The organism is Brevundimonas sp. (assembly GCF_041919755.1).
Lineage (GTDB): Bacteria > Pseudomonadota > Alphaproteobacteria > Caulobacterales > Caulobacteraceae > Brevundimonas.
Genome location: NZ_JAYRTD010000009.1, coordinates 55,900 through 112,639, shown reverse-complemented (window position 1 = coordinate 112,639; position 56,740 = coordinate 55,900). Strand labels below are relative to the sequence as shown.

Annotated in this window: 51 protein-coding genes (2 of these 51 running past the window's edge); 23 read left to right on the top strand and 28 right to left on the bottom strand. The window is 66.3% G+C overall.

Features of this window, described 5'->3' with window-relative positions; genetic code table 11:
• The 3 genes from ACE3TH_RS11840 to ACE3TH_RS11830 form a co-directional block, all read left to right on the top strand.
• A protein-coding gene (locus tag ACE3TH_RS11840) for a TonB-dependent receptor plug domain-containing protein (protein ID WP_374599893.1) crosses the window boundary here: on the top strand, positions 1-1,843 show its 3' portion. The gene continues 326 nt to the left of window position 1, outside the view; the window shows 1,843 of its 2,169 coding nt (coding positions 327-2,169); its start codon lies off the left edge, out of view; it ends in the stop codon at positions 1,841-1,843.
• A gap of 344 nt (positions 1,844-2,187) precedes the next feature.
• Positions 2,188-3,621, top strand: coding sequence for a dihydrolipoyl dehydrogenase (gene lpdA, locus ACE3TH_RS11835; RefSeq protein ID WP_374599897.1), 1,434 nt, complete (start codon positions 2,188-2,190; stop codon positions 3,619-3,621).
• 3 nt (positions 3,622-3,624) lie between these two features.
• Positions 3,625-4,416 carry an SDR family oxidoreductase gene (locus ACE3TH_RS11830; RefSeq protein ID WP_374599891.1) on the top strand — a complete coding sequence of 264 codons (792 nt, stop codon included), beginning with the start codon at positions 3,625-3,627 and terminating at the stop codon, positions 4,414-4,416.
• 6 nt (positions 4,417-4,422) lie between these two features.
• Here ACE3TH_RS11830 and ACE3TH_RS11825 read toward each other — a convergent pair whose 3' ends face one another.
• The 4 genes from ACE3TH_RS11825 to fsa all read right to left on the bottom strand — a co-directional run bounded on the left by ACE3TH_RS11825 (position 4,423) and on the right by fsa (position 7,797).
• Positions 4,423-5,421, bottom strand: a complete 999-nt coding sequence (locus tag ACE3TH_RS11825) for a retroviral-like aspartic protease family protein (protein WP_374599889.1) — start codon at positions 5,419-5,421, stop codon at positions 4,423-4,425.
• 76 nt (positions 5,422-5,497) lie between these two features.
• Positions 5,498-6,424, bottom strand: a complete 927-nt coding sequence (locus ACE3TH_RS11820) for a tyrosine recombinase XerC (RefSeq protein WP_374599887.1) — start codon at positions 6,422-6,424, stop codon at positions 5,498-5,500.
• On the bottom strand, positions 6,421-7,122 hold the full coding sequence (locus ACE3TH_RS11815) for a DUF484 family protein (protein ID WP_374599886.1): 702 nt from the start codon (positions 7,120-7,122) through the stop codon (positions 6,421-6,423). Before ACE3TH_RS11815 ends, ACE3TH_RS11820 begins: the two co-directional genes overlap by 4 nt.
• A gap of 21 nt (positions 7,123-7,143) precedes the next feature.
• Complete coding sequence (gene fsa, locus ACE3TH_RS11810) at positions 7,144-7,797, bottom strand: fructose-6-phosphate aldolase (protein ID WP_374599884.1); 654 nt, start codon at positions 7,795-7,797, stop codon at positions 7,144-7,146.
• Positions 7,798-7,950: 153 nt separating this feature from the next.
• On the opposite strand from fsa, the gene ACE3TH_RS11805 reads away from it, so the two are divergent.
• Positions 7,951-10,128: a primosomal protein N' gene (locus ACE3TH_RS11805; RefSeq protein WP_374599882.1), complete on the top strand. Its 2,178-nt coding sequence runs from the start codon at positions 7,951-7,953 to the stop codon at positions 10,126-10,128.
• A gap of 65 nt (positions 10,129-10,193) precedes the next feature.
• On the opposite strand, the gene ACE3TH_RS11800 is transcribed toward ACE3TH_RS11805, so the two are convergent.
• Complete coding sequence (locus ACE3TH_RS11800; RefSeq protein WP_374599881.1) at positions 10,194-11,027, bottom strand: TerC family protein; 834 nt, start codon at positions 11,025-11,027, stop codon at positions 10,194-10,196.
• A 286-nt stretch (positions 11,028-11,313) separates the two neighbouring features.
• On the opposite strand from ACE3TH_RS11800, the gene ACE3TH_RS11795 reads away from it, so the two are divergent.
• The 6 genes from ACE3TH_RS11795 to ACE3TH_RS11770 all read left to right on the top strand — a co-directional run bounded on the left by ACE3TH_RS11795 (position 11,314) and on the right by ACE3TH_RS11770 (position 16,716).
• Positions 11,314-11,868 carry a F0F1 ATP synthase subunit delta gene (locus ACE3TH_RS11795; protein WP_374599879.1) on the top strand — a complete coding sequence of 185 codons (555 nt, stop codon included), beginning with the start codon at positions 11,314-11,316 and terminating at the stop codon, positions 11,866-11,868.
• Between the two features lie 67 nt (positions 11,869-11,935).
• Positions 11,936-13,471, top strand: a complete 1,536-nt coding sequence (atpA, locus tag ACE3TH_RS11790; protein WP_374599877.1) for a F0F1 ATP synthase subunit alpha — start codon at positions 11,936-11,938, stop codon at positions 13,469-13,471.
• A 30-nt stretch (positions 13,472-13,501) separates the two neighbouring features.
• On the top strand, positions 13,502-14,380 hold the full coding sequence (locus tag ACE3TH_RS11785; protein WP_374599875.1) for a F0F1 ATP synthase subunit gamma: 879 nt from the start codon (positions 13,502-13,504) through the stop codon (positions 14,378-14,380).
• Between the two features lie 46 nt (positions 14,381-14,426).
• Complete coding sequence (atpD, locus tag ACE3TH_RS11780; protein WP_374599873.1) at positions 14,427-15,971, top strand: F0F1 ATP synthase subunit beta; 1,545 nt, start codon at positions 14,427-14,429, stop codon at positions 15,969-15,971.
• 3 nt (positions 15,972-15,974) lie between these two features.
• Positions 15,975-16,244 (top strand): ATP synthase F1 subunit epsilon, encoded by a 270-nt coding sequence (locus ACE3TH_RS11775; protein WP_374599872.1) that lies wholly within the window; start codon positions 15,975-15,977, stop codon positions 16,242-16,244.
• Between the two features lie 148 nt (positions 16,245-16,392).
• On the top strand, positions 16,393-16,716 hold the full coding sequence (locus ACE3TH_RS11770; RefSeq protein ID WP_296167007.1) for a multidrug efflux SMR transporter: 324 nt from the start codon (positions 16,393-16,395) through the stop codon (positions 16,714-16,716).
• 26 nt (positions 16,717-16,742) lie between these two features.
• Here the strand turns inward: ACE3TH_RS11770 and ACE3TH_RS11765 are convergent, their stop codons facing one another.
• The 3 genes from ACE3TH_RS11765 to ACE3TH_RS11755 all read right to left on the bottom strand — a co-directional run bounded on the left by ACE3TH_RS11765 (position 16,743) and on the right by ACE3TH_RS11755 (position 20,003).
• Positions 16,743-17,213 carry an RNA pyrophosphohydrolase gene (locus tag ACE3TH_RS11765; protein WP_374599870.1) on the bottom strand — a complete coding sequence of 157 codons (471 nt, stop codon included), beginning with the start codon at positions 17,211-17,213 and terminating at the stop codon, positions 16,743-16,745.
• A gap of 97 nt (positions 17,214-17,310) precedes the next feature.
• A complete protein-coding gene (locus ACE3TH_RS11760) occupies positions 17,311-18,513 on the bottom strand; it encodes a divergent polysaccharide deacetylase family protein (protein ID WP_374599868.1) in 1,203 nt (400 codons plus the stop codon).
• Positions 18,514-18,623: 110 nt separating this feature from the next.
• Positions 18,624-20,003 (bottom strand): S41 family peptidase, encoded by a 1,380-nt coding sequence (locus ACE3TH_RS11755; RefSeq protein ID WP_374599866.1) that lies wholly within the window; start codon positions 20,001-20,003, stop codon positions 18,624-18,626.
• 238 nt (positions 20,004-20,241) lie between these two features.
• Here ACE3TH_RS11755 and hisS point away from each other — a divergent pair, with 238 nt between their 5' ends.
• A complete protein-coding gene (hisS, locus tag ACE3TH_RS11750) occupies positions 20,242-21,750 on the top strand; it encodes a histidine--tRNA ligase (RefSeq protein WP_374599865.1) in 1,509 nt (502 codons plus the stop codon).
• 286 nt (positions 21,751-22,036) lie between these two features.
• Here hisS and ACE3TH_RS11745 read toward each other — a convergent pair whose 3' ends face one another.
• Positions 22,037-24,184, bottom strand: a complete 2,148-nt coding sequence (locus ACE3TH_RS11745; protein ID WP_374599863.1) for a M13 family metallopeptidase — start codon at positions 24,182-24,184, stop codon at positions 22,037-22,039.
• A 178-nt stretch (positions 24,185-24,362) separates the two neighbouring features.
• Here ACE3TH_RS11745 and ACE3TH_RS11740 point away from each other — a divergent pair, with 178 nt between their 5' ends.
• The gene (locus ACE3TH_RS11740; RefSeq protein WP_374599862.1) at positions 24,363-26,198 is read left to right on the top strand and encodes a cation:proton antiporter; all 1,836 of its coding nucleotides are present in this window, start codon (positions 24,363-24,365) and stop codon (positions 26,196-26,198) included.
• Between the two features lie 221 nt (positions 26,199-26,419).
• Positions 26,420-27,079, top strand: coding sequence for a TetR family transcriptional regulator (locus tag ACE3TH_RS11735; protein WP_374599860.1), 660 nt, complete (start codon positions 26,420-26,422; stop codon positions 27,077-27,079).
• Between the two features lie 94 nt (positions 27,080-27,173).
• Here ACE3TH_RS11735 and ACE3TH_RS11730 read toward each other — a convergent pair whose 3' ends face one another.
• Entirely contained in the window at positions 27,174-28,286 is a 1,113-nt protein-coding gene (locus ACE3TH_RS11730; protein ID WP_374599859.1) for a Rieske 2Fe-2S domain-containing protein, read from the bottom strand.
• A gap of 119 nt (positions 28,287-28,405) precedes the next feature.
• On the opposite strand from ACE3TH_RS11730, the gene ACE3TH_RS11725 reads away from it, so the two are divergent.
• Together ACE3TH_RS11725 and ACE3TH_RS11720 are read left to right on the top strand one after the other, a co-directional pair.
• Positions 28,406-29,344 (top strand): alpha/beta fold hydrolase, encoded by a 939-nt coding sequence (locus ACE3TH_RS11725; protein ID WP_374599857.1) that lies wholly within the window; start codon positions 28,406-28,408, stop codon positions 29,342-29,344.
• Positions 29,345-29,463: 119 nt separating this feature from the next.
• Positions 29,464-31,566: a PBP1A family penicillin-binding protein gene (locus ACE3TH_RS11720; RefSeq protein WP_374599855.1), complete on the top strand. Its 2,103-nt coding sequence runs from the start codon at positions 29,464-29,466 to the stop codon at positions 31,564-31,566.
• Here the strand turns inward: ACE3TH_RS11720 and ACE3TH_RS11715 are convergent.
• From ACE3TH_RS11715 to ACE3TH_RS11670, 10 genes are all read right to left on the bottom strand, one after another.
• Positions 31,563-32,291: a M48 family metallopeptidase gene (locus ACE3TH_RS11715; RefSeq protein WP_374599853.1), complete on the bottom strand. Its 729-nt coding sequence runs from the start codon at positions 32,289-32,291 to the stop codon at positions 31,563-31,565. The genes ACE3TH_RS11720 and ACE3TH_RS11715 overlap by 4 nt on opposite strands.
• Positions 32,257-33,537 (bottom strand): polyhydroxyalkanoate depolymerase, encoded by a 1,281-nt coding sequence (locus ACE3TH_RS11710; protein WP_374599852.1) that lies wholly within the window; start codon positions 33,535-33,537, stop codon positions 32,257-32,259. Before ACE3TH_RS11710 ends, ACE3TH_RS11715 begins: the two co-directional genes overlap by 35 nt.
• Positions 33,538-33,716: 179 nt before the next feature.
• Positions 33,717-35,951, bottom strand: coding sequence for a polyribonucleotide nucleotidyltransferase (pnp, locus tag ACE3TH_RS11705; protein ID WP_374599851.1), 2,235 nt, complete (start codon positions 35,949-35,951; stop codon positions 33,717-33,719).
• Between the two features lie 262 nt (positions 35,952-36,213).
• On the bottom strand, positions 36,214-36,483 hold the full coding sequence (rpsO, locus tag ACE3TH_RS11700) for a 30S ribosomal protein S15 (protein WP_209321855.1): 270 nt from the start codon (positions 36,481-36,483) through the stop codon (positions 36,214-36,216).
• 81 nt (positions 36,484-36,564) lie between these two features.
• A complete protein-coding gene (truB, locus tag ACE3TH_RS11695; RefSeq protein ID WP_374599850.1) occupies positions 36,565-37,494 on the bottom strand; it encodes a tRNA pseudouridine(55) synthase TruB in 930 nt (309 codons plus the stop codon).
• Complete coding sequence (gene rbfA / locus ACE3TH_RS11690) at positions 37,494-37,943, bottom strand: 30S ribosome-binding factor RbfA (RefSeq protein WP_374599849.1); 450 nt, start codon at positions 37,941-37,943, stop codon at positions 37,494-37,496. The genes truB and rbfA overlap by 1 nt, the downstream gene beginning before the upstream one ends.
• Positions 37,944-38,006: 63 nt before the next feature.
• Positions 38,007-38,723, bottom strand: a complete 717-nt coding sequence (locus tag ACE3TH_RS11685; RefSeq protein WP_374599848.1) for a DUF2459 domain-containing protein — start codon at positions 38,721-38,723, stop codon at positions 38,007-38,009.
• On the bottom strand, positions 38,720-39,358 hold the full coding sequence (locus tag ACE3TH_RS11680) for a hypothetical protein (protein WP_374599847.1): 639 nt from the start codon (positions 39,356-39,358) through the stop codon (positions 38,720-38,722). The genes ACE3TH_RS11685 and ACE3TH_RS11680 overlap by 4 nt, the downstream gene beginning before the upstream one ends.
• Before the next feature lie 39 nt (positions 39,359-39,397).
• Positions 39,398-40,333: a M28 family metallopeptidase gene (locus ACE3TH_RS11675; protein WP_374599846.1), complete on the bottom strand. Its 936-nt coding sequence runs from the start codon at positions 40,331-40,333 to the stop codon at positions 39,398-39,400.
• Positions 40,334-40,401: 68 nt separating this feature from the next.
• Positions 40,402-41,223 carry an ABC transporter permease gene (locus ACE3TH_RS11670; RefSeq protein WP_374599845.1) on the bottom strand — a complete coding sequence of 274 codons (822 nt, stop codon included), beginning with the start codon at positions 41,221-41,223 and terminating at the stop codon, positions 40,402-40,404.
• 91 nt (positions 41,224-41,314) lie between these two features.
• Between ACE3TH_RS11670 and ACE3TH_RS11665 the strand changes: the two genes are divergently transcribed.
• Positions 41,315-42,628 carry an amidohydrolase gene (locus tag ACE3TH_RS11665; protein WP_374599844.1) on the top strand — a complete coding sequence of 438 codons (1,314 nt, stop codon included), beginning with the start codon at positions 41,315-41,317 and terminating at the stop codon, positions 42,626-42,628.
• A 218-nt stretch (positions 42,629-42,846) separates the two neighbouring features.
• On the opposite strand, the gene dapE is transcribed toward ACE3TH_RS11665, so the two are convergent.
• Positions 42,847-44,040 carry a succinyl-diaminopimelate desuccinylase gene (dapE, locus tag ACE3TH_RS11660; RefSeq protein ID WP_374599843.1) on the bottom strand — a complete coding sequence of 398 codons (1,194 nt, stop codon included), beginning with the start codon at positions 44,038-44,040 and terminating at the stop codon, positions 42,847-42,849.
• A gap of 47 nt (positions 44,041-44,087) precedes the next feature.
• Between dapE and ACE3TH_RS11655 the strand changes: the two genes are divergently transcribed.
• The 3 genes from ACE3TH_RS11655 (at position 44,088) to ACE3TH_RS11645 (ending at position 46,270) form a co-directional block, all read left to right on the top strand.
• Positions 44,088-44,558, top strand: coding sequence for a cupin domain-containing protein (locus tag ACE3TH_RS11655; RefSeq protein ID WP_374599842.1), 471 nt, complete (start codon positions 44,088-44,090; stop codon positions 44,556-44,558).
• On the top strand, positions 44,555-45,838 hold the full coding sequence (locus tag ACE3TH_RS11650; protein ID WP_374599841.1) for an MFS transporter: 1,284 nt from the start codon (positions 44,555-44,557) through the stop codon (positions 45,836-45,838). Before ACE3TH_RS11655 ends, ACE3TH_RS11650 begins: the two co-directional genes overlap by 4 nt.
• A 75-nt stretch (positions 45,839-45,913) precedes the next feature.
• The gene (locus ACE3TH_RS11645; protein ID WP_374599840.1) at positions 45,914-46,270 is read left to right on the top strand and encodes a hypothetical protein; all 357 of its coding nucleotides are present in this window, start codon (positions 45,914-45,916) and stop codon (positions 46,268-46,270) included.
• A 54-nt stretch (positions 46,271-46,324) separates the two neighbouring features.
• Here ACE3TH_RS11645 and ACE3TH_RS11640 read toward each other — a convergent pair whose 3' ends face one another.
• Positions 46,325-47,353 carry a 2'-deoxycytidine 5'-triphosphate deaminase gene (locus ACE3TH_RS11640; RefSeq protein WP_374599839.1) on the bottom strand — a complete coding sequence of 343 codons (1,029 nt, stop codon included), beginning with the start codon at positions 47,351-47,353 and terminating at the stop codon, positions 46,325-46,327.
• Positions 47,354-47,433: 80 nt separating this feature from the next.
• On the opposite strand from ACE3TH_RS11640, the gene apaG reads away from it, so the two are divergent.
• On the top strand, positions 47,434-47,841 hold the full coding sequence (gene apaG / locus ACE3TH_RS11635; protein ID WP_374599838.1) for a Co2+/Mg2+ efflux protein ApaG: 408 nt from the start codon (positions 47,434-47,436) through the stop codon (positions 47,839-47,841).
• Between the two features lie 394 nt (positions 47,842-48,235).
• On the opposite strand, the gene ACE3TH_RS11630 is transcribed toward apaG, so the two are convergent.
• Positions 48,236-48,745 carry a GcrA family cell cycle regulator gene (locus ACE3TH_RS11630; protein ID WP_374599837.1) on the bottom strand — a complete coding sequence of 170 codons (510 nt, stop codon included), beginning with the start codon at positions 48,743-48,745 and terminating at the stop codon, positions 48,236-48,238.
• 205 nt (positions 48,746-48,950) lie between these two features.
• On the opposite strand from ACE3TH_RS11630, the gene ACE3TH_RS11625 reads away from it, so the two are divergent.
• From ACE3TH_RS11625 to ACE3TH_RS11615, 3 genes are read left to right on the top strand one after another with little or no spacing between them, the layout of a single operon-like run.
• Entirely contained in the window at positions 48,951-49,286 is a 336-nt protein-coding gene (locus ACE3TH_RS11625) for a hypothetical protein (protein WP_374599836.1), read from the top strand.
• A gap of 39 nt (positions 49,287-49,325) precedes the next feature.
• The gene (locus ACE3TH_RS11620) at positions 49,326-50,627 is read left to right on the top strand and encodes an MFS transporter (protein WP_374599835.1); all 1,302 of its coding nucleotides are present in this window, start codon (positions 49,326-49,328) and stop codon (positions 50,625-50,627) included.
• A gap of 36 nt (positions 50,628-50,663) precedes the next feature.
• A complete protein-coding gene (locus tag ACE3TH_RS11615; RefSeq protein ID WP_374599834.1) occupies positions 50,664-51,098 on the top strand; it encodes an SRPBCC family protein in 435 nt (144 codons plus the stop codon).
• A 26-nt stretch (positions 51,099-51,124) separates the two neighbouring features.
• Here ACE3TH_RS11615 and ACE3TH_RS11610 read toward each other — a convergent pair whose 3' ends face one another.
• The 5 genes in view from ACE3TH_RS11610 to ACE3TH_RS11590 are tightly spaced (at most 9 nt apart) and all read right to left on the bottom strand, a layout consistent with a single transcriptional unit that may run on beyond the window.
• Positions 51,125-52,111 carry a type II secretion system F family protein gene (locus tag ACE3TH_RS11610; RefSeq protein ID WP_374599833.1) on the bottom strand — a complete coding sequence of 329 codons (987 nt, stop codon included), beginning with the start codon at positions 52,109-52,111 and terminating at the stop codon, positions 51,125-51,127.
• Between the two features lie 9 nt (positions 52,112-52,120).
• Entirely contained in the window at positions 52,121-53,098 is a 978-nt protein-coding gene (locus ACE3TH_RS11605; protein ID WP_374599832.1) for a type II secretion system F family protein, read from the bottom strand.
• A gap of 6 nt (positions 53,099-53,104) precedes the next feature.
• Positions 53,105-54,733: a CpaF family protein gene (locus tag ACE3TH_RS11600; RefSeq protein ID WP_374599831.1), complete on the bottom strand. Its 1,629-nt coding sequence runs from the start codon at positions 54,731-54,733 to the stop codon at positions 53,105-53,107.
• A gap of 3 nt (positions 54,734-54,736) precedes the next feature.
• Positions 54,737-56,443 (bottom strand): AAA family ATPase, encoded by a 1,707-nt coding sequence (locus tag ACE3TH_RS11595; protein ID WP_374599830.1) that lies wholly within the window; start codon positions 56,441-56,443, stop codon positions 54,737-54,739.
• 5 nt (positions 56,444-56,448) lie between these two features.
• On the bottom strand, positions 56,449-56,740 hold the final stretch of the coding sequence (locus ACE3TH_RS11590; RefSeq protein ID WP_374599829.1) for a CpaD family pilus assembly protein. It continues 377 nt past the right edge of the window; only the last 292 of its 669 coding nucleotides appear in the window; the start codon falls outside the window, past its right edge — the gene reads right to left on this strand; the stop codon is at positions 56,449-56,451.

Here is a 56,740-nt window from a genome sequence, read left to right as displayed (position 1 = left end):
CAACATCGTGCTGCGCGACGCCCTGGCGCTGGACGGCGGCTATCTGCGTCTGGGGGCCATCAACTTCCCCGACAGCGAATACGGCCAATGGGGCGGTACCTATGGCGCGGTCTGGGGCGGACAGGTCGGACCGGGCCGCCTGCTGATCGGGGGCAACATCCAGGACCGCCGCAACCCCAAGGACAAGTTCAGCCAGCGTTTCGACGAGCCCGGCGGCGAACTGGACAACACCGAGGTCCAGACCGACGTGCGCGACGGCACCGACTATTCCGCCAACGCCTCCTATGACGTGGAGGTCGCGGGCGGCAATCTGCAGCTCAGCGGCCTGTTCGTGCGCACGGACCGGGTCCAGGACGAGAACTCGATCGAATATATCGAGGGCATCGAGACCGCCGCCAACATCGACACCATCAACGCCAATCCCCTGGACATCCAGACCGACAACTGGGCCGTCAACAGCCGATACGAGCGCGAGATGCTGGGCGGCGAGACGACCTTCCGTCTGGGCTATGCCGCCATCGACGACCAGCAAGTCGAAAGCGAAACCGAATTCGCGGTCGAGGACGAGGTGATCGAGGGCGAGATCACCCGCACCGACATCACCGACGAGGAAATCCAGGCGGGGCTAGAGCACAAGCTGGATCTGAACGGCATGGAACTGGAGTTCGGCGTCCAGTACAGCGACAAGACCCGCGACACAGCCATCTTCGCAGCCGAAGCCGAAGCGGAGGGTGAAACTGCCTTCCGTCCCTTGCTGGCCAGCGAGTTCGGTGACTTCGAGGCGATTACCGGCGGCGTCAGCACCATCGAGGAAACCCGCATCGATCCCTATGTCATGCTGTCGGGCGAAACCGGCATCGTGAAGTGGGAAGCCGGCCTGCGCTATGAGACGACCGACACGACGATCATCGACGAGACGGTCGATGCTGACGAGCGCGTCAACGACAAGGATTATGGAATCCTGCTGCCCTCGGCCAGCGCGCGGTTCCAGCTGACGGAGAACGACCGGATCGTCGCCTCGGTCGCGCGCACGGTGCGTCGCCCGGACTTCAACTTCATCTCGCCGGCCCTGCTGGAAGGCGAATACGGCGACAACGACTTCCTCGGCAATCCGGACCTGGAGCCGGAAACGGCCTGGGGTATCGACTTCGGCTATGAGCGCCGTCTGGGCCGTCGCGGGGTGTTCGGTGTCAACGTCTTCTATCGCGACATCACTGATCTGATCGAACTGACCAACACCGGCGAATTCTCGGACGAGGCCATCGGCAACTATGAGGACGCACTCGAAGACGGCGCGACCCTCGAGGAGGCCGAGGAGGAACTGACGTCCTTCATCCTGACCGCTGAAAACGTCGGTGACGGTCAGGTCTGGGGGATCGAGTTCGACCTGTCGACGCCGCTGGACTTCATCGGCATGCCCAACACGGGTGTCTTCCTGAACTACTCCTGGCTGGACAGTTCGGTCGACGACTTCGCCGGAGAGCGCCGCTTCAACTCGCAGTCGGACTATGTCGTGAACGCCGGCTTCACCCACGACATCCCCAGCTGGGGGGCCGCCTTCGGGGCCACCTATCGCAAACAGGGCGATGCCGAGAGCCGTATCGTCGGCGAAGAGGTGCTGACCTCCTACGGTGCCGATCTGGAAGTCTTCGTCGAGAAGCGGATCGCCAGCAACATCGTGGTCCGGCTGACCGGCTCCAACCTGCTGGACAGTTCCAAGGACGAGGTGTTCGACAAGTTCGACACCATCGAGGACCAGATCGACCGAGACTACGACGAGTATGAGATCGAGACCGAGAAGGCCGGGCCGGTCTATCAGCTGGTCATGCGGGTGGCCTTCTAAGCCGCCACAAGCGCATCAAGGACGACAAGGGGCCGGGCGGAAACGTCTGGCCCTTTTGCGTATCCGCCCTTCCGGCGTTGCCGCAGGTGGGGCGGGTCCCCTATATGCAGGCGCGAACCCTCCCGCGTCCGGACACTCCGATCATGGCCCGCAAGACAGACACATCCGGCGGACTTCTGGGCGGCCTGCGGTCGATGCTGGGCGGCAAGCCCACCAAGGCTGTCGCCGAGACCGCACCCGAGCCGATCACCCTCAGCCCAGACCCGGCGGGCCATTTCCAGACGCCGGACACCCCGGACACGCCCGCGCCCCCTTCCGCGCCCGAACAGGACCAGAGCAAGCCCATGGCCGAAGCCGCCTCCCCCAGCCCCGCCACCGCGAAATCCTATGACGTCGTGATCATCGGCGGCGGGCCCGGCGGCTACAATGCCGCGATCCGGGCGGGCCAGCTGGGTCTCAGCGTTGCCTGTATCGAGATGCGCGAGACCCTGGGCGGCACCTGCCTGAACGTCGGCTGCATGCCTTCCAAGGCGATGCTGCATGCCTCGGAGCTGTTCGAGGCGGCGACCAAGGAGTTTCCGACCCTCGGCATCGAGATCGGCACGCCCAAGATCAATGTCGATCAGCTGCAAAAGCAGAAGCAGGACAGCGTCACCGCCCTGACCAAAGGCATCGAATTCCTGTTCAAGAAGAACAAGGCGGACTGGGTCAAGGGCCGGGGCCGGATCACGGGACCCGGTCAGGTCGAGGTCGAGGCGGCCGATGGATCGAAGACGACCCTGACCGCCAAGGACATCGTCATCGCCACGGGTTCCGAACCGACGCCCCTGCCCGGCGTGGACTTCATCGAGGGTAAGGTGGTCGACTCCACCGGGGCCCTGGCCCTGCCCGCCGTGCCCAAGACCATGATCGTGGTCGGGGCCGGCATTATCGGGCTGGAGCTCGGCTCGGTCTGGCGGCGTCTTGGCGCTCAGGTGACGGTGGTCGAATATCTGCCGCGCATCACGCCGGGCATGGACTCGGACGTTGCGACGGCCTTCCAGCGCGTGCTGACCAAACAGGGCATGACCTTCAAGCTGGGCTCCAAGGTCACGGCCGCGAAGTCGGTCAAGGAAGGGGTCGAGCTGACCGTCGAGCCGGCTGCGGGCGGCGAGGCCGAGACGCTGAAGGCCGATGTCGTGCTGGTGGCCATCGGGCGGCGACCCTACACCCAGGGCCTGGGGCTGGAGACGGTCGGGATCGAGCCGGACAAGCGCGGCTTCGTCACCCAGGATCATCTGAAGACGGGGGCCAAGGGCGTGTGGGTCATCGGCGACGTCACCAACGGCCCCATGCTGGCGCACAAGGCCGAGGAGGACGCCGTCGCCGTGATCGAGCTGATCGCGGGCAAGGCCGGTCACGTCGACTACGACATGGTCCCCAGCGTGGTCTACACCTTCCCGGAGGTCGCCTGGGTCGGCAAGACCGAGGACCAGCTGAAGGCCGACGGCGTCGCCTACAAGGTCGGAAAATTCCCCTTCACGGCCAACAGCCGCGCCAAGATCAATCACGAGACCGACGGCTATGCCAAGGTCCTGGCCGATGCCACGACGGACCGGATTCTGGGCGTTCACATCATGGGTCCGCAGGCCGGCGAAATGATCCACGAGGCCTGCGTCGCCATGGCCTTTGGCGGTGCGTCCGAGGACATCGCCCGCATCTGCCACGCCCACCCGACCCGCTCCGAAGCCGTCAAACAGGCGGCCATGGGCGTCGAGGGCTGGACCATGCAGGCCTGATCGATGGACCTGAGGCTCAGCGGCAAGCGCGCCCTGATCTGCGGCGGGTCCAGCGGTCTGGGCCGCGCCGTGGCGACGGCGCTGGTGGCCGAGGGGGCGCATGTGGCGTTGCTGTCGCGCGATGCCGCGAAGCTGCAAGGTGTCGCGGATGAGTTGAACGCAACGGGACCGGGAAGGGCCGTCATCGCGCCCGCCGACCTGTCGGATCATGCGTCCATGCTGGCCGCGGTCGACGTCGCAGAGGCGGCGCTGGGTGGGCCGATCGAAATATTGCTGAACAACACCGGCGGGCCGCCGCCGTCGGGCGTGTCAGGGCTGGAGCCCGACCTGTGGCGCGCCCAGTTCGAGGCGATGGTGTTGTCGATTTTTCGCCTGACCGACCGGGTCCTGCCGGGGATGAAGGCCATGGGCTGGGGCCGCATCCTGAACGTCGCGTCGATCACCGTGGTCGAGCCGGTAGCGTCGCTGGGCGTGTCCAACACCCTGCGGGCCTCGATCACGGCCTGGGCCAAGACGCTGGCCGGCGAGGTCGCGCCGCACGGGATCACGGTCAACACCCTGCTGCCCGGCCGCATCGATACGCCCCGCATCGAGCGGCTGGACGCGGCGCGGGCGGCCGCTAACGGCATCACGCCCGAACAGGCCCGGGCCGAGGCCGCCGCCAGCATACCCGTCGGCCGCCTGGGCACGCCGGAGGAGTTCGGCGCGGCCGCCGCCTTTCTGGCCAGCCCGCAGGCGGCCTATGTCACCGGTTCGCTGATCCGGCTGGACGGTGGGGCGGTAAAGGCCATCTAGGACTTTTCAGCCGGGCAGGGCACCAAGAGGAGCCGAGGGGGGACGAACCCCTTCGAAGACAACGCTGTTTGCTGCAAAATCCAGAACGATGTTTCGGAACCGACCAAGCAGGTCGGCCCCGATCAGCAGAGCCGGACGCTGTGACAAACCCAAGGTTTCAAAACAATGCAGGTCCGCAAACAGCAGGGTGGTCGGGCCGAGGCGGTGCGAACCCAACCTCAGATCATCTATTCGAGACAACCTGGCGTCCAGACTCTGTCCCGTCACGCCCAGCACGGGTACCGAACGGCTGGTGCCCAAGCTCCGAGATCGCTTATTGTCGATCGCACGACTCAACGCCTCGTTACCAATCGAATACTGCGCTCCGCTGTCTACGAACGCAGCAGTGGGCTGACCGCTCACTCTCAGATTACTCATGATCAGCTGGCCGAAACGTCCGCGTGCCGAGCGGACGCTGTCTCGGATCACGTGTGAACCGATATTCTCCGTTCCGCCGCTTATGATCCGCACCCCGCGATGGGTCAGGCTGGCTTGCTGACGCACTGTATCGAAGCTTAGGCGGAACCGTCCGAGAATATCCAGTCCTACAAGCCCGTCGGCTCCGAGCTGTTCGTGGGGCAGGACCGGGCAGCGCAAGTTTCTGGCGGGTACACTGCGAAGACTCAGTCTCTCCACAATGACGCTAGGGGTCATCGTCGCGCTGGCTATGCCGTGGACCAACAGGGGGGGCTGCTCCGGGAGGTTGAGGCCTTCTGCCAGAAGGTCGGACACGGCTGAAGTCGCGGAGCCCGTATCGATCACGAAGCTGAAGGGGCCTTGGCCATTGATCATGACGTTGGCTGCGACGCGCGTGAAAAGATTGGGTGTCAGATCGAGGTCGGGAATGGGCTCGGCAGTTGGTGCCGGGGAGCCCGTAACCTGCGCCTTGGCAGCGGGGGACAAAAGGCTGGTTCCCAGTGCCAACAACAACGCGCGGCGTTCAACGAGCGGGACACTGCTTCGCATTCTCACCACCCCCTTAGTTCCTTCGGAAAAGCAGGATGCGCCCATATTCTTAGTCTGACGAGTCTACAGCCTGGCGTCAGGCGCGAGGATGGGCAGCGGCATATGTGGCGAGCAAATGGGCGGCATCCACCGCCGTATATTTCTGGGTCGTGGACAGGCTGGCGTGGCCTAGCAGTTCCTGGATGGAGCGCAGGTCGGCCCCGGCCCCCAGCAGGTGGGTGGCGAAACTGTGGCGCAGCGCATGCGGCGTGGTGCTGGCGGGCAGGCCGAGGCGGCCGCGAAGGTGCTGGACGGTGGCCTGGACATGGCGGGGGCTCAGGGGACCACCGCGTCGGGCTCGGAACAGGGGTTCGTCCGGCAACAGGGCGAACGGCAGCAGCGCCAGATAGTCGTCTACGGCTGCGCGGACGGCGGGCAGGACCGGGGCGATCCGGGTCTTGCCGCCCTTGCCGGCGATGCGTAGCGTCTCACGTAGCGGGGCGTCGGCCCGGGTCAGCGACAGGCCCTCGGAAATCCGCAGTCCGCAGCCGTAGAGCAGGGTCAGGACGGCGCGGTCGCGGGCCGCTTCCCACGGGGAAGCATCGGGATCGGCCTGAGGTTCTTCAAGCAGGCCGCGCACCTGATCCTCGCTGACCGGGCGCGGCAGAGAGGGCTTGATGCGAGGCCCGCGGACCAGCGTCAGTTGCGGGGCGGGTATGGCGCAGCGGCGATCCAGAAAGGCGTGGAAGGCGCGGATGGCGGACAGGGTTTGGCTGATGGAGCGGGCGGCCAGGCCGGAGCGATCGGAGCCGTCGCCCGCGCGGCGCTCGGCCAGATGGGCGCGGACCTCTGCGGCGCTGACGGTTCCCAGATCGGCCAGCGACAGTGTTTCTCCACGATGCCGCTCCAGAAAGGCGACGTACAGCCGCCCGATGTGGCCATAAGCTTCCAGCGTGCGGGCCGAAAGGCGACGCTCGTGCGCTAGATGCTCCAGCCAAGCGGACAGAGCGTTGGCGGCTGTCATCCCAGCAGGGGCCAGCGCTCGGCGGTGCGTTCGACCACACGGGCGATGAAGGCCACCAGCTCGCAGCCCATGGTGGCGGTGAAGCCGTCTTCCTCGGGCGAGCCGAAGGCGCACAGGGCGGGACGGGCGACCGTCTCGGCACCCGGAAACTGCGGGGCCATGCGGATCAGAGCGACGGAGCGGACCTGATCCTCGGCCGCGCCAAACAGGTTCAACCCCTCGAAGTTGGGCCCCAGCCAGGTCAGGCCGTGATCGCCCAGCAGGGCATCGACCCGACCCTCGTCCAGGGCACGCCAGCCGAAAGGTACGGGGCCGGGCTTCTCGAGCGCCACGGCGGCGCCGCTGAGACCGAACCGCCCTTGCGCCACCGCATCCAGACGTCGGGCCAGATCGGACAGGTTGCGCGCCTCCAGCAGATCCAGCGCCGCGACATGGGTCTGGGTCTGGGCGGCGAAGTTGGCGCGGGCGATGCTCTCGATGCGTTTGCGCGCATCCGCCTCGCGCTCGGCAACCTCTTCCAGACGGGTCAGGGCGGCGCGGCCGAACTCCACGACATTGCGACCGTGGGTCTTCAGCCCGACCTCTTCCAGCAGGGATCGGTCATCCAGCAGGATCTGCGGATGGGCCTGAAGCCAGGCGCGGATTTCCGGCCAGTGCGGACCGGTGTCGTCGGCAGAGAGGTCAGGCAATACGCTCACAGACCTCTCCTCGGAGGCAGACTACAGGATCGACTGACCGGTCTTGCCCCAGTCCGCCAGGAAGGCATCAAGCCCCTTGTCGGTTAACGGGTGCTTGACCAGGGCCTTGAAAGTGTCGGCCGGCAGGGTCGCGGCGTCCGCTCCGGCGATGGCCGCGGCCGAGACATGGCCGGGATTGCGCAGGCTGGCGGCCAGGATTTCCGTCTCGAAGCCATGGGTGTCATACAGCACGCGGATCTCTTCCAGCAGGCCGATGCCGTCCGCGCCGTGGTCTTCCAGCCGCCCGACGAAGGGCGAGACGAAGGTGGCCCCTGCCTTGGCCGCCAGCATGGCCTGGGCGACGGAGAAGCACAGGGTGACGTTGGTCTTGATGCCCTTGTCGGAGAAGGTCCGGGCCGCGCGCAGCCCGTCCCAGGTCAGGGGCAGTTTGACCACGACATTGGGCGCGATGGCAGCCAGCTTGTCGCCTTCCTTGACCATGGTCTCATAGTCGGTCGCCACGGCCTCTGCGGAAATCGGCCCCTCGACCAGGGCGCAGATTTCGGCGATGACCTCTGCGATGTTGCGACCGGATTTGGCGATCAGCGAGGGATTGGTGGTGACGCCGTCCACCATGCCGGTGGGGACCATGTCCTTGATGACGGCGACGTCGGCTGTGTCGAGAAAGAGTTTCATGGGGTGGGTGTTTAGCGGGCCTCGCGGAGCGAGGCGAGCCAAATCCTCCCCCGTCGGGGGAGGGGGACCGCGAAGCGGTGGAGGGGGCCAGCCCCATCCACTGGTGCCTGTGATTGCCCCTTCCACCACCCTTCGGGTGGTCCCCCTCCCCCGATGGGGGAGGAACAGGTGAAAGTGGCCTCTGTCCTCATTCCCCTGCCGGTACGCGAAGCCTTCGACTATGAGGTGCCCGAGGGCATCGACGTCGTGCGCGGCGATCAGGTGGCGGTGCCGCTGGGGCCGCGACTGATGCGCGGCATCGTGGTCGAGGCACGCGAGACGACCGGGTCGAACCGGCGACTGAAGGCCATCGATCATCGCATCGACGATCCGCGCCTGCCCGAACGGACCGTGGACTTCGTCGAATGGGCCGGGCGCTGGACGCTGAGCGCGCCGGGTGAGATGGCGGCGACGGCGCTGAAAGGGCTGCGGGCCCCCCGTCCCCGGCCCGAGCGGCGGGTGCGGCGTGTTGGTGAGGCTGTCCCTGCGCGACCGACGGCGGCGCGGACGGCGGTTCTGGAGGCGCTGGGCCAGCGGGCTGTGACGGGAGCCGATCTGGCTAGGGCGGCCGGCGTGTCCTCGGGTGTGGTGAAGGGCCTGGTCGATGAAGGCGTGCTGGAGATCGTCGAGATCGAGGCCGTCGCCGCCTTCGACGCGCCCGATCCCGACCATGCGCCGTCGGACCTGAACGCGGACCAGGCGGCGGCGGCGCAGGCGATCGGGGATGCGGTGACGCGCGGCGGGTTCGCGCCCTTCCTGCTGGATGGCATCACCGGCTCGGGCAAGACCGAGGCCTATCTGGAGGCGGCGGCGCAGGCGCTGAAGGCCGATCCGACGGCGCAGATCCTGATCCTGCTGCCCGAGATCGCCCTGACCCAGGCCCTGATCGAGCGGATCACGGCCCGGTTCGGCAACGCGCCCGCCGAATGGCATTCCGGGGTCGCCCCGCCGCGTCGGCGTCAGGTCTGGGAGGCAGTGGTGGCGGGGCGCTGCAACATTGTGGTCGGGGCGCGGTCGGCCCTGTTTCTGCCCTTTGTCAATCTGCGGCTGCTAGTCGTGGACGAGGAGCACGACGGCTCATTCAAACAGGACGAAGGGCTGATCTATCATGGGCGCGATCTGGCCGTGGCGCGGGCGCGGATCGAGGGGGCGACGGTGGTCCTGGCCTCGGCCACCCCGTCGCTGGAGACACTTTGGAACGCGCGGCAAGGTCGCTATGGCTGGCTGAGGCTGGAGCGGCGGCACGGGGCGGCGGTACTGCCCGACATCGCTTTGCTGGACCTGCGCGCCGCCCCGCCCGATCCCCAGACCTGGCTGTCCGCGCCCTTGCGCGAAGTACTGGGCGAGACTTTTGCGCGCGGTGAACAGAGCCTCCTGTTTCTGAACCGGCGGGGCTATGCGCCCGTGGTGCTGTGCCGGGTCTGCGGGCACCGGATGACGGCACCGGATACCGACAGCTGGCTGGTCGAGCATCGCTATACAGGGCGGCTGGTCTGTCACCTGACCGGGTTTTCAATGATGCGGCCCAGGACCTGTCCGTCGTGCGGGGCGGAGGACAGCCTCGTTTCCGTCGGGCCCGGCGTCGAGCGGGTCGAGGAGGAGGTGCGCCAGCTGTTTCCCCAGGCGAGGACGGCAGTCTTCAGTTCCGACACCACGCCGGATGCGCGCTCGGCACGTGCCCTGATCCAGTCGATGCAGGACGGCCAGATCGACATTCTGGTGGCGACCCAGGCGGCGGCCAAGGGACACAACTTTCCCAATTTGACCCTGGTCGGGGTGGTGGATGCGGACTTGGGCCTGCGCGGCGGCGACCTGAGGGCGGCGGAGCGAACGTTCCAGCTTCTCAGCCAGGCCACAGGCCGGGCGGGCCGCGCCGACAAGCCGGGCCGGGCCCTGCTGCAGACGTGGACGCCCGAGCATCCGGTACTGATGGCGCTTGCGGCAGGCGACCGCGACGCCTTCGTCGAGGCGGAGCTGGCCGAGCGCGAGGCCGGGTCATTGCCACCGCATGGGCGACTGGCGGCGATTATCCTGTCCAGCGAGAACCCGCAGGCCGTCGAGAAGGTCGCCCGCGACCTCGCCGAAAACATTCCCAATGCCGAGCGGCTGGAGGTCTATGGCCCCGCCGATGCGCCCCTCGCCCTGGTGCGGGGCCGCCGCCGCAAGCGGCTGCTGGTCCGTGCCGACCGCGATGTGGACCTGCAGGGATTTCTGCGGGCCTGGCTGGCGCGGGTGAAGGTGCCGGGGTCAGTCAGGCTGTCCGTGGACGTGGACCCCTATAGCTTCTTGTAAGGGCGCTACCGCTCGCCGCACGGCGGCTCACTGCTTGAGCGCAGGGCCGCCGTCGGTCTTGAGGATTAGTGCGTCGGGTCGGCCGCGGCTTCGGCCTCGGCGGCTTGGGCGCGGGCTTCGGCGGCATTGGCTTCGGCGCGGGCGCGTTCGGCCTTCTGCTTCTTGGTGGCCGAGGAGCGGCTGAGCATGTTCAGCGCCTCGACGCCGGCCGAGAAGGCCATGGCGGCATAGATGTAGCCCTTGGGCACGTGATAGCCGAAGCCGTCGGCGATCAGCACCATGCCGATCATGATCAGGAAGCCCAGGGCCAGCATGACCACGGTCGGGTTCTTGTTGATGAAGTTGGCAAGGGGATCGGCGGCCAGCAGCATGACGGTCACGGCGGCCAGCACGGCCACGACCATGATCGGCAGGTGCTCGGTCATGCCCACGGCGGTCAGGATCGAGTCGATCGAGAAGACCAGGTCCAGCAGGATGATCTGGAAGATGGCGGCGCCGGCGTTGTTGATGACGACGGCCTTCTTGTCGAGCACCTCGTGCTCGGATGGGGTCGGGTCGACGGCGTGGTGGATTTCCTTGGTGGCCTTCCAGACCAGGAACAGGCCGCCCGCGATCAGGATCAGATCCTTCCACGAGAACTCGTTGCCCATGACGGTGAAGACCGGCTGGATCAGGCCGACCAGCCAGGCGATGATCGACAGCAGGGCCAGACGCATGACCAGGGCCAGGCCGATACCGATGCGGCGCACGCGCTGGCGCTGATGTTCGGGCAGCTTGTTCGACAGGATCGAGATGAAGATCAGGTTGTCGATGCCCAGCACGACTTCCATGACGACGAGGGTGACCAGCGCCGCCCAGGCGGCGGGATCAGTGAGCAAGGGAACGATGCTGTCGAACATGAAGGGTCTGATTCCTGAGAGGGTGGCCGTCGTACGGTCGCGGCTCTGAATGCCCTCCATACAGTCTGGGTTGCACCTGCGGCAATGCGTCTGTGATTGTCGGGTGCGCGACCTGTCGCCTTGGTTGCGGCCTGCAAAAGCCCATGCTATCAGGCGCCCGGCTTGGAGGAGGCGTTTCTGACGAAACGGCTCTCGTCGTGCTTTCCATAAGTATATCAAGCCCTTGATCGACGCGAACGACGTGGTCGATCGCGACACAACATGCTTATCCGGACGGACAAGACCCTTGGCTGACGAATTCAGGACGACAGAAGTCGCAGAGCGCTATGCCCAGGCGCTGTTCGACCTCGCCGACGAAACCGGTGCGATCGACGCCGTGCGCGCCGACCTGAAGTCGCTGCGCGCCGCCTGGCACGAGAGCGTGGACCTGCGCCGCCTGGCCACTTCACCGGTGATCTCGGACGAGGACCAGCAAAAGGGTCTGGTCGCCATCGCCGACAAGGCGAAGTTCCACAAGACGACGCGCAACTTCCTGGGTCTGCTGGCCCAGAATGGTCGCGCAGGCGACCTGACCGGCGTCATCGCCGCCTATGAAGCGCTGTATGCCAAGAAGACCGGACTGGTCGCCGCCGAGATCGTCTCGGCCCAGCCGCTGACGGCGGCCCAGACCAAGTCCATCCAGACCGCCCTGCGCACGGCGCTGGGCAAGGATGCCGAAATGACCGCCCGCGTCGATCCGTCGATCCTGGGCGGATTGAAGGTCAAGGTCGGCTCGAAGCTGTTCGACGCCTCGCTGAAGACCAAGCTGGACCAGATGAAGTTCGCCCTGAAACGGGCCTAAGCCGCCAACCGATACCCGCGCGGCCCCGGTCGCGACGACACGAAGACGAAAGCCAGAGAGCCCGACCATGGACATCCGCGCTGCCGAGATTTCGGCCATCCTCAAGAGCCAGATCGCCAACTTCGGCGTCGAAGCCGACGTGTCCGACGTCGGCCAGGTCCTGTCGGTCGGCGACGGCATCGCCCGCATCCACGGTCTGGACAATGTCCAGGCCGGCGAGATGATCGAATTCCCCAAAGCCGGCGTGAAGGGCATGGCCCTGAACCTGGAGCGCGACAACGTCGGCGCCGTGATCTTCGGCCAGGACAACCAGATCGCCGAGGGCGACGAGGTCCGCCGTCTGGGCGAGATCGTGGATGTGCCGGTCGGCAAGGGTCTGCTGGGCCGCGTCGTCAATCCGCTGGGCGAACCGATCGACGGCAAGGGCCCGATCCAGTTCACCGAGCGTCGCCGCGTGGACGTCAAGGCCCCGGGCATCATCCCCCGCAAGTCGGTTCACGAGCCGATGCAGACCGGCCTGAAGGCGATCGACACCCTGATCCCCGTCGGTCGCGGCCAGCGCGAGCTGATCATCGGTGACCGTCAGGTCGGCAAGACCGCCGTGGCGATCGACACCATCCTGAACCAGAAATCGATCAACGTCGAAGGCGCGGCCGAAAGCGACAAGCTGTACTGCATCTATGTCGCCATCGGTCAGAAGCGTTCGACCGTGGCCCAGATCGTCAAGACGCTCGAAGAGCGCGGCGCCCTGGAATACACCATCGTGGTCGCATCGACGGCGTCCGAGCCCGCCCCGCTGCAGTTCCTGGCCCCGTTCGCCGGCACCGCCATGGGCGAGTTCTTCCGCGACAACGGCATGCACGCCCTGATCGTGTACGATGACCTGTCCAAGCAGGCTGTGGCCTATCGCCAGATGTCCCTGCTGCTGCGCCGTCCGCCGGGCCGCGAAGCCTATCCGGGCGACGTCTTCTATCTGCACAGCCGCCTGCTGGAGCGTTCGGCCAAGCTGAACGAGGACAATGGATCCGGCTCGATGACGGCCCTGCCGCTGATCGAAACCCAGGCCAACGACGTCTCGGCCTATATCCCCACCAACGTGATCTCGATCACCGACGGCCAGATCTTCCTGGAATCCGACCTGTTCTACCAGGGCATCCGCCCGGCCGTGAACGTCGGCATCTCGGTGTCGCGCGTGGGCTCCTCGGCCCAGATCAAGGCGATGAAACAGGTCGCCGGTTCGATCAAGGGCGAGCTGGCCCAGTATCGTGAGATGGCCGCCTTCGCCAAGTTTGGCTCGGACCTGGACGTCTCGACCCAGCGCCTGCTGGCCCGCGGTGCCCGCCTGACGGAGCTGCTGAAGCAGCCCCAGTACTCGCCCCTGACGGTCGAGGAGCAGGTGGTGTCCATCTATGCCGGTACGCGCGGCTATCTGGACGACATCGCCGTGGCCGACATCGGTCGCTTCGAGAGCGAACTGCTGGCCCGGATGCATTCGAACCACGCCGGCCTGCTGGACGCCATCCGCACGCAGAAGGCCCTGTCCAAGGACCTGGAAGCCGAGCTGAAGGCCGCCATCGAAGCCTTCGCCAAGACCTTCGCCTAACTGACCCCCGAGCTGAGAGAGTAGCGCCGGATGGCCAGCCTCAAGGAAATGCGCGATCGGATCGGAAGCGTCAAAGCGACGCAGAAGATCACGAAAGCCATGCAGATGGTCGCCGCGGCCAAGCTGAAACGCGCCCAGGACCAGGCCGAAAACGCCCGGCCCTATGCCACCAAGATGGCCTCGGTCATCGCCAATCTGGCCGCCGGTGTCTCCGGGGCCGATGCGCCGAAGCTGCTGGCGGGCACGGGCGGCGATCAGCGCCACCTGGTCGTCGTCGCCTCGGCGGACAAGGGTCTTGCGGGCGGTTTCTCGACCAACATCATCCGTGCCGCGCGCGAGCGCATCCGCAGCCTGATCGCCTCGGGCAAGGATGTGCGAATCGTCGCCGTCGGCAAAAAGTCGCGCGACCAGCTGACCCGCATGTTCGGCGACAAGGTGGTCCGTACCTTCGAGCTGAGCGAGCACAAGGTGCTGGGTCTGGCCGCCGCCCAGCCGGTCGCCCAGTTCATCGCCGACGCCTTCGAGAACGGCGAGGCCGATGTGGTCACCCTGTTCTACAGCCGCTTCCAGTCGGTCATCTCGCAGGTGCCGACCGCCAAACAGCTGATCCCCGCCGTGGTGGAAGGCGACGCCGCCCCCATCGACCTGAACGGCGCAGTCTATGAATACGAGCCCTCGGAAGAGGAGATTCTCGAGACCCTGCTGCCGCGCAACCTGACCACCCAGGTGCTGGCCGCCCTGTACGAAAACCAGGCGGGCTTCTTCGGCTCGCAGATGGCGGCGATGGACAATGCCACGCGCAATGCGGGCGACCTCATCAATGCCCTGACCCTGCAGTACAACCGCAAACGCCAGGCCCAGATCACCACCGAACTGATCGAGATCATCGCCGGCGCCGAAGCCCTCTGATCCCGATCCCGCTGACACAGACGTTATTCCGAACCGGAACCCTGCCATGACCGACACCATCGCCAAGACCCCCGCCCCGAAGAAGCCCGCCGCGCCTCGCAAGAAGGCCGGACCTGCTGCCGCCGCCCCCGTCGCCGCCGCCGGCACGGGCAAGATCGCCCAGGTCATCGGCGCTGTGGTCGACGTGGAGTTCGACGGTCACCTGCCGGCGATCCTGAACGCCCTGCACACTCAGAACGTCGACCAGAAGACGGGCGAGCCCTTCACCCTGGTTCTGGAAGTCGCCCAGCACCTGGGTGAGAACATGGTCCGCACCATCGCCATGGACACGACCGAGGGCCTGACCCGCGGCCAGCCCGTGACGGATACGGGTGGCTCCATCCTGGCCCCCGTCGGTCCCGGCACGCTCGGCCGCATCATGAACGTTGTCGGCCAGCCGATCGACGAGCAGGGTCCGATCAAGACCGAGATGTTCCGTCCGATCCACCGCGACGCCCCTTCGTTTGAAGAGCAGTCGACCTCGTCGGAAATTCTGGTCACTGGTATCAAGGTCATCGACCTGATGTGCCCCTACACCAAGGGCGGCAAGACGGGCCTCTTCGGCGGCGCCGGCGTGGGCAAGACCGTGACCATGCAGGAGCTGATCAACAACATCGCCAAGGCCTACGGCGGTTATTCGGTTCTGGCCGGCGTGGGTGAACGCACCCGCGAGGGCAACGACCTGTATCACGAGATGATCGAGTCCAATGTGAACGTGGACCCGACCAAGAACGGCGGCTCGACCGAAGGCTCCAAATGCGCCCTGGTCTACGGCCAGATGAACGAGCCCCCCGGTGCCCGCGCCCGCGTCGCCCTGACCGGTCTGGCCCAGGCCGAATACTTCCGCGACGAGGAAGGCAAGGACGTTCTGCTGTTCGTCGACAACATCTTCCGCTTCACCCAGGCCGGTTCGGAAATGTCGGCTCTGCTGGGCCGCATCCCCTCGGCCGTGGGCTATCAGCCGACGCTGGCCACCGAGATGGGCAACCTGCAGGAGCGCATCACCTCGACCAAGAAGGGCTCGATCACCTCGATCCAGGCCATCTACGTTCCCGCCGACGACCTGACCGACCCGGCCCCTGCCGCCTCCTTCGCCCACCTGGACGCCAAGACGGTTCTGAGCCGCGACATCGCCGCCCAGGCCATCTTCCCGGCCGTGGACCCGCTGGACTCGACCAGCCGGATCATGGACCCGCTGATCATCGGCGAAGAGCACTACAACGTCGCCCGTTCGGTCCAGGAAGTGCTGCAGTCCTACAAGGGTCTGAAGGACATCATCGCCATCCTGGGCATGGACGAGCTGTCGGAAGACGACAAGCTGGTCGTGGCCCGCGCCCGCAAGATCAGCCGCTTCCTGTCGCAGCCCTTCTTCGTGGCCGAGCAGTTCACCAACTCGCCCGGCAAGTTCGTCGAGCTGGCCGACACCATCCGCTCGTTCAAGGGCATCGTGGCCGGCGACTACGACCACCTGCCGGAAGCCGCCTTCTACATGGTCGGCACCATCGAGGAAGCCGTCGAAAAGGCCGCCAAGATGGCCGCCGAGGCCGCCTGATCCATGGCGGGCAAGCTCCACTTTTCGCTGGTGGCGCCTGAGCGCGAGGTCTTTTCCGGCCTCGTGGATCAGGTCGATGCGCCGGGCGTCGAAGGCGACTTCGGCGTCCTGGCGGACCACGCCCCCTTCATGACGGCCCTGCGCGAGGGCGTGGTGACGGTCATCGACGGCAATGCGCGTCGACAGTTCGACGTGCACGGCGGCTTTGCCGACGTCACGCCCGCGGGCCTGACCATCCTGGCCGAACAGGCCTCGGAAATCGGCAGCGTCTGATCGGTTGGCGGCGGGCCTTGACCTGCCGCTTCGCTGTCCCAGATTATACCTTCAAGACGAGGCCACGTCCTCGCCTCGCGTCGCGCTGATCCTGGCGACGCGGGACAAGCCCGGGACGGCCCGGCCCTTGTGAAGGAGGGCCGTGACCATGGCCTGGATTTATCTGCTCATCGCCGGACTGCTGGAAATCGTCTGGGCGTTTTCCATGAAACAGTCCGAAGGCTTCACCAGGCTGGGGCCCAGTCTGGTGACGCTGGTCGCCATGGTCGCAAGTTTCGGCCTGCTGTCGCTGTCGATGAAGACTTTGCCGCTCGGCACCGCCTATACGATCTGGACCGGCATCGGGGCGATCGGGGCGTTTGTGGTCGGCATCCTGTGGCTGAACGAGGGGGTGCATCCGATGCGGGTGGCGGCGGCGGGCTTGATCGTGGCCGGGCTGGTGCTGATGCGGCTGGCCCCGACCGGACATTGAATCCTTCTCCCGCAAAGGGAGAAGGGTCAGATCAGGCGCGCGAACGCTGCCACCACCTGCGTATAAACATCCCGCTTGAACGGCACGATCAGGTCCGGAGCCTCATCCAGTCGGCCCCAGCGCCAGGCGTCGAACTCGATCTCGTCGTGCCGGTCCAGATCGATCTCGGCCTCAGCGCCCGTGAAGCTATAGGCGAACCAGGCCTGTTTCTGGCCCTTCCAGCCCCGCGCCCGCTTGGTGCCCTCGAAATCGGCGGGAAAGTCATAGGCAATCCAGCCCTCGGTCCGGGCCAGATAGTCGATGGAGGTGACGCCCGTCTCCTCGGCCAGTTCGCGGCGGGCGGCGGTCTCCAGGTCCTCGCCGTCGTCCACGCCGCCTTGCGGGAACTGCCAGTTATAGGGCCCCACCTGCCCCGCACGCCGCCCATACCAGACCCGCCCGTCCGGATGGAACAGAACGACGCCGACGTTGGGGCGGTGATGGGGAAGATCGGTCATAGGGACGAGGTTGTAGGGATCAGGGACGAGGGAAGGAAGCCGATGCGACGTGAGAGCCGCCCCTCCTCCCTAGTCCCTGGTCCCTCGAACCTCGACCCTATCGCCCGGGGCGCTGCGTCATCGCCGAGGCTGGGGCCAGCTGAAGCCCGCGCGCTTCCAGTTCCGAGGTCCAGCGCGCCACCGCCTCGACCGTGACGGGATAGCTAAAGCCGGTGCCCATGGCCTGGCCGCGGGCCTTGGCCAGGGCTTCCAGCGCGTTCAGCTGGCCGACGATGGCGGCGGGGGTCTGTTGCTCGTCGATAATGCGGTTGGCGCTGGCGCGGGCCCAGGCGCCGGGGCGGCGGCTCATGGAGCCGTCGTCGAGGAAGGCCACCCCGCGCTGACGCAGCACGCCCAGGAAGGCGTTCATGGCCCCGTCTGAGGTCGCGAACTTGTCGCCCATATAGTTGGTCACGCCGAAGTATCCGGTGGCGCGGCCCAGAAGCCAGTTCATCTTGGCCGTGATGTCCGCGCTGTCGCCGCGCGCCAGCAGCGTATAGGGGCCTGGATCGTTGTCGGGATAGCCGGTGGGCTCCATCGGCATTTCCAGCATGACCTCATGGCCGTGAGCGCGGGCCAGGTCGATCCAGCCCTGCAGGCCTTCGGCATAGGGCACGAAGCTCAGCGTCACATCGGCAGGCAGGCGTTCGATGGCGGCGCGGGTCGTGACCGCGTTCAGACCCAGCCCACCGACCACCAGGGCGACGCGCGGGCGACCGTTGGCGCGGAAGGGCCGGGCATAGGCCTGGGCCGGGACGCGGCCGTCGGTGGCGATGGTCGGCAGGGGACCGTCGGGGCCCGGCTGCGACAGGCCGGCGATGGGCGCGGCGGGCAGGGGCGAAGAGACGGCCAGGCGCGGCGCGGTGACCGGCGCGCCATTGCCGGACACGGTCGCACCGTTGGGCAGGGTGATGACCGCCTCTCCGGACAGGGCGGGGTCGACGACCGTGCCGTCGGCGGCGAGATCCTGATAGCTGCCATAGGCCCCCATGGAGAAGGCCTCCAGTCCCGTCGGGGCCGGGGCCTCGACGACCGGCGCGCGGGCCAGTTCGGCGCGGGCCGAGGGCACGCCGGCGCGTGGATCGCCCAGCACGGTAACGAACAGACCGGCGGCGGCCAGCAGCAGGACACCGGCTCCGGCGACGGCGACCGGCGGCTTCTTCAGCTGACGCATCACCGGGGCGAAGGTGTCGCCCACGGATTTGCGGGCCGGGGGCGCTCCGGCGGTGGCGGCAAGGACAGACTGGCGCTTGGCGAACATGGCGGTGCGAAGGCTCGAAGGGCGGGCCCCGCGCGGACGGGACCCTTCAGGCCTCACACTGAACGCTGTCGGTTAAGAAAGCCTAACATGGCATTAGCCATGCAAGGCCGTCAGTCCTGCGGCAGTTCGTCCGTTTCGGCCTCGGCGATGACCACCGTCGGCGTGCCCGGCGGCGTCACCACAATCCCCTCTGGCGCGGCCACCAGCTGGCTGAGGTTGCCCCCGGCCCGCAGCACGTCGAAGGCGCGTTCCAGCTGATAGTCCTTGTCCTCAGGCCAACTCTCGCCCGGGGCCTCGACCGGCGTGTGCGGCCCCTTGCGCTCGGCCCCGATGGAGGCGTCCAAGGCGGTGGCGTAACCCGCCTCGGAATAGATGAAGTTCGACCGCGACACGATCCGGGCCTCGGCCATGGAGCGTGAGACCTCCAGGTCGGGCTCGATGCCGATCTTCTGGATCGAGCCGCCCGACGGCGTGTAGTAGCGGGCCGTCGTGATCGACAGCGCGCCGTCACGGCCACCCCTCAGCGGGATGACGGTCTGGACCGATCCCTTGCCGAAGCTGGTCAGACCCAGGATCGTCGCGCGCTGGTGATCCTTGAGCGCGCCCGCCACGATCTCGGACGCCGAGGCCGAGCCATAGTTGATCAGGACGACGATCGGCAGGCCGTTGGTCAGGTCGCCTTGGGACGCATAGTAGCGCTGGATCTGCTCGGCGGTACGACCGCGCTGACTGACGATCTCGCCGCGCTCCAGAAAGGCGTCGGAGACGGAAATGGCGGCATCCAGCAGACCACCGCCGTTGTTGCGCAAATCCAGGACATAGCCCTTCAGCGCCGGGTTCTCGGCCTTCAGCCTGGCGATGGTTTCGCCCAGTTCGCGACCCGTGTTCTCGTTGAAGGTCGAAACGCGCAGATAACCGAACTCGCCTTCGACGCGGCCCGTGACGGATTCGATCTTGATGACCTCGCGGGTCAGGGTCACTTCGCGCGGCTCCTCGCCGTCACGCAGGAAGGTGACCTTGATGGAGGTGCCGGCGGCCCCGCGCAGCTTGTCGGAGACCTGGGTCACCGTCAGGCCGGCCGCGTTCTGGCCGTCGATCACCGAGATGACGTCGCCTGCCTGAACGCCCGCGCGGGCGGCGGGTCCGCCGTCCATGGGCGAGATGATCTTCACGAAACCGCCCTCGGCCTGGATGGTCAGGCCCACGCCGGAATACTGGCCCGTCGTCCGCTCCTGCAGATCGCCATAGCCGTCCGGCGGCAGATAGTTAGAATGCGGGTCCAGCGAGGTCATCATGCCTTGAAGGGCGGCCTCGATCAGCTTCTTGTCATCGACCGGCACCACATAGGCCTGTTCGACGATGCCCAACACGTCGCCGAACAGGGCGACCATGCGGAACGCCTCGTTGCGCGGGGTCTGGCCCACTGCAGTCGCGGCCCCAAGGCCCACCAGAGTCGCCGCGGCAGCACCGATCAAAAGCAGCTTACGCATCAAGTCTCTTTCCGTCAGGCCGTAACACCGGCCTTTTCATACAGATAGGAAGTCCTCGGCGACTTATTCGTGGCCAAACGGGGTTTGTCGATCAAAACCGTGTCATCGTTGGATGAACGAAGCGGTTAAGGCGCTAGAGCGCAGCGCGCAAGGTTGCTGACCTTCCAAGCTCGCAAGGGTGGAAATACCGCGAGTGGTACGGCTGGTTTCCGGCAGCAGGGCACTTTAGAAGGCGGCCATGACGAAGAATACGCTGCCGACCGAAGCCTCTGCTCGCCCCGAGGCCCGCAATCCGCGTGGCTTTGCCGACCGGCGGGGCCGCGACCTGATCGCCGAGCGTCGCATCGTGCGCCAGGTGTCGGAGGTCTATGAGCGCTGGGGGTTCGAGCCGCTGGACACGGGCGCGTTCGAATATGCCGATGCGCTCGGCAAATTCCTGCCCGACGCCGACCGCCCGAACGAAGGCGTCTTCGCGCTTCAGGACGACGATGAACAATGGATGGCGCTGCGCTATGACCTGACCGCGCCGCTGGCCCGGTTCGCGGCCCAGAACTGGGAGACCCTGCCCAAGCCGTTTCGCCGCTATGCGTTCGGTTCGGTGTGGAGGAATGAAAAGCCCGGCCCGGGCCGGTTCCGCGAATTCACCCAGTGCGATGCCGACACCGTCGGTTCGGACCGGCCGGAGGCGGATGCCGAAATCATCGCCATGGCCGGTGAAGGCTTGCGCGCGGCGGGGCTGGACGCGGACCAGGCCGTCATCCGCGTCGCAAGCCGCAAGCTGTTCGACGGCCTGTTCGAGGCGGGCGGGGTGACCGATCCGGTCCAGAAGCTGACGGCGCTGCGGGCCATCGACAAGTTCGACCGCCTGGGCTGGGAGGGGGTCGCGGCCCTGCTGGGCGAGGGGCGGCTGGACGACAGCGGTGACTATACCAAAGGGGCGCAACTGCCCCTAGGCGTGGCGTCGACCATCGAGGCCTTTCTGGCCTCGGCGGGGGATGCGGCCCTGAGCCGGTCGCAGACGCTGGACGCCGTGGCGCGCGCGGGCGGCCTGGGGGCCATGGGCGAGGCGGCGCTGAACGAGCTGGCGGCCATCGATCAGGCGCTGAATGCCATGAAGGTTGGCCAGGACGCGGTGCGGTTCGATCCGACCATCGTGCGCGGTCTGGAATACTATACGGGTGCGGTGTTCGAGGCCGAATTGCTGCTGGAGACCACCGACGACAAGGGCCGGGCCGTGCGCTTCGGCTCGATCGGTGGCGGCGGTCGCTATGACGATCTGGTGGCGCGGTTCACGGGTGAGCGGCTGCCGGCGACGGGCTTTTCGTTCGGGGTGTCGCGCCTGGCCTCGGCGCTCAGGGCTGCAGGGCGGGCCGAGGATGCGGCGGTGCGCGGGCCGGTGGTGCTGATCGTCTTCTCCGACGCCGACATGCCGCACTATCTGGAGGCGCTGGTCGAGCTGAGGAATGCGGGCATCGCTGCCGAGCTGTATCTGGGCCGGGCGGGCATGAAGGCGCAGATGAAATATGCGGACCGGCGGGGATCGCCCGCCGCCGTCATCCTGGGCGGCGACGAGATCGCAGCGGGCACGGTGACAATCAAGGATCTGGACGCGGGCCGGGCCGCCGCCTCGGCCATCGCGGGCAATGACGCCTGGAAGGCCGAGCGGCCCGGGCAACTTTCTGTCGAACGGGGACAGCTGGTCGAGACGGTCCGGCGTATCGTCACAGCAACGCTGGGGCCTGCGTAAGTTATCGTCGATAACCAAGCGGTTACAGCCTGTATTGCCTGACCAATCATTGACTTGTGCGGCGAACTGTCGTCAATTGGTCGTACTCGGAAGCGCAGCGTTTAGGCGCAGCAGCTCCTGGAGGCGTTTCGGGGAGGAAACGTCCGCTCCCTAGAGAGCGAAAGAAAGCCCGCTGCGATGTATCCCCCGCAGCGGGCTTTTTTGTGCCTCAGATCCAGCCACGGCGACCTATGAAAAAGGCCGGAGCGTCGCCACCCCGGCCCTCATCATTCTGATCCGCCGACCGCTACCAGATGCGGACGCGCTGATCCTCGGGCAGGTAGTAGGCTTGACCGGGCTGGACGTCGAAGGCGGTGTACCATTCGTCCATGTTGCGTACCGGGCCGATAACGCGGAACTCGGCCGGGCTGTGAGGATCGGTGTCGATCTGCTGTTTCAAAGCGGCCTCGCGATACTTGGACTGCCAGACCTGGGCCCAGCCGTAGAAGAATCGCTGGTCGCCCGTAGTACCGTCCAGGATCGGCGCCTCGGCTCCGTTCAGCGACAGGCGATAGGCAGCCAGACCGACGGCCACGCCGGCAGCGTCGCCGATGTTTTCGCCCATGGTCAGCTGCGGGCGGACCTTGAAGCCGGGGATGGGCTCGAACTGGCCGTACTGTTCGCCCAGCCGCGCGGTCAGGGCGTCGAAGTTGGCCTTGTCCTGAGGCGTCCACCAGTTACGCAGCACGCCGTCGCCGTCGGACTTGGAGCCCTGGTCGTCGAAGCCGTGGCCGATCTCGTGGCCGATCACGCCGCCGATACCGCCGTAGTTGACGGCCGGGTCCGCATCCGGATCGAAGAAGGGCGGTTGCAGGATGGCGGCGGGGAAGACGATCTCGTTGTTGGTCGAGTTGTAATAGGCGTTCACCGTCTGCGGGGTCATGCCCCATTCGTCCTTGTCGACCGGCTGGTTCAGACGGGCGAGCTGATAGTTCCACTGAAACAGGCCGGCGCGCTCGCCATTGCCGAACAGGTCGTCAGGCCTGATTTCGAGAGCGGAATAGTCGCGCCACTTGTTCGGATAGCCGATCTTGACGGTGAACTTGTTCAGCTTCTCCTCGGCGGCGGCGCGGGTTTCGGCGCTCATCCAGTCGTAGTTCTGGATGCGGGCGGCCAGGGCCAGGCGCAGATTGGCGACCAGCTCCTCCATCTTGGCCTTGGACTCGGCGGGGAAGTATTCGGCCACATACTGGCGGCCGACGGCCTCGCCCAGCATGCCCTCGGCAAAGCTGATGCCGCGCTTGTCGCGGGGACGCTGCATTGGTTGACCCTGCAGGTCGCGCGAGCGGAACTCCCACTGGGCATCGGCGAAGCGCTTGGACAGACGGCCCGCCGCATCGTCGGTGGTGTGGAAGGCCTGCCAGGCCTGGATCGTCTCGATCGGCGTCTCGGCATAGATGGCGGCGATGGCCGGCAGCGCGGTGTCCTGACGCACAATCAGGCGCGGCACTTCACCGACGCCGACGGCATTATAATAGTCTTGCCACGGAAAGCCGGGTGCCTCCTCGGCCAGTCTGGCGATGGTGTATTCGTTGTAGGTTTCGTCGCGGTTGCGGTTCTGCTCGGGCGTCCAGTGGGCCTCGGCGATGCGGGTTTCGAAGGCGACGATGGCGGCGGCGTTCTCGACCGGGTTTTCCCAACCGATCATCTCCAGCATGCGGGCGACATAGGCCTGATACAGCACCTTCTTGTCGGCCCAGCGCTCGGCCAGATAGTAGTCGCGGTTGGGCAGGCCGATGCCCGACTGGCCCGTCGAGACGACGTAGCGGGTCGGGGCCTTCTGGTCGGTCGTGATGCCGGTGCCGAAGATGGAACCGCCGACACGCCCTTGCGTCGAGCCCATGTAGACGGCGGCCTTGTCATGGGTGTCGGCGGCGCGGATGGCGGCCAGATACGGAGCCAGCGGCTGGGCGTCCAGCGCCTCGATCCGGGCCTCATCCATATAGGAGCGATAGGCGTCGGCGATCTTCTGCTCATCCGAGCCGGCGGTCAGGTCTGTGCGGGCGGCCAGGGCGTCGATCATCACCTTGACCCGGTTGTCCGACAGTTCGCGCAGCAGGTTGAACGAGCCGTAGGAGGTGCGGTCCGACGGGATCTGCAGCCGGTCCAGCGCCGTGCCGTTGGCATAGCGGAAGAAGTTGTCGCCCGGGTTCACCGAGGTGTCGCGCCCGGCCAGGTCGAAGCCCCAGGTGCCGTATTTCGGAGCCGTAGTACCCTGATAGCCCTGGACCGTGCCACCGGCGGGGGCGGGCGGAGCCTGGAACAGTTCGAAGATGGTGCAGGCCTCGTCGATGCAGGCGTGGTCGTGATCGTCGTGATCAAAGTGCTGGGCGAAGGCGGGGGCAGCGGGCAGGACGAGCGCGCCGATGGCGGCACCGAGAAGCAGAGTCTTCATGGAGTATCAAACCTTGGCTGTTCAGAAGGCGGAGGATGTCGGCGCGGACCCTACGCCCTGATTTCGCGGCGTAACCTGAATTTTTTGTCATGAAGCCGATTAGGGCCGTCACGGTCAGGCTTTCACTTGGCGTGAACGACGTATCGCCCGATAGTGCGCCGCAACAGGCGGGAGCATCATGGCGGGCGGACACGGCGGCGGCGAATACAAGGATCTGGTGGTCTTTCTGGCCGCCGCCGGCGTGGTCGTGCCCCTGTTCAACCGGTTCAAGATCAGCCCGGTGCTGGGGTTTCTGGCCGCTGGCGTGCTGCTGGGGCCGCAGGGGCTTGCGCGGCTGGCCGACACCCTGCCCTGGCTGAGCTGGCTTACCATTTCCGATGCGGCCCAAATCCGGTCGCTGTCGGAGCTGGGCGTGGCCTTTCTGCTGTTCATGATCGGGCTGGAGCTGTCGTGGGAACGGCTGAAGGCCATGCGGCGGCTGGTTTTCGGCCTGGGGCTGGCACAGGTCGCGACCTGTACCGTGGCCCTCGGGGCCGTCTTCATGCTGATGGGACAGTCGCTGGTCGCCTCGGCGGTGCTGGGCATGGGGCTGGCCCTGTCATCGACGGCGGTGGTCATGCCGGTGATGGCCGAGCGCGGTCGAATGACGACGACCAGCGGCCGGGCGACCTTTTCCATCCTGCTGGCCCAGGATCTGGCTGTCGCCCCCATCCTGATCACCGTAACCGTACTGGCGGCCCTCGCCCAGGGGGCGACCGCCGCCGGCGGAGACTTCGATCCGGCGGTGCTGCGCCCGGCCCTGCTGACGCTGGTGCCCGCCGCCATCGGCCTGGCGCTGCTGGTGGCGCTGGGGCGGCTGGTGCTGCGGCCCATGTTCCGATCGGTGGCCAGGGCCAAGTCGAAGGGCCAGGGGCAGGAGATGTTCGTGGCCGCCAGCCTGCTGGTCGTCGTCGGCTCCGGGCTGGCGGCGCAGGCTGCGGGCCTGTCGATGAGCCTTGGGGCCCTGATCGCCGGCCTGCTGCTGGCCGAGACGGAGTTCCGGCGCGAGGTCGAACTGTCGATCGAGCCGTTCAAGGGTCTGTTGCTGGGGGTCTTCTTCGTCGGCGTCGGCATCGGGCTGGATCTGGATGCGGTGGCGGCCAATCCCGTCGGCATCTTCGGACTGGCGGCCCTGCTGACCGCCGTGAAGGCCGCATTGATCTATGGCGCGGCTCGGCTGTGGGGACTGAACAATCGCAGCGCCATCGAGACGGCGCTGGTGCTGGGTCCGGCGGGAGAGTTCGCCTTCGTCATCCTGGGGGCCGGCGTGCTGGAGGGGATCGGCTCGCCCGGTTTCACCCAGACGGCGCTGCTGGCCGCAACCATCAGCATCTTCACCGTGCCCTTGATGGCGCTGCTGGCCAGCCGCCTGACCGCCAGGGTCGAGGCGGCCGAGACTGACCTGCCGCCAGAGGCGCTGACACCGGTCGATACGGAAAATCAGGTGCTGATCGTAGGCTTCGGTCGCGTGGGACGGCTGGTGGGCGAGATGCTGAACGAACACGGCCAGACCTTTCTGGCCATCGACGCCAATGCCTCGACCGTCGCCAAGGGCCGGGCTGAAGGGGCGAACGTCTTCTATGGCGACGCCGGACGCGAGGAGATGCTGCGGCTGTGCGGGATCGACACGGCCCGCGCCGTCATCGTCACCATGGATGCGCCGTCAAAGGTCGACGAGGTTGTGGTCGCGGCGCGGGCCCTGCGGCCCGATCTGATCCTGATCGCGCGCGCCCGCGACGACCGGCATGCGGAGCGGCTGTATCGCCTGGGCGTCACCGATGCCGTGCCAGAGACGACCGAGGCCAGTCTGCAGCTGGCCGAAAACACCCTGGTCGATCTCGGGGTGCCGATGGGCCTGGTACTGGCCTCTATCCACGAGCGGCGCGACCGGTATCGCAAGCTGTTTCAGGCGGCCATGCCCGATGCCGATCGGCCCCGCCGCGCCAGAGCCCTGAGAGGGACTAACAGGGGCTGACGCCGCCCCGCGTTTGTCAGGGTGTCACCAATTGTGTTGCCGAGACGGCCAAGCTGTTAATCCCTGCACCCCATTTTGGTCATCGTTCGGTGGTCAACAGCCGCGCTGTTCGGAAGGACGTTCGGTGAGCCGCGGCCATCGTGTTCAATTCCTTCCGTCACTCCGGTGATCCAGTTTCACGCGGCACAAGGGTTCAAGCCGCCAGTCGAGTAACCGTTTTCATGCGAGATTCCGTTTTGCCCACCACCCAGATCGACGCCGATATCGAGGCTCCGCGCCTGAACCGACGCCAGGCCGCCAAGGTCCGCACCCACGCCAAGGTGCTGGAGGCCGCCCGCATCCTGTTCGCAGAGCGCGGCTATGAAGCCGCCACCATCCGCGACATCGCCAAGGGCGCCGGCATGTCGACGGGTGCCGTCTTCGCCAACTTCCAGGACAAGTCCGAACTGTTCGAGGCGGTCCTGGCTGAAAACCTGGCCGGGACGCTGGAATCCTTTCAGGCGGCTGCGACGGCGGACGGTCGGGCAGCCGAGCGCCTGACCTCGGCCCTGTCGGTCGGCTATCATCGCGGTCTGGACCATTTGCCGCTGGTGCAGGCGATTTTCGCCCGCGCCTGGTTCCAGCCTGACGACGCCAACGAGCGCCAGCGCACCATGGCCAAGCCCTTCGTCGAGACGGTGGCCGGCATCCTGCAGGCCGGTATCCGTGAGGGCGAGCTGCGTCAGGACGTCGACGTCACCCTGATGACCCGCATGATCTGGGAACTCTACATGGCCAACTATCGCTTCGCCGCCTACGACGGCTGGGGCATGGAAGAGCTGACAGCCCATACGCGCAAGCAGATGGACCTGATCCTGGCGGGGCAACTGGCCCGGCAGTAATCGAAAAACCCGCCGGTTCGCCGGCGGGTTTTTTGTTTTTTAGGGCGCTAACGCTCGACGCGCGGCGTCTCGCTGTTTGAGCGCGGATTGGGTTCTAGCTCTTCCAGCGCAGGGTCGCGGGCTTGACCGGGTTGGCGAACGGACGTTGCTCGGCGCGGCTCTTGATCCACTCGCGCTTCAGCTGCTGGTACCATTTGGCCTGTTTGTCGGCGTCGTCGATCCAGATCAGGGCCGGGTCGTAGCGCAGGCCTTCGTTCTGCAGGTTCACCATGCCGCCGTCCTGCTTCAGGAAGGCCCGCACACCCTGACGCAGGAAGGGTTTGGCGATGCCGAACACCCAATGGTCGGACCAGAAGATCTGGGTGATCCGCGTCTTCGTCTCCGTGATCGGCGTCAGGCAGGTCAGGGCCAGCACCTGTTTGTCTCCGACTTGGATATGCTCCCAGCGATAGCCGGGCAGGCGGAAGGTGATCTCGGTCGCCGGGGCTCCGCCCAGAATTTTGTAGGCCCGGCTGTTGGATGAGGGCGCGTGCCGGACCATGGCGAAGCCCATGTCGCGCGGCTCGAAGGCCTTGGACTTTTCGTGCATGGAATGCTCGGAGCGCCACCACCACTGCTGATGCACATAGGGGCCGTGAGCCGGGTCCATCAGGCCGACGACGGCGTGGTCGATATGGCTGTCGAAATCCATCGCCTCGACCAGCCGGGCCTCGCCGCCGACCACACCGGGGAAGACGGGCGGTTCGTGATCCGGCTCTGCGGGGCTGCGCGGATCGGAGGTTATCCAGACGAAGATCATCCCCTGACTTTCGCGCACGGGATAGGACCGCACCCGGATACGCTCCGGCTCATAGGCCTGATCCTCGACCAGGGACGGGATGGCGGCGCACACGCCGTCGGGTCGGAAGCGCCAGCCGTGGTAGCAGCACTCGATCGTCTCGCCCTCGCCCGGCTTTTCGACCAGACGCCCGGCGGAAAGGGGCGCGGCCCGGTGCGGGCAGATGTCGCGCATGCCATAGACCTGACCCGCCTTCGTCCGACCGATCAGGACGGGTTCGCCCAGCAGTTCGTGGCGCTTCATGTCGCCGGGCTTCACCTCGCGCGACAGGGCGACGAAATACCAGGTGTCCAGCACGAACCCCTTGCCGAAGGCCGTGGGCGCGGGCGAAAGTCGGGCGGCGGGGAGATCGGCGGTATCGGCGGGCATGCGCCCATCGTATTGAGCTTCTACGCGATTGTCGCGTGTCAGCGTCGCGCAACAAAGAAAGTACTTTACATTATAAAGTGAAGTGGTATTGAGCGGTCATCGTCGGGAGGACAACACACATGAACAGATCCCTTGCCTTTATCGCCGCCGCCATTCTGGCAACCGCGGCCACGCCTGCCCTGGCCCAGCACGCTGACCATGCCGGTCACGCCGGTGCCGACCACGGCCATCAGCATGCCGACTTCGAATCCGGTCGGTTCCATGTCCGCGTCGACGGGCCGGAACAGCCGATCGGCGACATCATCTTGATCCCCGGCCTGTCATCGTCGCCCGAGGTCTGGGACGGGCTGACCGAAGCGCTGAAGGACCGCTATCGCATCCATCGCATCCATGTTCAGGGCTTTGCAGGGGCCCCGGCCGAGGACAATGCGCAAGGACTGGTGGCCACGCCGGTCGCGGCCGACCTGGCCCGCTACATCCGTCAGGAACAGCTCGACAAGCCGGTGGTCATCGGCCACTCCATGGGCGGCACCATCGCCATGATGCTGGCCGCGCGGCAGCCGACGCTGGTCGGCAAGCTGATGGTCGTGGATATGATCCCCTTCATGGGAGCGATGTTCGGCGGACCCCAGGCGACAGCCCAGAGCGTCCAGCCGATGGCCGACATGGTCGCCAACGGCATGCGCAGCTCGCCGCCCGAGGCCTGGCAGACCCAGGCCGCCCAGACCATCGCCGGGATGATCAATACCGAGGCAGCCCGCCCCGGCCCCATCCAGGATAGCGTGACCAGCGATCAGAATGTGGCCGCCGCCTCCATGCGCGAGTTGATCACCACCGACCTGCGTCCCGAACTGGCGCGGATCACGGCCCCGACCGAGGTGCTGTACGTCAAGTTCAACGACGCCCGCATGACCAACGAGATGACGGACGGTATCTATCAAGCCTCCTTCGCCACCCTGCCCGGCGTCACGCTGAAGCGGATCGACGACAGCGCCCATTTCATCATGCTGGACCAGCCGGAGCGCTTCCTGGCCGAGGTGAACGCGTTTTTAGAATAGCCCTTCGAACGGCCATGCTTTCGGCGGAAACGGTGCTCACGATCGTGTGAAACGGGGGGCACCGTTTCCGTATGCCGCACGACCCGCTATGACCGGGCATCGGCTTGATGAGGGTAGTGATGGCGGGTTCAGGCGCGCGTTTCGGTAATGAGTCCAATCCCGCCCCCGACGGCCGCAAGCCGAAACGGACGGGCTGGAAGCGCTTCTTCTACTGGAGCGCGGTTCTGGCGGTCTGGGCGCTGATCTTCCTGGTCGTCTTTTTTGCCGTTTTCGCGCGCGACCTGCCCAGTACGGCCAGCCTGTACAATGTCGACCGCCAGCCCTCGATCACCTATCTGGATCGCAATGGCGCGCTGATCGCGGTGCGCGGTACCCAGATGGCCCCGCCCGCCGATCTGGACAGCCTGCCCGACTATGTGCCCGCTGCCTTCGTGGCGATCGAGGACCGCCGCTTCTACAGCCACCCCGGCTTCGACCCCATCGGCATGAGCCGCGCCATGGTGGCCAATATCCGCGCGGGGCGGGTGGTCCAGGGCGGCTCGACCCTGACGCAACAGCTGGCCAAGAACCTGTTCCTGTCGCCCGACCAAAACATGAAGCGCAAGGTTCAGGAGCTGATGCTGGCCGTGTGGCTGGAGATGAAATTCTCCAAGAAGGAGATCCTGGCCCTCTATTTGAACCGGGTCTATTTCGGTGCCGGGGCTTACGGGATCGAGGCGGCGTCGCAGCGGTATTTCGACAAGTCCGCCAAGGACCTGACAGTCGGCGAGGCCGCGCTTCTGGCCGGGCTGCTGAAGGCACCGTCGCGCTATTCGCCGGTGTCCGAGAGCGAGCGGGCGGCCGGACGGGCCACCGTTGTGCTGAACGAAATGGTCGAGGCGGGCGTGATCACGGTGGAGCAGCGCGATGCCGCCGCCGCCACGCCGGTGCGGGTCTCGCGCACCCTGGCGACCCAGCATGCCCAGTATTTCGTCGACTGGCTGGATCGCCAGATCCGCGAACTGGTCGGCGAACCGACCGAGGATCTGGTGGTGGAGACCACGCTGGACCTGACGCTGCAGACCTCGGCCGAGCGGGCCGTGCGGCGCATCCTGGACCGCGACGAAGGCAAGGGCGTCGAACAGGCGGCCCTGGTCGCTCTGGACGGCGACGGGCGGGTGCGGGCCATGATCGGCGGCGCGTCCTATGCTGACAGCCAGTTCAACCGCGCCACCGAGGCGCGGCGTCAGGCGGGTTCGGCCTTTAAGCCCTTCGTCTATCTGGCCGCGCTGGAGGCGGGCTATACGCCAGAGAGCCGCGTCGTGGATCAGCCGATCACCATCGGCAACTGGTCGCCGCGCAACTATTCCGGCAACTTCATCGGCGAGACGACCCTGGCCAATGCCGTGGCCCAGTCGACCAATACGGTGGCGGCCGGGATCGCGGACCAGATCGGGCGCGACAACGTCGCCCGCGCCGCACGCCGCCTGGGCATCACCAGCCGGATCGGGCTGGAGCCAGCCATGGCCCTGGGGGCCGTCGAGGTCAGTCCGCTGGAAATGGCCCAGGCCTATGACGCCTTCGCCAATGGCGGGCGCCGGGTCAGTGCCTACGGCATCAGCCGTATCCGCACACCGCAGGGCCGCGTCATCTATCAACGCGACGCCCGACAGGGCGCTCCGGTACAGGCGATTTCGAACCCGTTCCTCTACTACCAGAACCAGATGCTGAGGGGCGTCGTCACCTCCGGCTCGGGCCGGTCCGCGGGGATCGCGGGGCGCGACATCGCGGGCAAGACAGGCACGACCTCGGATTACAAGGACGCCTGGTTCGTCGGCTACACGGGTGGCTTCGTGACGGCCGTCTGGGTCGGCAAGGACGACAATACGGCCATGCGCGGCATCACCGGCGGCTCGTCGCCCGCCGCCATCTGGCGCGGCTTCATGGAGGCAGCCCTGCCGCGCCTGAACGCCCCGGCCATTCCCGCCGGCCCCGCCATGCCCGAAGGCTGGCAGCCGCCGACGCCTATCGGCCAGATGCTGGAGGAAATCGGCGACCCCTATGGCGACAATCCTCCGGCCGAAACGGATGAAGGTTCCTACGAGGAGCCGTCCACGCCTCCGGCCCAGGGCAATCAGGAAACGCCGCGCCGCGAGCCCGCCGTGGTGCGCCCGACCGCCCCGCAGCCGCAAAGGCCGGACGATCGCCAGCCGGAACGCAGCCGCGAGCCGCTGTTCTTCTAGCGCCCCACGGCGTGGAGGGCCGCGCCGTGGTCCTTGAGCCAGCGGCGGTAGGGGCGATGGTCGCCGATCAGGTCGTGGACGACGGACCAGTAGGCCTGGCTGTGGTCGGCATGGACCAGATGGGCCACTTCATGGGCGGCCAGATAGTCGACCACCGCGCGCGGAGCCATGATGACCCGCCAGCTATAGCGGATGGTGCGGTTGTGCGGGCTGCAGGAGCCCCAGCGCGATTTCGGGTCGGCGATGGAGATCTTCACCGGACCCCGCCCGGCCTTGGGGCCGAGGGCTTTCAAATGCACATCGGTCCGCGCCTGAAGCGTGTCGCGGGCGATGCGTTTGAACAGGTTCTCGACCCTGCGGGCAAAGGCCTCGCCCTCGCCGCCGGACAGGATGACGGAGCCATCGGCGTCCTCACTCAGGCGCGCGGCCCCGGCACCGGGCACGGCAATCAGTCGGGTCGGGCGGTCGAACAGGGGCAGGACAGCCCCCGGCACGATCGGGGTGCCAGGCTGGCGCTGGGCCAGGCGATCCAGGATCCAGTCCGTCTTGGTGCGGGCGAAGGCCACAACCTCGCCCAGCTTGCGTTCGCTGGGTGCGATCAGGACGGCCTCGCCCGCGCGTCCGTCTATGCGGATCGACAGGCGGCGGGCACGGGGATTGACCGACAGGCGCGCGGCGACTCCCAGCGCCTCAGGCGGCAGCCGCTGGCCGTTCCGGTACTGCACTGGCCACCTCTTGGGCCGCGATGAAGTCGCGGACGCGCGGATAAATATCGTCGCGGAACCGGCGACCGTTGAAGACGCCATAGTGGCCGACGTCCGGATGGACATACAGCACGCGGCGGTCGTCGTTCAGGCCCGTGCACAGCCCATGCGCGGCCTGGGTCTGGCCGACGCCGGAGATGTCGTCCTTGGCCCCCTCGACGGTCATCAGGGCGATGTCCGTGATCTTGGTCAGATCGACCTTGCGGCCGCGATGCTCCAGCAGGCCGCGCGGCAGCAGATGCTGCTGGAAGACGATGTCGATGGTCTGAAGGTAGAACTCCTCCGACAGGTCCAGCACCGAGAGGTATTCGTCGTAGAATTCCTCGTGCTTCTCCACCCCGTCGCCGTCGCCCGAGACCAGGTCCTGGAAATAGCGGTGGTGGGCGTCGATATGCTTGTCCTCGTTCATCGACATGAAGCTGTAGAGCTGGACGAAGCCCGGATAGACGCGGCGGCCAAAGCCGGGATAGGGCCAGGGCACGGTGTGGATCATGTTCGACTGGAACCAGGTGAAAGGCTTTTCCTCGGCCAGTTCATTGGTCACCGTCGGCGACAGGCGCGCATCGATGGGCGAGCCCATGAAGGTCATGGAGACGGGGCGGTTCGGATCATTGTCCTCGGCCATCAGGGCGCAGGCCGCCAGGACCGGCGGTCCGGGCTGGCAGACGCCGACCACATGGGCGCGCGGCCCGATGGCGGCCAGCATGTCGCGGACGTGGTCGATATAGTCGAAGAAGTCGAACCGGCCCTCCAGCACCGGCACCTGGCGGGCGTTGGACCAGTCGGTCACATAGACGTCGTGGTCGGCAAGGAAGCCCTCGACTGTCCCGCGCAGCAGGGTGGCATAGTGGCCCGACAGGGGTGCCACGATCAGGACCGAGGGGGCCGCGACCGGCTTTTTCGCCCGCTTCAGGTCGCCGATGTTGCGCGCGAACCGTATCAGGCGGCACCAGGGCGAGGACCAGATGACCTGCTGGGTCGTGCGGATCGGATGGCCGTCGACGGTGATGGTGTCCAGCCGCCAGTCCGGCTTGCCATAGCGGCGCGTCACACTCTCGAACAGCTCGGCCGAGGCGAAGGCGGTGCGGCCGATGGCCGTGTCGGCGGCGGGGTTCAGCGGCGACGACCAGAAGGTCCGGGCCATCTGGGCCCCGATCCGGAACGGCGAGGCGGAGGCGTAGGCGAGCTCGTGCAGCGAATACAGCATGTCGATCCTGGTCGGCGACCGCGAACGGTCACGATACGGCACAGCAGCATATAGTGCGCCGCACTGCAAAATCATTAGCGCCGATCACGCAGATGTGGATCCGTGATGGTGCAGCCCGTCACGAAGAAGGCCCCGGCGTTTCCACCGGGGCCCTATCCATGCAGTCGTGTGACGCGATCCTAGTCGCGACGACGGCCGCGGTTGCGATCGCGGTCACCGCCACCTTCGCGTTTGGGACGACCGCCGGTGTCTTCCGACAGCGGGGGCTCGCCGCGTTCGGCGCGTTCGGCGTTGATCTTGTCGGTGATGTCCTCGCCGGTTTCCTGATCGACGACCTTCATCGACAGCTTGGTCTTGCCGCGATCGTCCATGCCCAGGAATTTGACCTTGACCTCCTGGCCTTCGGACAGAACGTCGGCCGGGTTGGCGACGCGCTCCAGGGAAATCTGGCTGACGTGAACCAGACCGTCCTTGGCCCCGAAGAAGTTCACGAAGGCGCCGAAGTCGACGACCTTCACGACCTTGCCAGAGTAGATGGTGCCGGGCTCGGGCTCGGAGACGATCGAGCTGATCCAGTTCTTGGCGGCGTCGATCTTCTCTTGTTCCGAGGCGGCGATCTTCACCGTGCCGTCGTCCTCGATGTTGATCTTGGCGCCGGTCTTTTCGACGATCTCGCGGATGATCTTGCCGCCCGTGCCGATGATGTCGCGGATCTTGTCGGTCGGGACCTTGATCGACTCGATCTTGGGCGCGAACTCGCCCAGCTCGGTGCGGGCGCCGTCGATGGCCTTGTCCATCTCGTCGAGGATGTGAAGACGACCGGCCGACGCCTGGGCGATGGCCTTCTTCATGATCTCTTCGGTGATGCCGGCGACCTTGATGTCCATCTGGAGGCTGGTGATGCCGTCACGCGTTCCGGCGACCTTGAAGTCCATGTCGCCCAGGTGATCTTCGTCACCCAGGATGTCCGACAGGATGGCGAACTCGCCCGACGGCTCCAGGATCAGACCCATGGCGATGCCCGAGACGGGCTTCTTCAGGGGCACGCCGGCGTCCATCAGCGCCAGCGACGAACCGCAGACCGTGGCCATGGAGGACGAGCCGTTGGACTCGGTGATCTCCGACACCAGACGGATGGTGTAGGGGAAGTCTTCCGATGACGGCAGCATCGGACGGATGGCCCGCCACGCCAGCTTGCCGTGACCGATTTCCCGACGGCCCGCGCCGCCCATCCGTCCGGTCTCGCCGACCGAATAGGGAGGGAAGTTGTAGTGCAGCAGGAACTTCTCTTTGTACGTCCCGGTCAGAGCGTCGATGTACTGCTCGTCCTCGCCGGTGCCCAGGGTGGCGACGACGATGGCCTGGGTTTCACCGCGCGTGAACAGGGCCGAACCGTGGGTGCGCGGGAAGACGCCGACTTCCGAGACGATCGAACGAACCTTGTCGAGGGCGCGGCCATCGACGCGGTGGCCGTTGTCGATGATGTCGCGACGCAGGACGTGGGCCTCGCATTCCTTGAAGGCGGTCGAGAACTTCGCAGGCTCGACGCCGTCAGGGTTCTCGTCGGTCTTCACCAGGGCCTCGGCGGCCTTCTTCTTGGCGGCGCCGACCGCGTTGTGGCGGTCGTGCTTGGCGGTGTGGGTATAGGCCGCCTTGATGTCCTCGCCGACCAGGTTCTGGATGGCGGTGACGACGTCGGAGTGGTCCTCGGCCTGGAAGTCGAAGGGCTCCTTGGCGGCGTGTTCGGCCAGGTCGATGATGGCGTCGATGACCGGCTGCATGCCCTTGTGGGCGAACATCAGGGCGTCGAGGAAGGTCTGTTCCGACAGTTCCTTGGCCTCGGATTCGACCATCATCAGGGCGTCCTGGGTGCCGGCGACAACCAGATCCAGCTCGGAGCCTTCCAGCTGATCGATGGTCGGGTTCAGAACCAGCTCACCGTCGATGTAGCCGACGCGCGCGGCGCCGATCGGGCCCATGAAGGGCACGCCCGAAATGGTCAGGGCGGCGGAGGCGGCGACCATGCCGACCACGTCGGGATCGTTCTCCATGTCGTGCTGCAGGACGGTGATGACGACCTGGGTCTCGTTCTTGAAGCCCTTGACGAACAGCGGGCGGATCGGACGGTCGATCAGGCGGGAAACCAGGGTTTCCTTCTCGGTCGGACGGCCTTCACGCTTGAAATAGCCACCCGGGATCTTGCCGGCGGCGAAGGTCTTTTCCTGGTAGTTGACGGTCAGGGGGAAGAAATCCAGGCCCGGCTTGGGCGCGCGGCCATAGACGACGGTGGCCAGGACCACGGTCTCTCCATAGGTGGCCAGAACGGCGCCGTCGGCCTGGCGGGCGATGCGGCCCGTTTCCAGCGTCAGCGGGCGGCCGGCCCAGTCGATCGTCTTGCGTTTGATATCGAACATGTTTCGTCTTTCGTGTTCCGGCGGGCGTATTCCCGGCGGAGTCCCATCAGTGGGTGCGCCCAAGAGTGGGCAGGAGCGTCGGGTGTTCAGTCCTTCGATCCAGGGACCGCCGCCCCATGGCGGTCGATCCGGGAGTGGAAGAGGACCGGTATGGCCCTCGCGTCTGCGCAGTTACGAAAACCGCTGCGCGCGGCTGGTCTCTAGGTGCGGAAAGAGGCGCGGACATGGCCCGCGCCTCGAAACGGTTTCCGCGATCTACACCTTAGCGGCGCAGGTTCAGCTTGGTGATCAGGGCGGTGTAACGCTCCCGATCGACCTTCACCAGGTGGTCCAGAAGGCGACGGCGCTGCGAGACCATCTTGAGCAGGCCGCGGCGCGAGTGGTTGTCCTTCTTGTGGGTCTTGAAGTGCTCGGTGAGGTTGGCGATGCGTTCCGACAGGATCGCGACCTGGACCTCGGCCGAACCGGTGTCGCCGGCGGAGCGGGCGTTTTCGGCAATGACTTCGTTCTTGCGTTCAGCAGTAATCGACATCGGGAGTCCTTTCTTGGCCCTACCGCGCTTCGCGCTACTTGAGGGCCGGTTTGGTCCCAGCCTTTGCCGGATGGCTCGGGCTTAGAGATTGAATACGCGGTCGGGTTCGAGGCGACCGGCCCGCAACTGACCGAGAGCGACGAGCGTCTGTCCCATGAAAACCGAAACTGTCCGGGCGTCGCCGCTAAGCTGACCCTTCAGTGTCTCGACCTGTCTGGGGAGCAGTACGATCGGCCGTCCCTGCCGAAGCGAGAAGGCTTCCCCGTCCGTCACGGCCAGCTCCGGGATGTCGTCCAGAGCGGTCGCAACGGGAAGCAAGCCTTCCGAGGCGGCGTCCCTATGCACCAGATCGGCCAGAATATCCAGTGTCACGGCGTTCTCGAACGAAAACGGCCCCACCCGCTCACGCCGCAGGGCCGAAACATGCCCTTCGCCCCCCAGCATGAGCGCCAGGTCGCGCGCCAGCGAGCGCACATAGACACCCTTGCCTGTCCGCATCGTGATCTCTACATGGTCGGCATCGGGCGCATCGGTGACGGCGGCCTCGTGGATGGTGACGCGGCGGCTGGCCAGTTCGAACTCGGCCCCGTCGCGCGCCAGGTCATAGGCGCGCTGGCCATCAATCTTGATGGCGGAAAAGCGCGGCGGGGTCTGGTCGATGTCGCCGACGAAGGACGGCAGGGCCGCCTTCACCGCCTCGACCGAGGGCCGGACATCGGAACGCCCGACGATCTCGCCCTCGCGGTCGATGCTGTCGGTCGATATGCCCCAGTGGATGGTGAAGCGGTAAACCTTCTCCGCATCCATCAGGAACGGCACCGTCTTGGTCGCCTCACCCAGCGCGATGGGCAGGATGCCGCTGGCCAGCGGGTCCAGCGTTCCGGCATGGCCAGCCTTCTGGGCGTTGAACAGGCGACGAAGCTTCGACACCGCCTCGGTCGAACCCATCTCATACGGCTTGTCGAAACAGACCCAGCCGTTGACGACATCGCCGCGCTTCTTGCGGGCCATTACTGGTCGTCGTCCTCGTCGCGATGTTCGACATCCGCCCGCACACGGGGATCGTCCAGCAGACGGTTCAGGCGCTCGGCCGCGACGAAGCTCTCGTCGTGGCGGAAGCGCAGGTCGGGGGTGAAGCGCATGTCGATATGCCGCCCCAGCGCCCCGCGCAGGAATTTGGCATGGGTATTAAGCGCCTTGATGATCTCGGACTCATGACCGGCGACCGGCGCGGTCTCGACGCCCGCGCCCAGCGGCTCGACGAAACAGGTGGCGTGTTTCAGGTCGGGCGACAGGCGCACCTCGCTGACCGTGATCGAGACGCCGGTCAGGGCGGGATCGTGAATCTCTTCCTCGCGCAGGACCTCGACCAGGGCGTGGCGGATCAGTTCGGAGGCGCGCAGCTGGCGCTGACTGACGGTACCGGCTTTGGCGGCGGGCCTGGACTTGCGGGTGCTCATGGCGGTGTCTCCTGGTCGCCTGCCGGGGCTCGGACCCGGCTCGAAAAAGCGAAGGGGCGGGGTCTAGGCCTCGGGGCCCTTCAAGTCCAGCCTCGCTCGGGTGGCGTTCATGACCTCGCCCGCTGTAACGGATCGCAGAGGGCGCACCGTCACGCCAGCCGCATTCAGCACGCCCGCGCTCCAGTTGTTGCACAGGTGACCGATCCAGAAATGCTCGTGGCTGGCATAGAAGCGGGCGTCATCGCCGGGGCGGCTGGCCGCGATGCGGGCAGTGCCGTCGGTCAGCTCCAGCGAGGCCTCGACGTGGTCCAGCATCCGGGTCAGGGCACGGGGCGACAGGGCCAGGGTGTTGCGATTGGCGGGATCGAAGCGCGTCGTCGGGTCGGTCTGGTCCGGGTCCAGCATGATGACCGAGCGGTTGCCGGGCATAAAGAAGGCGCGCCCGCCGTCCAGCAGCCGCCCCTCCATCGGGCTCTGGTCGACATAGAATTTGGCGTCGCCCCAGCCGATCAGGATCCAGTCGCCGGCGGCCAGCGATCGTGCGGCCTCGCCCAGTGGGCCCGGGCGCTGGGTCAGGGCGGCGCGCGGCACGGCCAGGTCCGTGTGAAAGCCGTTGTTGAGCAGATGGATCTGGGTGGTCGCCTCGCCGGGTCGCGGAGCCAACGAGGCGTCGCCCGCCGCTGTCCAGGTCCACAGGGCAGCGACGACGCCCAAGGCCACGGCCATCACGCCCCGCGCCAGAGCGCCGCCGGTGCGGCTGTGCCTGCCCCTCCGCTTCACGGGGCCTTCAGGGCGACAACGACGCAGGGTTCGCCGAGCGAAGTCGCCTCGGTGGCGTGCGCGAACAGCATCAGATCGACGGTGTCCTGTCGATGCAGCAGGGTCAGGGTCTCAGGCACGGCACCGCCGCAAAGGGCCAGAGGCGCGACGCTCTCGGCTCCAGGGTTCGGGACAACCTCGCGCGACTCGATCTGGGCATCGGGCAGGGCGTCCAGCCGCTCGGCAAAGGTCTGGCCGGGCGCAAAGGCGTCCGATCCGGCGGCGATCCGTAAGGGGCGGGTGGTCAGGGTCTGTTCGCGCACGACCACGCGCGGACCGTCGAAAGTCACGACCAGCGGCACCTCGGCATCTACCGACACGAAGGTCCCGGTCAGCAGAACATCGACCGGGTCTGCCGCAGGGGGGGATGTGAGGTCGAGGACCTCGCGGACATCGGCCGTCCGGTCGCCCAGCCAGTCGCTCGCCCGCTGCACGGCCGGGGCCGCGCCGTCGCGCACCGCGTGCCAGGCCTGGACCGCCTGCCTCTGCTCGATGGCCAGCAAAAACAGCACCAGACACACCACCGCCAGCACCGCATTCAGCGGCATCAGCCAGCGGGCCGAAGACCCTTGCGAAGGATAATGGGCGGCGGTCATCGACCAGAGTCTAGCGGGGCGGGACCGCATTGCGAATAGCTATCGCGCGGGCGGAGTATTTCCCGAGGCGATACGGCCGTCCAGCTTGCGGATCAGTTCGGCATAGACCTTGCCGGCCAGTTCGACCGTGGCGGGGTCCAACTGCTCCATCGTGTCCTCGCTGGAATGGATCAGGCGAAAGACCTGGGGCACAAAGCCCTCGGCCAGGCCGTTGGTTTCGCCGCCGTTAAAGGCCAGCCACATCTGGTGGGCTCCGACGTGATCCTGAAAGCCCAGGGACACGACCGGCGCACCCGCGGCCGAGAACGCGCGGTCGTCCGAGGGCGGATAGACCGGAAAGCCGACGCAGGGCATGGCGCGTTCGGCGCAGACCTCGCGCACCGCACGGGTGACGAAGGCGGACTGATCGCCGTTGTTCTGACCGTACATCAGGGTGTCGCCATAGCCGGCGACGTCGGAGTTCACGACGGCGCGGACATCGGCCAGGCCGTGCGCCTCGATCCATTTGCGCGCGCCGATCAGGCCCAGCTCCTCCTGATCCAGCAGAATGACCCGCACCGTATGTCCCAGATGCTGGGCCCTCAGCAGCTCGGCGGCACGCACGACGGCCACGACCGAGGCGGCATTGTCGACGACCCCGTGCGACAGGGAACCGTCGCGCAGCTTGACCGCATCATAATGCGCGGTCAGCAGGATTTCGCCGGTCAGGTCGGTGTCGGTGCCCGCGACGGTGAAGGTGACATTGCGGCCGGTCATCGGGCCGGTGCGGTCGTTGCCGCCCTGGAACGTCTCGACCTCGGGCTCGAACCCGGCGGCGCGCACCAGGTCGATCACGGCCTGGGTGCGCGCCTCATTGGTGGGCTGAACGAAGGCGGCGACCTTGTCGCGCAGGCCCGTCGGGTCCTCGGGTGTTTGGGCCAGGACAGGTGTCGCGACGCACACGAGCGCGGTGACGGCGATGGAGCGGAACAGCATGACAGACCCCCGGATGATCAGGACGACTCGGTAGCGCGGTCCTGGCCCCGGCGCACCTTAAAATGACGTCAGCTTTTCAGCCGCCAGCCCGACTTGAAGACCCGCCAGCAGGCATAGGCCCCCAGCACCGTCAGGGCCGCGCTGGTCGCCACGCCGATCCAGACATTGCCCTCCGCATGGCCGATGAAGCCGAAGCGGAAACCGTCGATCATGTAGAAGATCGGGTTGAAATGGCTGATCGTCGCGAACGGCTCGGGCAGATTGTCGACCAGATAGAAGGTGCCTGACAGGAAGGTCATCGGCATGATCAGGAAGTTCTGCACCGCCGCCAGCTGATCGAATTTTTCGGCCCAGAGCCCTGCGAAGACGCCCAGCATCCCCATCATCAGCGAAGCCGTCAGGCTGAACCACAGGATGGCCGCGACATTGGCCAGGCCCAGTCGCGCAAACGGCATGACGCAGACGGCCGTGACGGCCCCGACCACGATGCCGCGTGTGGCCGCCCCCATGGAAAAGCCGATGGTCAGTTCCAGAGGGCTGAGCGGCGGAGTCAGAAAGTCGGTCGCCGTGCCCATGATCTTGGCTTGGATCAGGCTGGACGAGGCATTGGCGAACGCATTGTTCAGGATCGCCATCATGATCAGGCCAGGCGCCACGAACTCCGCGAACGGCGTGCCGTCGATGGGCGGTCGCGAGTCCTTCAGGGCGACGACGAAGACCAGCATGTACAGCAGTGTGGTCACCACCGGGGCCGCCACCGTCTGGGCCCCGACCTTCCAGAAGCGGCGCACCTCGCGCAGGTACAGGGTCTTGACCCCCACCCAGTTAATCCCGTCGTAGCGACGCGGTTGCGGCAATCCGGATGGGCGAGTTGAGGTCAGATCGGTCATCCCCGCCAGATCGCGGTTCGACGGCCCTTGCGCAAGCCCCTGACATGCCCGCAACCTGCGAACGGACACTATTCCCGCTCCGGAGCCCGACATGCGCCTGCGCCGCCTGCTTCTTGCCTCGTGCGTCATGCTCGCGCTTTCGGGCGGGGTTGCTCTCGCCCAGGAGGCGGTTCCGGTCGCCAGCGTCGAGGCGGCGGTGCAGGCGGTCAATCCGCGCGTGATCGCCTGGCGGCGCGACTTCCACGCCAACCCCGAATTGGGCTTTGCCGAGACGCGCACGGCGGCCGCGGTGGCCGAGCATCTGCAGGGGCTAGGACTGGAGGTCCGCACGGAGGTCGGGCGCACCGGCGTGGTCGGCATTCTGCGCGGCGCCCGCCCCGGCAAGACGGTGGCGCTGCGGGCCGACATGGACGCCCTGCCGGTGGAGGAGGCGACGGGCCTGCCCTTCGCTTCGACCGCGACCGGGACCTATATGGGCAATACGGTGCCGGTGGCGCACGCGTGTGGCCATGACACCCATGTCGCCATGCTGATGGGGGCCGCCGAGGTTCTGGCCGGTATGAAGGACCAGATCGCGGGCACCGTCGTCTTCATCTTCCAGCCCGCCGAGGAAGGGGCCCCTCCCGGAGAGCCCAAGGGCGGTGCCGCCTTGATGATCGAGGAGGGCGCGCTGAGGGACCCGCGCCCCGACGCCATCTTCGGCCTGCATGTGGTGCCGGGGCGGCCGGGGACGATCTTCTATCGTCCGCGCGGTTTTATGGCGGCCTCGGATCGGGTGGACATCACCCTGAACGGTCGCCAGACGCACGGGGCCTGGCCGTGGAAGGGCGTCGACGTCATCGCCGTGACGGGGCAGGTGATCGAGACGATCAACACCCTGACCGCACGCACCATCGATCCGACCACGACCCCGACCGTCTTCACCATCGCCACCCTCGATGCGGGCGTGCGCTACAACATCATTCCGGACCGGGCCGTGCTGTCCGGAACGCTACGCACCTTCGACATCGCCCAGCGCGACGATCTGGTTCGCAGGACCGAGGCCGCCGTCGGGCACGTGGCCGAGGCCTATGGCGCGACCGCCGAATTCTCGGTGCGACAGAACGCGGCCCTGGTCTTCAACAACGAGGAACTGTCCACCTGGCTGGCCCCGGTGCTGGAGGAAGCCGCAGGTTCAGGCAACGTCAATCCGGCCAGTCCGGAGACCACAGTGGCGGAGGATTTCAGCTATCTGTCGCAGGAAGTACCGGGGGTCTTCTACCACATGGGGGCCAGCGCCGATGGCGTCGATCCGGCTAGCTCACCGCCCAACCACTCACCCAGCTTCGACGTCAACGAGGCCGTGTTGCCGGTCGGGGTGCGGGCTCATGTGCTGACGGCCTTGCGGTTCCTGGAACGGAGCTGATGCGGAAACCATGATCCTCAACGGATAAGAAACCGATCAGGCGCAGTTTTCTCTACCGTTCATGGATGGAACGGTTCAGGAGGCGTGGGTGCGCCAGTTGCCCGTCAATCTTCCGCCGATGCCGCGGCATCGTCGGGGTGGGCCTCTACGAGAGGCTGTATTCTTTTGCATCTCTTTTGCCGCCGTCTTCGCCGCGGCCTTTCTCGTCTTGGGCTGGTTCAGCTAGCCAGGCGGGCCATGACGGCCGCGATCACCCGCTCATAGACACCCGTCAGCGCCTCCAGCTCGGCGACCGGCACCCGCTCGTCGACCTGATGCATGGTCTGGCCGACCAGGCCCAGTTCCAGCACCGGGCACATGGCGCGGATGAAGCGGGCGTCTGAGGTGCCGCCGGTGGTCGAGGCGACGGGGCGGCAACCGGTCTCGGCCTCCACCGCCTCCTGCACCGCCGTCACGAAGTCGCCGGCGGGGGTCAGGAAGGCATTGCCCGAGCACAGATGCTCCAGCTCGATCCGCAGGCCGCTGTCGGCCTGCGCCTCGCCCGCGACGCTGTTCAGCCAGGCGATCAGGTCGTCGCCTGTGTGGGCGGGGTTGAAGCGGATGTTCAGCCGCGCCTTCGCTTCGGCCGGGATGATGTTGGTGGCCGGATTGCCGATGTCGATGGTGGTGATTTCCAGGTTGGACGGCTGAAACGCTTCATAGCCTTGATCCAGCACGTGGTCGGCCAGCCGGGCCAGCAGGCGGGCCATCACCGGCGCAGGATTGGCGGCCCGGTCCGGATAGGCGACGTGCCCCTGTTTGCCATGCACCGTAATCCAGGTGTTCAGCGAGCCGCGCCGCCCCACCTTGATCATGTCGCCGAGCGCCTGTTGCGAGGACGGCTCGCCGACCACGCAGGCGTCGATCACCTCGCCCTCGGCCATCAGGGCTTCAACCACCCGCTTGGTGCCGTGGAGCGCAGGCCCTTCCTCGTCGCCGGTGATCAGAAAGGACAGGGAACCGGGGACGTCGCCCGCCGCCAGCACCCGCGACACGGCCGCCGTCCAGGCCGCAATGCCGCCCTTCATGTCCACCGCCCCACGTCCGTACAGGACGCCGTCCTTGACCTCGGCGGCAAACGGATCGGACGACCAGGCTTCGACACGCCCCGTCGGCACCACGTCGGTATGACCGGCGAAGCACAGATTGGGCGAGGCGGTGCCGCGCCGGGCGTACAGATTTTCTATCCGCGCATCCGGGCCCACGCCCGTCGGCCCTTCAAACACCATGCGGCGACAGGTGAAGCCCAGCCCCGTCAGCGTCCGCTCCAGCACATCCATCGCGCCCTCGTCGGCGGGCGTGACCGACGGAATGCGGATCAGGTCCCGCGTCAGTTCGACAGGATCGATTACAGGGTTTGATGGGGCGCTCATAAGGCTGTGCTTTACGAGAAAGGCCAGTGAGGCGCAAAGACGACGTCATGCCCAAGATCGACATCGATGCCGCACCAACCGGCCACGGCACCGGCTATCCCGAAGAGTTCGCCGCGCCGTGCAAGCCGCGCCGCCGTTGGCGTCTGGGCGACGCCGTCGGGCTGGATCAGTTCGGGGTCAATCTGCTGCGGCTGCCGGATGGGGCCTGGTCCAGCCAGCGTCACTGGCACGAGGGCGAGGACGAGTTCGTCTGGGTCGTCTCCGGCGAGGTCGTGCTGGTTGAGGATGAAGGCGAGACCATCCTGCACGCGGGCGACTGCGCCGGCTTCAAGGCGGGCGTGCCCAACGGCCACAAGATCGAGAACCGATCCGGGGCCGAGGCCGTTCTGCTCGAGATCGGCACCCGCGTGCCGGGCGGCGACAATGGCGACTATCCCGACATCGACATGGTGTTCCGGCAGGACGTCTTTCTGCGCCGCGACGGTACCCCCCTTCCGAAAGTCGATCGCCGCACGTGACCGAGACCATCGAGACCGCTGAACCCGTCCAGCCCCCTTCCCCGCCAGAGGGTCCTTCCAGCCCCTGGGCCATCCGCGACTTCCGCCTGCTGTGGCTGGGGCGGGTGGCGGCGGTGCTGGGGATACAGATCCAGTCCTCGGCCCTGTTGTGGCAGGTCTATGAGATCGCGCGGCGGGATCATCCGATCGCCGAGGCCAGCCTGTATTTGGGGCTGGTGGGGCTGTGCCAATTCCTGCCGCTACTGGCCTTCACCCTGCCGGCCGGGGCCATGGCCGACCGGCGCGACCGCAAGCACACGGTGACCATCTCGGTCTTTGTCGAGTCGATGTGCGCCCTCGGTTTCCTGCTGATGGCGCTGCACGGCAATCCGCCGCTGTGGGGCCTGCTGGCCGTGGCGGCGGTGTTCGGGGCGGCGCGGGCGTTCTTGGCCCCGGCCAGCCAGGCCTTCCTGCCGATGGTTGTGGGGCGAAAGGCCCTGCCGCCGGCCATCGCGGCCCAGTCCATCGCCTTTCAGACCGGGGCCATCGCCGGTCCGGCCCTGGGCGGGGTCATCGTGGGGTTCAGCGTGCCGCTGGCCTATGCGGTGGCCATGGGGCTGTTCTTCCTGGGCATCGCCTCGATCTTGCTCATCCGCACCAACGGCAAGCCGGTCTTCACCGACACGGGCGTGTCGCCGCTCGCTTTGGTCAAGGAGGGGCTGGACTATGTGTGGAAGACCAAGATCGTGCTGGGGGCCATATCGCTGGATCTGGTCGTGGTCCTGCTTGCGGGGGTGGCCCTGCTGACGCCGATCTTCGCGCGCGACATCCTGCATGTGGGCCCCGAAGGGTTCGGCCTGCTGAGGGCGTCGTTCGGGGTCGGAGCCCTGCTGGTGGCGCTGTATCTCAGCCGGTTTCCGATCGTGCGGCACGGGGGCTTGTGGATGTTCGCGTCCGTCGCCGTCTTCGGGCTCAGCACCCTGACGTTTGGCCTGTCGCACTGGGTCTGGCTAAGTGCGCTGGCCCTGTTCATCGGCGGCGGGGCGGACATGATCAGCGTCAACATCCGCCAGACCCTGATCCAGCTGGCCACGCCCGATCACATGCGCGGGCGGGTGTCGTCGGTCTCCATGCTGTTCATCGGTGCCTCCAACGAGCTGGGCGAAGCCTACAGCGGCGTCGCCGTGCGCTTCCTGGGGCCGGTCGGGGCGGCGGTCTTCGGCGGCTTCGGCGCGTTGGCCGCTACGGGCATCTGGGCCAAGGTGTTCCCGAGCCTGAGGAAGGCGGATCGATTGAGTTAGATCTAATAGCGACACGATCAGCGCCAACTGAAGAAACTTTCCTTATATACCTACAGTCTCGAAACGGAGGTCAGCTTGCAGGATTTCACACTCATCTCGGTGCCGTGGATGCTGCAGCAGCGGGTGACTACGTTTGATGCGGACGGCTGCGAGGTAGCCGATACCGGTGAATATCAACGGCAGGGTGCGGAAACGGTCTTCATATTCGCCGAGTTCATGAAAACCAAAGCGCTGCTGCTAGCTGGCGTAGAGGTTGAACGCCGCCCAGATTTAGAGCTGAAGTTCTCTGATCTAACTTCCACCGGGCAGCAGTTTGCACGGTTTGCATTGGACAAGTGGATGCGCTCGCTCGAGAGGACGGGACCTTCCAAGCCCGTCACAGACCAAGGCCTAGAAAGACTTTGGTCGAAGTTCTTGGTGACGCAGTCATAGCTAGCCGAAGAGGCCCAGAATAATCGAAGCTATATAGCGCTCGCGTCCTAGCTCTCACCAAACCCTGAAATGCTTGCTCAGCTTCAGACCCTGGCTCTGGTAGTGGCTGCCGCCTTCGCCATACAGGCGGGTGGGGCGTTCCGTCAGGGGTTCGTAGACCAGGCGGGCGACGATCTGGCCGTGTTCCAGCAGGAACGGCGTGTCGTGGGTGCGAACCTCCAGCACGCCCTTGGACCCCGCCCCATGCGCCTCGTCCGTGCCGAAGCCTGGGTCGAAGAAGCCCGCATAGTGGACGCGGAACTCGCCCACCGACGGATCGATGGGGGTCATCTCGGCGGCCTGATCGACCGGGATTTCCACGTCGTCGGATGAGGCCAGGATGTAGAACTCGCCCGGGTCCAGCAGCAGTTCGCCGCGCCGCAGGGTCAGCGGCTCCCAGAAGTCGCGCGGGTCGTGGCCGTCGATGTGGTCCATGTTGACGACGCCGGCATGGCGGCGACCGCGATAGCCGACGATGCCGTTGTCGCCGGCCCGAAGGTCGACGCCGACGCTGCGGGTCTCCAGCTTGGGCGGTTCGCCCGCCTTCAGCCGCAACTGGTTCAGCCGCGTGCCGGGCTTCACCAGGATGGAAAAGGTCTGTGGCGCGATCTCCATGTACAGCGGCCCGTCATAACCCTCGGCGACATCGTCGAACGAGGCCCCCTGATCGGTCAGCAGGCGCACGAAGACATCGACCCGCCCCGTCGAGCTCTTGGGATTGGCGCGCGCGATCAGGCCCTTGGGCAGGCTGAGCCGCTCCTGCAGCCGGGCGATATAGACGCAGCCCTTTTCCAGCACATAGCCGCCCGACAGGTCGATGGGATGCATGGAGACGTCGGCGATCCGGTCCAGCACCTTGCGCTGGCCGGGCAGGAAGCTGGCGCGAACCCGCCAGGCCTCATTGGACAGGCGCAGGTCCAGACTGGCCGGCTGGACCTGATCGGCGTCGAAGGGGGTGTCGGACACGATCGCGCCGGTGGCGATCAGCGTCTCGATGGACTGGCAGGGCAGGATGCCCGCAACGGAAAGGTCGATGGACTGCATGGGAGCCGACTTACACGAATTCGCGCCGTGTCTCCCCCTCTGACGCTTGACGTTTGGCCCACGCGGCGGACGATAGGCCGATGCACGACACCCCCGCCTATGAAGCCGAGACCGACGGCATCGTCGTCCGCGTCCGCCCCAGCTTTCTGGCGGGCCAGTCGAACCCCGACGCCGGGCGCTGGGTCTGGGCGTATCAGGTGGAGATCGTGAACCTGACCGGCTTGGCCGTTCAGCTGATGGCCCGCCACTGGACCATCACCGACGCGCGGGGTCAGGTGGAGGATGTGCGAGGCCCCGGCGTGGTCGGCGAACAGCCCGTGATCGCACCGGGCGGCAGCTATACCTACGCCTCCGGCTGCCCTCTCACGACGCCGTCCGGCTCCATGGTCGGCAGCTATGCGATGGTGGATGCCGAGGGGCGCAGCTTCGACGCCGCCATTCCGGCCTTCAGCCTGGACGTGCCGGGGCAGAGACGGGTGCTGAATTAGGGCGAGCTATCGGCACCTGGGCCTCAAGCCGCGATCGACCGCGTCGCGAGCGTTAGGCCCCGAAAACTAGGCCTCAAGCAGCAAGCGACCGCGTCGCGAGCGTTAGGCCCAAAAAAGGCCTCAAGCAGCGGAGCCGCCGCGCGGCGAGCGATAGCTCCAGAAGGAATGGTGAGGGGCTGCGTCAACCCGGATAACCGCAGCCCCGCCCCAGTCACTCGGCAGCGCATGCGGGTGCGCCGCCGAGGTGGAGGGCGGCTCTCTAGGAGCCATTCGTGACATTTCTTGGGGCGCTATCGGCTATCGCCTGCCTGAGCGCCAGGAAATGTAAATGCTGAAGGCAGCACCGGCGACGCGCTCAAGCAGCGAGCGACCGCGTCGCGAGCATTAGCGCTCCTTAAATGTACCTGCGAAGGCTGCGGGCCAGATCGTTGGAGCCGCCCTTCTTGACCTGGGGCTGGTAGGCGACGCGGGCGTGTTCGACGCAATAGACGCCTTCTGAGGCGCGGCGACCGCAGAAGGTGAACTCCGACGACGACGGGTCCCCGATCGGCCATTTGCACATGTGCGCGCCCAGGGTCATCACCGTGGCGGTGCCGGGCAGGTCGGGCATGGGCGCAGGCACCGAAGGTGCGACCGGACGCGGCTGGACCGCCTCGATGCGGCGCGGGGCCGAGGGGGCCTGGGTCGCCTGGGGCGCGGGGCGCGGACGGGCGGTGCGGAAGCTGGCGCGTGCGGGCTGCGACGGCGCGGCGCGGCCCGACAGGCCCAGACGGTGAACCTTGCCGATCACGGCATTGCGGGTGACGCCGCCGCCCAGCTGTTTGGCGATCTGGCTGGCCGACTGACCCTCCAGCCACAGCTTCGTCAGCGCACCGACGCGATCTTCTGTCCAGCCTGCGGTCATCATGCCCTCCGGGATACGGATTCAATATATGGGGTCCAGACTTCCCTCCGAAGGTCTCGACCTACCACCAATCGTAAACGAGCGCTTAATTGACGCAAGATGTGCGATTCCGTCCGTCCACAGGAACCACATCTTGTATGGTTAATCGCCATTGCGTTGAAACGCCGCCCTTGCGTCCGGCCCGGCTAACGGCGATCTGGCGGACATGGATCTGAAGACCGCAAAAACCCGCTGGCGCGACGTCGTCCTGGTCTGTCGCAAGTGCCAGAAGAAGCTGGACGGCGGTTTCGGCCCTGACGGCGACAAGACGCTGAAGAAGGCGCTGCGCAAATATCTGAAGGCGGGCAAGGGACGTAAGGCCGAGCTGGCCGTGGTCAGTATCGATTGTTTCGACGTCTGCCCGAAGAATGCGGTGGTGGCCGTCAATGCCGCCAACCCCAAGGCCCTGCTGATCGTCCCGGCGGGGGCCGACCTCTTCGAGGTCAAAGCGCGGCTGGGGCTGGACGACGACCGGCGGCTGAAGGCGTTTCCTGCCGACTGATAGGGTGACCTGTCGCAGTCACGGGTCTAGGACTGGGGCGTGAACCTCCGCTCGCCCGCCTTTGCCATCCTGTTCTGCGTCAGCCTGATCGCGGCGGCGGGCAACATGGCGTTGCAGTCCGTGCTGCCCAATATCGGACGGGCGTTCGAGTTGCGCGACACGCTGGTGTCCGCCGCCTTCGCCATCTCCGCCCTGATGTGGACCGTCGCCTCGCCCTTCTGGGCGCGGCTGTCGGACCGGCTGGGGCGCAAGAAGGTCATGATGATCGGCCTGACCGGCTTCGTCCTGTCGATGACCGGTTTCGGCCTGGCGACGACGGCGGGGCTGGAGCGGTGGCTGGGCGTGGGCCTGGCCTTTGCGCTGATGGCCATCGCGCGGACGATCTATGGCGTGTTCGGCTCGGCCGCCCCCATTGCCTCGCAAGCCTATGTTGCGGACCGCACAACGCCGGAACAGCGCACCCAGGCCATGTCCCTACTGGCCTCGGCGCAGGGGCTGGGCACGGTGATCGGGCCGACCCTGGCGCCCCTTTTCGTCCTGCCGCTGATCGGTCTGGCAGGACCCATGTACGGCTTCGCGGCCTTGGGTCTGATCGCCCTGATCGTCGTCTGGCGGCGTCTGCCCAGCGGAGATGTGGTCCGCACCCCCTCGCCCAGCGGGCGGCGCGACACGACCGGCAAGGGCCTGTGGAAGGACCCGCGCGTGCGGGACTATCTGCTGTATGGCCTGCTGATCACCGGGGCCCAGGCGATCAACATCTCGGTCCTGGGCTTCCACATCATCGACGAACTGGCGGTGATGGGCACCCGAGCCGCCGACACCCAGCCCTTCATCGCCCTGGCCATGTTCGCGGGCGCGGCGGCGACCCTGCTGGCCCAATGGGGGTTGATCCCGCTCCTGAAGCTGCAACCGCGGGACCTCATGCGCTGGGGGGCCGGGCTGGCACTGGTCGGCAATCTGCTCAGCATCGCCTCGCCCGGCTATTATGGCGTGGTCATGGGATATGCGGTGGTGTCGATGGGCGTCGGCTTTGCCCGGCCCGGCTTCACCGCCGGATCGTCCCTGGCCGTGGGCAGCCACGAGCAGGGCGCGGTCGCCGGGCTGATGATGTCGCTGGCGGGCCTCAGCTTTCTGGCCCCGCCCGTGATCGGCGTGGCCCTGTATGAACTGGCCGAGCCCGGCCCCTTCATCGCCAATGCCCTGATGCTGGCGGTGGCCACCCTGTTGTGCTTCGTCAGCCCGCGCCTGCGCGTCGGGCCCGAAGACTTGCCGGGCCGCGAGGAGACGCCGTCAGCCGACACGCCCCCGGCGTCGCAGCCCGGCCCCGAAGGCAATCGCTGACTTTAACTTGCCCGGAAGTCGTGCCAGATCAGCGGCATGACCACGATCGCACGCATCGAGAAACGCTTCGGCATCCAAGCCCCTGTCGACCAGATCTGGGCCGTAATCGAACAGCTGGACAGCTGGCACCGCTGGAACCCGATCGAAAAGGACATCAGCGGCGCCATCGCCTTCGGCGGCAAGGTGGACCTGACGGAGACGCTTCCGGGAACCACCCCGCGACAGGTGGAGGCGACGGTCAGCGACTGGCAACCCAATTCCCAGCTGGTCTGGACCGAAAAGCGCGGCCTGTGGTTCCAGTCCATGCGCTATTTCGAGATCGAGGAGCTGGAGCCGGGCAGCAGCATCGTCGCCAACGGCTATATCTTCACCGGCCTGCGCGGCGAGATGCATTTCGACAAGCACAAGAAGACCCTGCGCGGGGCCGTCGAGGCCGTGGCCGAGGGCTGGCGCACCGCCATTCAGGTCTGACGAGGGTAGGGCAGTTATGCCTACTCCTAGCCGCCCCTGGCCATCGTATCTTGGATATTGATGATCGCCGGCGTCAGAATGACGATGAAGAGAACCGGCAGGAAGAAGAGGATCATTGGCACGGTGAGCTTGGCGGGCAAAGCAGCCGCCTTCTTCTCAGCTGCGGACATGCGCAGTTCCCGGTTCTCCTTGGCCATAACGCGCAGAGCGGTCGATAGCGGAGTGCCGTACGTTTCAGCTTGCGTCATCGCAGTGGCTACGGATTTGACGCCTGGATGATTTGTCCGCTTTGCCAGACCCTCATATGCCATTCTTCTGTCGGGCAGGTAGCTGAGTTCGGCCGACAACAGCGTCAGTTCCTCAGCGAGGTCGATGGATGAGGAACCGATTTCTTGGCTGACCTTAGTGATTGCAGCTTCGATCGACATCCCGGCCTCCACGCAGATCAGCAGAAGATCCAAGGCATCGGGAAACGCCTGCATGATGGATTGACGACGTTTCGCAATCCGGTTTTGTAGAAAGATGTTCGGTGCATAGAAGCCGATGGCCGCAGCGAACATTACGATCGACACCCGCATCATCACCGGCAGTCCGAAGTCGTTCAGCACGAAAACGTAGAGCGCCGCGATGAACAGCAGAACAAATGGCAGCGAAAAGCGGAAGAAATAGAAGGTCGTCAGCGGTTTCGGCCCTCGATAACCTGCCTGGGCCATCTGCTCGGCGACCTTGGGATCCTCAAGCATCTTCGACAGATTAAGCTTTTCGACGACTGTCTTTTTGAAGCCATCGTCGGTGTGGCGAAGGACGCCAGGGGTGTTCTGGGTGGCAATAGCTTGGCGGGACCGGCGCTTGAGTTCGTCGCGTCGCACGGCCACGGCCTTCATGCGGTTCTCAAGCTTCACACCGCCGCCGAACGACCCCAGCAAGGTCATGATCGTGGCAAAGACGAGGATGCCGACGCCTATGCTGAGTAGGTTCTGAACATTGGTGAAGAACGCGATGATGTCGCTCATGTCTGAGTCCTAGAACTTGAACGAAATCATCTTCTTCATCACGAAAATCCCCATGGTCATCATAACGATGGCGATCAGCAGCATGAACTGACCACGGGTTTCGGTGAAGAGCTTGGCCATGTAGTCAGGCGTGGTCACACTGACGAGGATCATGACCACAGGCGGCAGGGACGCGATGATCCCGGCGGAAGCGGTAGCCTCGGACGATAGCGCCTTGATCTTTTCACCCATCATGCGTCGCGCCCTCAGTACGACAGACAGGTTGTTCAACGCCTCGGCAAGATTGCCGCCTGTCTTCTGCTGGATAGCGATCACGATGGTGAAGAACTTCAACTCTGGCGTCGGCATCCGCTCATACATCTTGTCCAGGGCCTGACTGAGCGTCAGACCGACGCCCAGGCCCTCAACGAGGGTCTGGAACTCGGGTCCGAGTGGCAGCGGCGCTTCCTTGGCGATGATCTTGAAGCAGTCGTGTACGGGCAGGCCTGACTTGATGCCGCGGACTATGACGTCAACTGCATCTGCGAAGGCCGAGGAGAACTTGGCCCTGCGACGCTTTCCCAGAAAACCGACGATCCAGCGTGGCAGACCTAACCCCATGACGAAGCCGATGCCCAGCGCGATGAGAATATTCAGTCCAAAGATCAACGGCGGGAGAACGAACACGACGCCAGTCACCGCGCTCAGAATCCAGAAGAGCGTGACGGGCATTTTCAAACCGGCCTGCTTAAGCTTGGCAGCGACGGTAACGCGGGCCTTGCGCTCTCGGCGCTCAGATTCCTGAAGCTGCAGCATGATCTGCTTGCGACGGGCTTCAGGCGTGTTGGCTGCTGCCGCCTTGCGAGATGAAGCATTGCCGCTACTGGCCCCGGTAAAGGTCTGGGCGCGTTTCAGCGCCTGCTCACTGGAATCGCCGCCGCCGACGAAGGCCCAGCCCAGGCCGCCGATGGTGATGAAGGCCAGTACGGCGGCGAGGATCGGCAGCATCGTCTGTTACTCCGCCGCGTCCAGGGCCTCGGCCAGCTCGCGCTCCAGACCGTAATAGCGGGCGCGGTCCCAGAAGCGCGGGCGCGCGATGCCGGTCGAGCGGTGACGGCCGATGATCTTGCCGTGCTCGTCCTCGCCGGTGATCTCATAGACGAACAGGTCCTGGGTCACGATGACGTCGCCTTCCAGCCCCACCACCTCGGTGATGTGGGTGATGCGGCGCGAGCCGTCGCGCAGACGCGCGGCCTGAACGATGACGTCGACCGAGCCGACGATCATCTCGCGGATCGTCTTGGACGGCAGGCCATAGCCGCCCATGGTGATCATGGACTCCATCCGGCTGATGGCTTCGCGTGGACTGTTGGCGTGCAGCGTGCCCATGGAGCCGTCGTGACCCGTGTTCATGGCCTGCAGCAGGTCGAAGGCCTCGGGTCCGCGCACCTCGCCGACGATGATGCGCTCGGGGCGCATCCGCAGACAGTTCTTGACCAGATCCCGCATGGTGATGGTCCCCTGACCTTCCAGATTGGGCGGGCGGGTTTCCAGGCGGACCACGTGCGGCTGCTGCAGCTGCAGCTCGGCGGCATCCTCGCAGGTGATGACGCGCTCGGTCGGGTCGATGAAGGCGGTCAGGGTGTTCAGCAGGGTCGTCTTGCCCGACCCCGTACCGCCCGAGATCACCAAATTGCATCGCGACGCGCCGATGACGCCCAGAACGCGGGCCCCTTCGGGACTGATGGAGGCGAACTCCACCAGGTTCTTCATCGTCAGCTTGTCCTTCTTGAACTTCCGGATCGTCAGCGTCGGGCCGTCGATCGCCAGCGGCGGGGCGATGACGTTGACGCGTGAGCCGTCGGCCAGACGCGCGTCGCAGATGGGGCTGCTTTCATCGACGCGGCGACCGACCTGCGACACGATCCGCTGACAGATGTTCATCAGCTGGGCGTTGTCGCGGAATCGAATATTGGTCAGCTGGACCTTGCCGTTGACCTCGATGAAGACACGTCCCGCGCCATTGACCATGATGTCGGCGATGTCGTCGCGGCTCAGCAGCGGCTCCAGCGGGCCATAGCCCAGGACGTCGTTGACGATGTCCTGGACCAGATGCTCCTGCTCGGCCACCGACATGGAGACGTTCTTGATCGCCACCAGTTCGGCGACGATGTCGCGGATTTCCTCCGCCGCCGCCTTGGCTTCCAGACCGGCCAGCTGGGCCAGGTCGATGGTGTTCATCAGGGCGTTGAAGATGGTCGTCTTGGTGGCGTGATAATAGTCCGACTGCTCGCGGACGATCTCGGCGACGGCCTGGGCCTTCTTCAGCTGTTCGAAGCCGGCAGTGGCCTTGGGGCCGGGGCCGTCCTTGGGCTTGGTCTCGACCTCGCGCGGGCGATTGGCCAGGGCGTCCAGCCGGTCGGCGGCTTCCGACGCCGGTCGAGCCGCGGCGGTGTCCCTCTGCCGCGGCGCCGGGTCGGCTGCGGGCTGGGTCGTGGCGAAGGCCATCGGCTGTACCGCCGGGGCCTCGTCCAGCATCAGGTCGTCATTGCCGCCCACCACCGGCTTGGGCAGGGGCGCGGACGCCGCTGCGCGCGGGACGGGCGGGGGACTGCCTGGCTGACCTGTACGTTTGCCGAACACGGATCAGGACTTCTTCTTGAACAGGCCGGCGAACAGGGACTTGCCTGCGGGCTTGGAACCGGACGGCGCCGGCAGGGCCCGCATCTTCGAGGGCTGGGCCTGGGGCAGTTCGCGCTGGGACACGATCTGGGCCAGGGTCTGGAAGGCTTCCGCCGCCTTGGACTTGGCCCCGGCGTCGACGATCATCTGGCCGTTGTTGGCGGCGGTACCGAAGGTCTTGGGATCGAAGGGAATGATCAGGCTCGGGTGGACGCCCAGGGCTGTGCCGAAATCCTTGGCCGGGATTTCCGGGCGACCGGGCACGCCGACCTGGTTCAGAACCAGACGCGGCGGGGCATCATTCGGACGCCCCTGACGGATCAGGTCCATCATGTTCTTGGCATTGCGCAAGCTGGCCAGATCGGGCGTGGCCACCACCACCACCTCATCGGCGGTGATCAGGGTGCGACGCATCCAGCCCGACCACAGGTGCGGCAAATCGAGGATCACGAACGGAGCCGTCGAGCGGATCTGGCTGGTCACCTCCTCGAAGGCGTCGGCTGAGATGTCCCAGTCGGTATCGAGTGTGGCGGGTGCCGCGAACAGGCTCAGCTTGTCGGTGCAGCGGACCATCATACGGTCCAGCAGTGTGGCATCCAGCCGGTCCGGCTGAGTCAGGGCGTCGGCGACGCCGTTCAGCGGGTCCTGGTTGAAATCCAGTCCGGCCGTGCCGAACGGCAGGTCATAGTCGACGATAACCGTATTCGCCCCGATCTTCTCGCTGATAGCATAGGCGGTGTTGTGCGCGACCGAACTGGCCCCCGAACCGCCGCGCGCGCCGACGAAGGCGATCGAACGACCGATGAAGGGCTGGGCCGGGTCGGCGAACAGGCCGCCGATGGCGGTGATCAGTTGCAGTGGCTGCAACGGCGCGACCAGATATTCGCTGACCCCGCGCCGCATCAGTTCGCGGAACAGAAGGATGTCGTTGGTCGGGCCGATGACCACGACTTTCGTGCCCGCGTCACAGACCTCGGCCAGCTGATCAACTTCCCAAAGCAGTCGCTGTGGATCGCTGAGACATTCGACAACGATAAGGGGCGGGGTGGGCTCGTGCTGATAGGCCTCGACGGCCGCGGGAATGCCGCCTATCCGAATCTGGGTCGTGGCCCGCGACAGCCTCCGGTCCTGAGCCGCGCGATCGGCGGCGGCCAGGGTGTCCTGACGCTCGGCGAAGATGTGGATGGCAATGCGCGGCACCAACACTTCGGGCGTCGTCGTGACTGGCGGCGAAAAGGCAGCAGACGCGCCCGCAACCATTTCACCGACCGGATTGTAACCCGAGGTGCCGTGGCCCTGTTCGACGGGACGAATGGCCGGCATGACCGCGCTCGTGGGTGTCGAAGAGCCTGGCACGTCCTGCGCGGGAACGTGCATAGCAAGGGGAGCCGAGGCCTCGGGCGAGGCGACGGCGGTCCAGTCGGCTGGCGCGTCCGCCATCGTGGCGGCAGGAGTGCTGGGGGGCATGGGGGCGATCCCGGCCGGAGCCGTGAAGCGGAGCGGAGCCCGCTCTTCCGCACTCTGCGCCGGAGCCTGGACGAAGCCGGGATGAGCTGATGCCGCCGTGGGATGGGGTGCGTGGCCCGGCGTCGGCGTCAGGTCGGCTCCCATGTCCAGATCGAAGTCCTCGTCGAAATCCTCGAAGGCGCGGGGTGCGAAGGCGTTGCTCATCGGTGCTATTCCACGGCCTCTGAAATGCGGCCAGCCACCAGAATCTCCTGTGGCGCGGCGGTCTGCTTGCCTTGGCGGTACAAGGCGAACACCACGGCAGCACGGCCGCTGTCCGAAGGTTGCAGTTCGCGCGGGGTGAGTATGTCGCGTGGATTGGCAATCTGTGCGGCCATGTTGGCTGTCACGGCGCACCCAAAGCCGCCAGTCGGCAGGTTGGAAAAGCGGGAACCCAGATTGCGCGGTTCAGCAGAACAATCCGGGACGTGCGCGCGCAAGGTTTCAAAGCCTGCCAAGACC

Bases quoted from the DNA above. Each gene is read 5' to 3' on its own strand.
- ACE3TH_RS11745 (WP_374599863.1), bottom strand. From the start codon at position 24,184: ATGAAGACTCTGCTTCTCGGTGCCGCCATCGGCGCGCTCGTCCTGCCC.
- lpdA (WP_374599897.1), top strand. From the start codon at position 2,188: ATGGCCGAAGCCGCCTCCCCCAGCCCCGCCACCGCGAAATCCTATGAC.
- ACE3TH_RS11740 (WP_374599862.1), top strand. From the start codon at position 24,363: ATGGCGGGCGGACACGGCGGCGGCGAATACAAGGATCTGGTGGTCTTT.
- ACE3TH_RS11610 (WP_374599833.1), bottom strand. From the start codon at position 52,111: ATGAGCGACATCATCGCGTTCTTCACCAATGTTCAGAACCTACTCAGC.
- ACE3TH_RS11830 (WP_374599891.1), top strand. From the start codon at position 3,625: ATGGACCTGAGGCTCAGCGGCAAGCGCGCCCTGATCTGCGGCGGGTCC.
- ACE3TH_RS11625 (WP_374599836.1), top strand. From the start codon at position 48,951: ATGGATCTGAAGACCGCAAAAACCCGCTGGCGCGACGTCGTCCTGGTC.
- rbfA (WP_374599849.1), bottom strand. From the start codon at position 37,943: ATGAGCACCCGCAAGTCCAGGCCCGCCGCCAAAGCCGGTACCGTCAGT.
- ACE3TH_RS11755 (WP_374599866.1), bottom strand. From the start codon at position 20,003: ATGCGTAAGCTGCTTTTGATCGGTGCTGCCGCGGCGACTCTGGTGGGC.
- ACE3TH_RS11800 (WP_374599881.1), bottom strand. From the start codon at position 11,027: ATGTTCGACAGCATCGTTCCCTTGCTCACTGATCCCGCCGCCTGGGCG.
- ACE3TH_RS11825 (WP_374599889.1), bottom strand. From the start codon at position 5,421: ATGCGAAGCAGTGTCCCGCTCGTTGAACGCCGCGCGTTGTTGTTGGCA.
- ACE3TH_RS11760 (WP_374599868.1), bottom strand. From the start codon at position 18,513: ATGTTCGCCAAGCGCCAGTCTGTCCTTGCCGCCACCGCCGGAGCGCCC.
- atpA (WP_374599877.1), top strand. From the start codon at position 11,936: ATGGACATCCGCGCTGCCGAGATTTCGGCCATCCTCAAGAGCCAGATC.
- ACE3TH_RS11720 (WP_374599855.1), top strand. From the start codon at position 29,464: ATGGCGGGTTCAGGCGCGCGTTTCGGTAATGAGTCCAATCCCGCCCCC.
- ACE3TH_RS11710 (WP_374599852.1), bottom strand. From the start codon at position 33,537: ATGCTGTATTCGCTGCACGAGCTCGCCTACGCCTCCGCCTCGCCGTTC.
- ACE3TH_RS11615 (WP_374599834.1), top strand. From the start codon at position 50,664: ATGACCACGATCGCACGCATCGAGAAACGCTTCGGCATCCAAGCCCCT.
- ACE3TH_RS11605 (WP_374599832.1), bottom strand. From the start codon at position 53,098: ATGCTGCCGATCCTCGCCGCCGTACTGGCCTTCATCACCATCGGCGGC.
- ACE3TH_RS11820 (WP_374599887.1), bottom strand. From the start codon at position 6,424: ATGACAGCCGCCAACGCTCTGTCCGCTTGGCTGGAGCATCTAGCGCAC.
- ACE3TH_RS11770 (WP_296167007.1), top strand. From the start codon at position 16,393: ATGGCCTGGATTTATCTGCTCATCGCCGGACTGCTGGAAATCGTCTGG.
- truB (WP_374599850.1), bottom strand. From the start codon at position 37,494: ATGGCCCGCAAGAAGCGCGGCGATGTCGTCAACGGCTGGGTCTGTTTC.
- ACE3TH_RS11665 (WP_374599844.1), top strand. From the start codon at position 41,315: ATGCGCCTGCGCCGCCTGCTTCTTGCCTCGTGCGTCATGCTCGCGCTT.
- hisS (WP_374599865.1), top strand. From the start codon at position 20,242: ATGACGAAGAATACGCTGCCGACCGAAGCCTCTGCTCGCCCCGAGGCC.
- ACE3TH_RS11735 (WP_374599860.1), top strand. From the start codon at position 26,420: ATGCGAGATTCCGTTTTGCCCACCACCCAGATCGACGCCGATATCGAG.
- dapE (WP_374599843.1), bottom strand. From the start codon at position 44,040: ATGAGCGCCCCATCAAACCCTGTAATCGATCCTGTCGAACTGACGCGG.
- ACE3TH_RS11730 (WP_374599859.1), bottom strand. From the start codon at position 28,286: ATGCCCGCCGATACCGCCGATCTCCCCGCCGCCCGACTTTCGCCCGCG.
- apaG (WP_374599838.1), top strand. From the start codon at position 47,434: ATGCACGACACCCCCGCCTATGAAGCCGAGACCGACGGCATCGTCGTC.
- atpD (WP_374599873.1), top strand. From the start codon at position 14,427: ATGACCGACACCATCGCCAAGACCCCCGCCCCGAAGAAGCCCGCCGCG.
- ACE3TH_RS11725 (WP_374599857.1), top strand. From the start codon at position 28,406: ATGAACAGATCCCTTGCCTTTATCGCCGCCGCCATTCTGGCAACCGCG.
- ACE3TH_RS11640 (WP_374599839.1), bottom strand. From the start codon at position 47,353: ATGCAGTCCATCGACCTTTCCGTTGCGGGCATCCTGCCCTGCCAGTCC.
- ACE3TH_RS11805 (WP_374599882.1), top strand. From the start codon at position 7,951: ATGGGGGAGGAACAGGTGAAAGTGGCCTCTGTCCTCATTCCCCTGCCG.
- ACE3TH_RS11785 (WP_374599875.1), top strand. From the start codon at position 13,502: ATGGCCAGCCTCAAGGAAATGCGCGATCGGATCGGAAGCGTCAAAGCG.
- ACE3TH_RS11670 (WP_374599845.1), bottom strand. From the start codon at position 41,223: ATGACCGATCTGACCTCAACTCGCCCATCCGGATTGCCGCAACCGCGT.
- ACE3TH_RS11630 (WP_374599837.1), bottom strand. From the start codon at position 48,745: ATGACCGCAGGCTGGACAGAAGATCGCGTCGGTGCGCTGACGAAGCTG.
- ACE3TH_RS11775 (WP_374599872.1), top strand. From the start codon at position 15,975: ATGGCGGGCAAGCTCCACTTTTCGCTGGTGGCGCCTGAGCGCGAGGTC.
- ACE3TH_RS11655 (WP_374599842.1), top strand. From the start codon at position 44,088: ATGCCCAAGATCGACATCGATGCCGCACCAACCGGCCACGGCACCGGC.
- ACE3TH_RS11595 (WP_374599830.1), bottom strand. From the start codon at position 56,443: ATGAGCAACGCCTTCGCACCCCGCGCCTTCGAGGATTTCGACGAGGAC.
- rpsO (WP_209321855.1), bottom strand. From the start codon at position 36,483: ATGTCGATTACTGCTGAACGCAAGAACGAAGTCATTGCCGAAAACGCC.
- fsa (WP_374599884.1), bottom strand. From the start codon at position 7,797: ATGAAACTCTTTCTCGACACAGCCGACGTCGCCGTCATCAAGGACATG.
- pnp (WP_374599851.1), bottom strand. From the start codon at position 35,951: ATGTTCGATATCAAACGCAAGACGATCGACTGGGCCGGCCGCCCGCTG.
- ACE3TH_RS11675 (WP_374599846.1), bottom strand. From the start codon at position 40,333: ATGCTGTTCCGCTCCATCGCCGTCACCGCGCTCGTGTGCGTCGCGACA.
- ACE3TH_RS11765 (WP_374599870.1), bottom strand. From the start codon at position 17,213: ATGACCGATCTTCCCCATCACCGCCCCAACGTCGGCGTCGTTCTGTTC.
- ACE3TH_RS11680 (WP_374599847.1), bottom strand. From the start codon at position 39,358: ATGACCGCCGCCCATTATCCTTCGCAAGGGTCTTCGGCCCGCTGGCTG.